47 protein-coding genes and 1 pseudogene (2 of these 48 cut by a window edge) are annotated in these 57,671 nt (G+C 59.7%); 18 read left to right on the forward strand and 30 right to left on the reverse strand.

Annotated elements, in window-relative coordinates:
- Positions 1-37 carry the start of a LysR family transcriptional regulator gene (locus tag ACIQWP_RS20320; RefSeq protein ID WP_402791181.1) on the reverse strand. It extends 890 nt beyond the left edge of the window, so 37 of the gene's 927 nt are visible here — the first part of the coding sequence; its start codon is at positions 35-37; its stop codon lies off the left edge, out of view.
- Between the two features lie 104 nt (positions 38-141).
- Here ACIQWP_RS20320 and ACIQWP_RS20325 point away from each other — a divergent pair, with 104 nt between their 5' ends.
- From ACIQWP_RS20325 to ACIQWP_RS20350, 6 genes and pseudogenes are all read left to right on the forward strand, one after another.
- Positions 142-708, forward strand: coding sequence for a chromate transporter (locus tag ACIQWP_RS20325; protein ID WP_402791184.1), 567 nt, complete (start codon positions 142-144; stop codon positions 706-708).
- On the forward strand, positions 705-1,235 hold the full coding sequence (locus tag ACIQWP_RS20330; protein ID WP_402791188.1) for a chromate transporter: 531 nt from the start codon (positions 705-707) through the stop codon (positions 1,233-1,235). Before ACIQWP_RS20325 ends, ACIQWP_RS20330 begins: the two co-directional genes overlap by 4 nt.
- 222 nt (positions 1,236-1,457) lie before the next feature.
- Positions 1,458-1,760, forward strand: a complete 303-nt coding sequence (locus ACIQWP_RS20335) for a type II toxin-antitoxin system RelB/DinJ family antitoxin (RefSeq protein ID WP_402791191.1) — start codon at positions 1,458-1,460, stop codon at positions 1,758-1,760.
- Positions 1,757-2,055 (forward strand): annotated as a pseudogene (locus ACIQWP_RS20340) (type II toxin-antitoxin system RelE/ParE family toxin). Before ACIQWP_RS20335 ends, ACIQWP_RS20340 begins: the two are co-directional and overlap by 4 nt.
- Positions 2,056-2,162: 107 nt before the next feature.
- Positions 2,163-3,299, forward strand: coding sequence for a diguanylate cyclase (locus tag ACIQWP_RS20345; protein WP_402791194.1), 1,137 nt, complete (start codon positions 2,163-2,165; stop codon positions 3,297-3,299).
- Between the two features lie 158 nt (positions 3,300-3,457).
- Entirely contained in the window at positions 3,458-4,876 is a 1,419-nt protein-coding gene (locus tag ACIQWP_RS20350; protein ID WP_402791197.1) for an LLM class flavin-dependent oxidoreductase, read from the forward strand.
- 58 nt (positions 4,877-4,934) lie between these two features.
- Here ACIQWP_RS20350 and ACIQWP_RS20355 read toward each other — a convergent pair whose 3' ends face one another.
- The 6 genes from ACIQWP_RS20355 to ACIQWP_RS20380 form a co-directional block, all read right to left on the reverse strand.
- Positions 4,935-5,516, reverse strand: coding sequence for an NAD(P)H-dependent oxidoreductase (locus ACIQWP_RS20355; RefSeq protein ID WP_402791200.1), 582 nt, complete (start codon positions 5,514-5,516; stop codon positions 4,935-4,937).
- Positions 5,513-6,922: an FAD-binding oxidoreductase gene (locus ACIQWP_RS20360; protein WP_402791203.1), complete on the reverse strand. Its 1,410-nt coding sequence runs from the start codon at positions 6,920-6,922 to the stop codon at positions 5,513-5,515. Before ACIQWP_RS20360 ends, ACIQWP_RS20355 begins: the two co-directional genes overlap by 4 nt.
- 1 nt (position 6,923) lies before the next feature.
- A complete protein-coding gene (locus ACIQWP_RS20365) occupies positions 6,924-8,237 on the reverse strand; it encodes a cytosine deaminase (RefSeq protein ID WP_402791206.1) in 1,314 nt (437 codons plus the stop codon).
- Complete coding sequence (locus tag ACIQWP_RS20370; protein ID WP_402791208.1) at positions 8,237-9,103, reverse strand: ABC transporter permease; 867 nt, start codon at positions 9,101-9,103, stop codon at positions 8,237-8,239. The genes ACIQWP_RS20365 and ACIQWP_RS20370 overlap by 1 nt, the downstream gene beginning before the upstream one ends.
- Positions 9,103-9,927, reverse strand: a complete 825-nt coding sequence (locus tag ACIQWP_RS20375; RefSeq protein WP_402791210.1) for an ABC transporter ATP-binding protein — start codon at positions 9,925-9,927, stop codon at positions 9,103-9,105. Before ACIQWP_RS20375 ends, ACIQWP_RS20370 begins: the two co-directional genes overlap by 1 nt.
- 147 nt (positions 9,928-10,074) lie before the next feature.
- Positions 10,075-11,091 (reverse strand): ABC transporter substrate-binding protein, encoded by a 1,017-nt coding sequence (locus ACIQWP_RS20380; protein ID WP_402791212.1) that lies wholly within the window; start codon positions 11,089-11,091, stop codon positions 10,075-10,077.
- A 184-nt stretch (positions 11,092-11,275) separates the two neighbouring features.
- Between ACIQWP_RS20380 and ACIQWP_RS20385 the strand changes: the two genes are divergently transcribed.
- A complete protein-coding gene (locus ACIQWP_RS20385) occupies positions 11,276-12,244 on the forward strand; it encodes a LysR substrate-binding domain-containing protein (RefSeq protein WP_402791214.1) in 969 nt (322 codons plus the stop codon).
- Here the strand turns inward: ACIQWP_RS20385 and ACIQWP_RS20390 are convergent.
- The 3 genes from ACIQWP_RS20390 to ACIQWP_RS20400 form a co-directional block, all read right to left on the reverse strand.
- Positions 12,232-13,029, reverse strand: coding sequence for a creatininase family protein (locus ACIQWP_RS20390; RefSeq protein WP_402791216.1), 798 nt, complete (start codon positions 13,027-13,029; stop codon positions 12,232-12,234). The genes ACIQWP_RS20385 and ACIQWP_RS20390 overlap by 13 nt on opposite strands.
- A 224-nt stretch (positions 13,030-13,253) precedes the next feature.
- Positions 13,254-14,177 carry a response regulator gene (locus ACIQWP_RS20395; RefSeq protein WP_402791218.1) on the reverse strand — a complete coding sequence of 308 codons (924 nt, stop codon included), beginning with the start codon at positions 14,175-14,177 and terminating at the stop codon, positions 13,254-13,256.
- Positions 14,170-17,559 carry an ATP-binding protein gene (locus ACIQWP_RS20400; RefSeq protein WP_402791219.1) on the reverse strand — a complete coding sequence of 1,130 codons (3,390 nt, stop codon included), beginning with the start codon at positions 17,557-17,559 and terminating at the stop codon, positions 14,170-14,172. Before ACIQWP_RS20400 ends, ACIQWP_RS20395 begins: the two co-directional genes overlap by 8 nt.
- A 230-nt stretch (positions 17,560-17,789) precedes the next feature.
- Between ACIQWP_RS20400 and urtA the strand changes: the two genes are divergently transcribed.
- The 8 genes from urtA to ACIQWP_RS20440 all read left to right on the forward strand — a co-directional run bounded on the left by urtA (position 17,790) and on the right by ACIQWP_RS20440 (position 29,453).
- Positions 17,790-19,079 carry an urea ABC transporter substrate-binding protein gene (gene urtA / locus ACIQWP_RS20405; protein WP_402791221.1) on the forward strand — a complete coding sequence of 430 codons (1,290 nt, stop codon included), beginning with the start codon at positions 17,790-17,792 and terminating at the stop codon, positions 19,077-19,079.
- A gap of 71 nt (positions 19,080-19,150) precedes the next feature.
- Complete coding sequence (gene urtB, locus ACIQWP_RS20410) at positions 19,151-20,776, forward strand: urea ABC transporter permease subunit UrtB (protein WP_402791223.1); 1,626 nt, start codon at positions 19,151-19,153, stop codon at positions 20,774-20,776.
- Positions 20,773-21,933 carry an urea ABC transporter permease subunit UrtC gene (gene urtC / locus ACIQWP_RS20415; protein WP_402791225.1) on the forward strand — a complete coding sequence of 387 codons (1,161 nt, stop codon included), beginning with the start codon at positions 20,773-20,775 and terminating at the stop codon, positions 21,931-21,933. Before urtB ends, urtC begins: the two co-directional genes overlap by 4 nt.
- Positions 21,934-21,937: 4 nt before the next feature.
- Complete coding sequence (gene urtD, locus ACIQWP_RS20420; protein WP_402791227.1) at positions 21,938-22,693, forward strand: urea ABC transporter ATP-binding protein UrtD; 756 nt, start codon at positions 21,938-21,940, stop codon at positions 22,691-22,693.
- A gap of 191 nt (positions 22,694-22,884) precedes the next feature.
- Complete coding sequence (urtE, locus tag ACIQWP_RS20425) at positions 22,885-23,580, forward strand: urea ABC transporter ATP-binding subunit UrtE (protein WP_402791229.1); 696 nt, start codon at positions 22,885-22,887, stop codon at positions 23,578-23,580.
- A 283-nt stretch (positions 23,581-23,863) separates the two neighbouring features.
- The gene (locus tag ACIQWP_RS20430; protein ID WP_402791232.1) at positions 23,864-24,064 is read left to right on the forward strand and encodes a hypothetical protein; all 201 of its coding nucleotides are present in this window, start codon (positions 23,864-23,866) and stop codon (positions 24,062-24,064) included.
- Between the two features lie 976 nt (positions 24,065-25,040).
- Complete coding sequence (locus ACIQWP_RS20435) at positions 25,041-26,288, forward strand: efflux RND transporter periplasmic adaptor subunit (RefSeq protein WP_402791235.1); 1,248 nt, start codon at positions 25,041-25,043, stop codon at positions 26,286-26,288.
- A 9-nt stretch (positions 26,289-26,297) separates the two neighbouring features.
- Complete coding sequence (locus ACIQWP_RS20440; RefSeq protein WP_402791238.1) at positions 26,298-29,453, forward strand: efflux RND transporter permease subunit; 3,156 nt, start codon at positions 26,298-26,300, stop codon at positions 29,451-29,453.
- Positions 29,454-29,586: 133 nt separating this feature from the next.
- Here ACIQWP_RS20440 and ACIQWP_RS20445 read toward each other — a convergent pair whose 3' ends face one another.
- The 6 genes from ACIQWP_RS20445 to ACIQWP_RS20470 form a co-directional block, all read right to left on the reverse strand.
- Positions 29,587-30,642 carry an ABC transporter ATP-binding protein gene (locus ACIQWP_RS20445; protein ID WP_402791241.1) on the reverse strand — a complete coding sequence of 352 codons (1,056 nt, stop codon included), beginning with the start codon at positions 30,640-30,642 and terminating at the stop codon, positions 29,587-29,589.
- 22 nt (positions 30,643-30,664) lie between these two features.
- A complete protein-coding gene (locus ACIQWP_RS20450) occupies positions 30,665-31,519 on the reverse strand; it encodes a sugar phosphate isomerase/epimerase family protein (protein ID WP_402791244.1) in 855 nt (284 codons plus the stop codon).
- Positions 31,520-31,564: 45 nt separating this feature from the next.
- On the reverse strand, positions 31,565-32,803 hold the full coding sequence (locus ACIQWP_RS20455; RefSeq protein ID WP_402791247.1) for an ROK family protein: 1,239 nt from the start codon (positions 32,801-32,803) through the stop codon (positions 31,565-31,567).
- 41 nt (positions 32,804-32,844) lie between these two features.
- Entirely contained in the window at positions 32,845-33,687 is an 843-nt protein-coding gene (locus ACIQWP_RS20460; RefSeq protein WP_402791249.1) for a carbohydrate ABC transporter permease, read from the reverse strand.
- Complete coding sequence (locus ACIQWP_RS20465) at positions 33,684-34,613, reverse strand: carbohydrate ABC transporter permease (protein ID WP_402791252.1); 930 nt, start codon at positions 34,611-34,613, stop codon at positions 33,684-33,686. Before ACIQWP_RS20465 ends, ACIQWP_RS20460 begins: the two co-directional genes overlap by 4 nt.
- 68 nt (positions 34,614-34,681) lie before the next feature.
- On the reverse strand, positions 34,682-35,980 hold the full coding sequence (locus ACIQWP_RS20470; RefSeq protein ID WP_402791255.1) for an extracellular solute-binding protein: 1,299 nt from the start codon (positions 35,978-35,980) through the stop codon (positions 34,682-34,684).
- A 275-nt stretch (positions 35,981-36,255) separates the two neighbouring features.
- On the opposite strand from ACIQWP_RS20470, the gene ACIQWP_RS20475 reads away from it, so the two are divergent.
- Positions 36,256-37,302 (forward strand): Gfo/Idh/MocA family protein, encoded by a 1,047-nt coding sequence (locus tag ACIQWP_RS20475; RefSeq protein WP_402791258.1) that lies wholly within the window; start codon positions 36,256-36,258, stop codon positions 37,300-37,302.
- Between the two features lie 122 nt (positions 37,303-37,424).
- Here the strand turns inward: ACIQWP_RS20475 and ACIQWP_RS20480 are convergent, their stop codons facing one another.
- Positions 37,425-38,561: a MarR family transcriptional regulator gene (locus ACIQWP_RS20480; RefSeq protein WP_402791261.1), complete on the reverse strand. Its 1,137-nt coding sequence runs from the start codon at positions 38,559-38,561 to the stop codon at positions 37,425-37,427.
- Positions 38,562-38,770: 209 nt separating this feature from the next.
- On the opposite strand from ACIQWP_RS20480, the gene ACIQWP_RS20485 reads away from it, so the two are divergent.
- Entirely contained in the window at positions 38,771-41,797 is a 3,027-nt protein-coding gene (locus ACIQWP_RS20485; RefSeq protein WP_402791263.1) for an alpha-mannosidase, read from the forward strand.
- A gap of 45 nt (positions 41,798-41,842) precedes the next feature.
- On the opposite strand, the gene ACIQWP_RS20490 is transcribed toward ACIQWP_RS20485, so the two are convergent.
- The 3 genes from ACIQWP_RS20490 to ACIQWP_RS20500 form a co-directional block, all read right to left on the reverse strand.
- Positions 41,843-42,865, reverse strand: coding sequence for an ABC transporter permease (locus ACIQWP_RS20490; RefSeq protein ID WP_402791266.1), 1,023 nt, complete (start codon positions 42,863-42,865; stop codon positions 41,843-41,845).
- The gene (locus ACIQWP_RS20495; RefSeq protein ID WP_402791269.1) at positions 42,849-44,420 is read right to left on the reverse strand and encodes a sugar ABC transporter ATP-binding protein; all 1,572 of its coding nucleotides are present in this window, start codon (positions 44,418-44,420) and stop codon (positions 42,849-42,851) included. Before ACIQWP_RS20495 ends, ACIQWP_RS20490 begins: the two co-directional genes overlap by 17 nt.
- Positions 44,421-44,537: 117 nt before the next feature.
- Positions 44,538-45,524: a sugar ABC transporter substrate-binding protein gene (locus ACIQWP_RS20500; RefSeq protein WP_402791272.1), complete on the reverse strand. Its 987-nt coding sequence runs from the start codon at positions 45,522-45,524 to the stop codon at positions 44,538-44,540.
- A gap of 328 nt (positions 45,525-45,852) precedes the next feature.
- Here ACIQWP_RS20500 and ACIQWP_RS20505 point away from each other — a divergent pair, with 328 nt between their 5' ends.
- A complete protein-coding gene (locus ACIQWP_RS20505; RefSeq protein WP_402792076.1) occupies positions 45,853-46,860 on the forward strand; it encodes a LacI family DNA-binding transcriptional regulator in 1,008 nt (335 codons plus the stop codon).
- 154 nt (positions 46,861-47,014) lie between these two features.
- Here the strand turns inward: ACIQWP_RS20505 and ACIQWP_RS20510 are convergent, their stop codons facing one another.
- The 10 genes from ACIQWP_RS20510 to ACIQWP_RS20555 form a co-directional block, all read right to left on the reverse strand.
- Positions 47,015-48,145: a helix-turn-helix domain-containing protein gene (locus ACIQWP_RS20510; protein WP_402791275.1), complete on the reverse strand. Its 1,131-nt coding sequence runs from the start codon at positions 48,143-48,145 to the stop codon at positions 47,015-47,017.
- Between the two features lie 954 nt (positions 48,146-49,099).
- Positions 49,100-49,603, reverse strand: a complete 504-nt coding sequence (locus ACIQWP_RS20515; RefSeq protein WP_402791278.1) for a DUF995 domain-containing protein — start codon at positions 49,601-49,603, stop codon at positions 49,100-49,102.
- A 30-nt stretch (positions 49,604-49,633) separates the two neighbouring features.
- Positions 49,634-50,581, reverse strand: a complete 948-nt coding sequence (locus ACIQWP_RS20520) for a glycoside hydrolase family 26 protein (protein WP_402791281.1) — start codon at positions 50,579-50,581, stop codon at positions 49,634-49,636.
- Between the two features lie 17 nt (positions 50,582-50,598).
- Positions 50,599-51,135, reverse strand: coding sequence for a DUF995 domain-containing protein (locus tag ACIQWP_RS20525; RefSeq protein ID WP_402791284.1), 537 nt, complete (start codon positions 51,133-51,135; stop codon positions 50,599-50,601).
- Between the two features lies 1 nt (position 51,136).
- Positions 51,137-52,543, reverse strand: coding sequence for a UDP-glucose dehydrogenase family protein (locus ACIQWP_RS20530; RefSeq protein ID WP_402791287.1), 1,407 nt, complete (start codon positions 52,541-52,543; stop codon positions 51,137-51,139).
- 38 nt (positions 52,544-52,581) lie between these two features.
- Complete coding sequence (locus tag ACIQWP_RS20535; RefSeq protein ID WP_402791290.1) at positions 52,582-54,414, reverse strand: glycosyltransferase family 2 protein; 1,833 nt, start codon at positions 54,412-54,414, stop codon at positions 52,582-52,584.
- Positions 54,411-55,397 (reverse strand): UDP-glucose 4-epimerase GalE, encoded by a 987-nt coding sequence (gene galE / locus ACIQWP_RS20540; protein ID WP_402791293.1) that lies wholly within the window; start codon positions 55,395-55,397, stop codon positions 54,411-54,413. The genes ACIQWP_RS20535 and galE overlap by 4 nt, the downstream gene beginning before the upstream one ends.
- Positions 55,397-56,410 (reverse strand): UDP-glucuronic acid decarboxylase family protein, encoded by a 1,014-nt coding sequence (locus tag ACIQWP_RS20545; RefSeq protein WP_402791295.1) that lies wholly within the window; start codon positions 56,408-56,410, stop codon positions 55,397-55,399. The genes galE and ACIQWP_RS20545 overlap by 1 nt, the downstream gene beginning before the upstream one ends.
- A gap of 460 nt (positions 56,411-56,870) precedes the next feature.
- Positions 56,871-57,209, reverse strand: a complete 339-nt coding sequence (locus ACIQWP_RS20550; RefSeq protein ID WP_402791298.1) for a hypothetical protein — start codon at positions 57,207-57,209, stop codon at positions 56,871-56,873.
- Between the two features lie 19 nt (positions 57,210-57,228).
- Positions 57,229-57,671, reverse strand: partial view of an ATP-binding protein gene (locus ACIQWP_RS20555; protein WP_402791301.1) — the 3' portion only. The gene runs 112 nt beyond the window's last position; only the last 443 of its 555 coding nucleotides appear in the window; the start codon falls outside the window, past its right edge; it ends in the stop codon at positions 57,229-57,231.

The following is a 57,671-nucleotide window of genomic DNA, read 5'->3' on the forward strand; positions in this document are numbered from 1 at the left end:
CAGTTACCGCATAGCGAAGATGACGAAGCTCGATCATGGCATATCTCAAATGTATGAATGATGTTCAATCCATATATTGGACGCATGGTCAGGAAAAGTCTACCTTGCGCGTTGTTAGACATGAATCATACGGACCAAGATATGGACGCCATCTCTCATTCCAGCGTCGTTCAGCGTGAACGGCCAACCGTCGCCGAGCTCTTCTTCGGATTCTTCAAACTCGGCCTCATCGGTTTTGGTGGGGTTCTGCCGCTCGCGCGCCGCATGGTGGTCGAGGACCGACAGTGGCTGACCGGGGAGGAATTCACCGAACTGCTCGGGCTTTGTCAGTTCCTGCCCGGCGGCAACATCATCAACATGTCGGTTGCGATCGGCTCGAAGTTCCAAGGCGTGGCGGGCGCGCTCTCAGCTCTTCTCGGCCTGATTGTCGCGCCGACGGCGATCGTGATCGGCCTCGGCGTCATTTACGATCAGTTCAACAGCGATCCGCGCGTCCAGCACATGTTCGCAGGCCTCGCCGCGGCCGCGGCGGGCCTGCTGATCTCGATGGCCGTCAAGATCGTCCTGCCGTTGCGCCGCAGGCCTGTCGCCCTGGTCATTATAGCCATTTGTTTTGCCGCCATCGCTATAGTTGGGCTACCCCTGCTGCCGACGATGCTGGTTCTGGCACCCCTCAGCATTATCGCCACCTGGAAGTTTGAAGCATGACCTCGACCTTGTTTGCGCTCGCAATTATCTTTACGCAGCTCTCGCTGCTGGCCTTCGGCGGCGGCTATTCCATTCTCCCGGAAATGCACCGGCAGGTCGTTGACGTGCAGCGCTGGATGACGGCGCAGGAATTTGGTGCGCTGTTTGCATTGGCGCAGGCGGCTCCCGGCCCGAACCTGATGGTCGTGCCCCTGGTGGGGTGGCATGTCGCCGGATGGGCGGGTGTATTGGTGACTTCGGTGGCAAAGTTCGGGCCGTCCTCGATCCTCACCTATCTGGTGCTGCATCTCTGGAATCGCTTCAAGGACAGGCCGTGGCGGAGGATCGTGCAGGCTGGGCTGGTGCCGATGACCGCCGGGCTCGTCACCGCCAGCGCGGTTGTCATCACTCAGGCATCGGCACAGGGGTGGATCTTGGCGGCGATAGTAGCCGTCGCCGCACTTGTTCTCTCGACGACGCGCGTCCATCCACTCATCGTTCTCGGCATTGGCGCATTGATCGGCTTGAGCGGCGTTGGTCAGGTGTGAGCAGGGAACCAGCCAGTGCCGGCAAATGCGGTACTGAGGCGGAACGCTGATTGCGGAGATGCGGATCGATACCCTATCGGGAGCGCTATTCGTGGCTTTCGGCCGAGGTTCTCTTGGTCGTTCGAAGGCAGGGAAACGTTCCGGCCCGTTCAACGCGCATCGTATGACCCTAGCTTTTGTCATGCATTTGCACTACATTTCTGTCACATGACGGAGGTTTCAATGGCTTCAAATGCTCTTGTTCAGACGCGCATCGATGCGGATGTGAAGGAACGGGCAACCGCTGTTCTGGAAAGCATGGGTCTAACGGTTTCCGATGCGGTTCGTATTCTTCTGACGCGAACGGCGAATGAGGGTGCGCTCCCTTTGGAGTTGGTCAGCAATAGTGCGGCCCAGGATGCTTGGTTCAGAAGCAAGGTCGTGGAAGCGCTCCAGGATGTCCGTGCGGATGCCGAGGATGATGCTGTGGAGGCCCATTTTCGGGAACGTCGCGCGGCAGCTCTTCGAGCAGCCGGCAGCCAATGAGGCTCGTCTGGGCCAGTACGCCCCCGACGACTGTTCGCAGATATTCAACTACATCGAGGCGGAAAACCCTAAGGCCGCCGTTTATGTCGACGAGTCGATCGAACGCGCTGTCAGGCGCTTGCGCGACTTTCCCGAAAGTGGTCGCCCCGGCCGTATCGCCGGCACGCGCGAGCTAGTCATAGCGCGAACACCTTATATCGCAGCCTGCATCGTCCTGCCCGATCGGATCAGGGTTTTGCGTGTTCTACACGGCGCGCAGGTTTGGCCTGACGAAATAGTCGGCGACAATGGATAGTTGAATATTGGGCGCTGATCCGAGACGGGTATTGATCTGAAATTCGAGAGCTCCGCCGGCGGGCGACGCCTATTGGTTGTTCAATGTGTGCGTATAGCACCTTCCGCTTGAAAATCCTCCGTTCTCCGGAGTTTCAGCCTCGAAATACAGCTGTTGATATCGGTGATAGTCGCAACGACCGCTGCTTTTGGAAACCAAAATGCAAACAATCCATGCCATCCTTTCGCCGGGAAAGATTGCCGGTCATAAGGCCGGTGACGGTCTTTTTGATCAGCTGGCGAGGGCCTCGAGTGTCTTGTGATGGAAATGCAATACTCGATCCGCAAGCAATCGGCTCCCGCGAGTTCATGCATTTGCGGGAATTGTTCGATCGATCGTTCAAGGCCGCTCGCATAGGTGTGTGGGAATGCAGTTTGCCCGACCAGACGCTCAGCTGGACGGATATGGTCTATGAGCTCTTTGATCTTGCTCCGCAAACGCCGCTGACGAGGGATGAAATCCTCAAACTCTACACGCCGGAGACGCGAAGACGTCTCGATGAAGCGCGGCAAAAGGCAATTCGTACCGGCGAAGGCTTCAGCCTGGACGCACAGATCATTACCGCAAGCGGCAATTGCCGATGGATCAGAATAACCGCCTGCGTCGAGTTTGCGAACGGGACCGCGACAAGAATTTTCGGGATGAAACAGGATATCACCGCCGAAAAGATGATGGTCGAGCAGCTTCGCCAATTGGCCGAGCATGACATTCTGACCGGACTGACGTCTCGCACCAGATTTGAGACGTTTTTCAACGAAATATGCACAGCCGGAGGCCGCACGGACAAAGCACTCCTCCTGGTCGATCTCGACGGCTTCAAGTCCGTCAATGATACTCTTGGACATCTGGCGGGAGATGACTGCCTCAAAGCGGCAGGGCGCAGACTTTCGCGGGCAGTCCCCAAAGCCAAAATGGTGGCCCGAATCGGCGGCGACGAGTTCGCCGTTATCCATGAATGCCTCTCGACCGAGCATCTTGCGAAAATTGCCGATCGCGTCGTCAAGGGATTGAACTGGACCGTCTCCACGCCGGCAAAGAGCATCCGCATTGCAACCTCCGTCGGCGCCGCCATAATCGTACCCGGCCATTCGTCGAAGGACATATTTGCGAAAGCGGATCGCGGCTTGTACGAGGCCAAGTCGTCCGGGAAGAACAGCTTCCGGATCGCGCCACCCGTATGGTCGGCATACGAGGCCGCCCTTTAGGCCGCGCCTGACAATAGCTGTCCGCGGCAGCGCTCATTTAGCCCGAACGCGTCAGGGAAAAATATTTCTCGATAGAGTACATAGATATTATGTGATTACTTTCCGAATGCCGTTGCCATCCATAGCTTACTCACCGGTCCCATTCGTCCGGAGCTGGTATGACAAGGCATATTCGATTCAACGCATTCGACATGAACTGCGTCGCGCATCAATCCCCCGGTCTGTGGAAACATCCACGCGATAAGTCGTGGAAATACAAAGATCTGGATTACTGGCAGGATCTGGCGCGGACGCTGGAGCGCGGCATTTTCGACGGCATATTCATCGCCGACGTCATTGGTTACTACGATGTCTACAAGGGTTCGAACTATCACGCGATCGAGCAGGCCGCGCAGATACCCGTCAACGACCCGATCCAGCTCGCGGCGCCGATCGCGCTTGCGACCGAGCATCTCGGCATAGGAATTACCGCCTCCACCTCATTCGAGCATCCCTACACGTTTGCTCGCCGGCTTGCGACCGCCGATCACCACACCAAGGGCCGCATCGGCTGGAATATCGTGACCTCCTATCTCGAGAGCGGCGCGAAGAACGTCGGTCAGGGCGGTTTGAAGACCCATGACAATCGCTATGAGGTCGCCTCCGAATATGTGGAGGTTCTCTACAAGCTTTTCGAAGGGAGCTGGGAAGAGGGCGCCGTGCTGCGCGATGCCGAGCGGGGTATTTTCACCGATCCCGCCAAGGTCCATGAAATTGGCCACAAGGGCAAATATTTCGAGGTTCCGGGCTACCATCTCTGCGAGCCGTCACCGCAGCGAACCCCGGTGCTCTATCAGGCAGGCGCATCGGGACCAGGCAAGGCCTTCGCCGCCGGCCATGCCGAATGCGTCTTCGTGGCAGCTCCGACCAAGACCCTGCTGCGCGCCTATGTTGCCGATATCAGGCAGAGGGCTGCGGCTGCCGGCCGCGATCCAAGAAAAGTGCTGATCTATAATCTGACGACGCTGATCATCGCGGAGACCGACGCGAAGGCGCAGCAGCTGTTCGAGGAGTATCAGAGCTACGCCTCTTACGACGGCTCACTCGTCTTCATGTCCGGCTGGAGCGGCATCGACTTTGGCCAATATGCGCCGACGGACGAGTTGAAGAAAGTCGAGACCAATGCCATCGTCTCGATGATCGAGCATTTCGGCGGCAAGGACCGTGTCTGGACAGTCGAGGAGCTCGCCAAATGGGGCGGGATTGGCGGAACCGGCCCGGTATTCGTCGGATCGCCGTCGACCGTCGCCGATATCCTGCAGGAATGGGTCGGAGAGACTGACGTCGACGGCTTCAACCTCGCTTATGCCGTGACGCCAGACAGCTTTGAGGCGGCGGTCGATCTGCTCGTTCCCGAACTGCAGAAGCGCGGCGCATATCCGACCGCCTATCGCCCGGGCACCCTGCGCGAAAAGCTGTTCGGCGAAGGACCCTATCTCCCGGCAACCCACCCGGCCAATGCCTACCGCGATATCGAGGCCGTCAAACGCCGGGATGCGGAACTTGCCGCACCATTGCGCAAGTCGGCTGGCGTCTAGGCTTTGGATCGACGACGGATTGGTCGATCATCTGTGACCGCCAAATCTTGAGGCTTGCTCAGAAACGTTCCATCTCGCGGCCGACCTTCGCCAAAAACTCCTTGCGGGAAGTCTCTGTCGAGCGGTTCATATCGTAATGCGCGAGGAAGACGACCGGTGCGAAAGGCTTGATCTGGGCGCGCAGCACGCGTTTGACGATCTTCTTCGGAGGATTTCCGGCAATAAAGGCGCGGAATGGGTCGGCGCCATAGGTCAGCACGGCGCCGAGCTTGCGGATATGCTGCAGCTTTGAGCGCACCTTGCCATCGACGAGTTCGAAGGAGACGCCCGGAAGCCAGACGCGGTCGAAATAACCCTTGAGGATGGCCGGAAAGCCGAAATTCCAGACCGGGGTGACGATCACCAGGGCCTCGGCGCGCTCCAGCCGTTCGACATAGGATTTCAGCGCCTCGGTATTTTCGGGATAATCATGGTAGATCAGGCGATCATGGCGTGACAGAACCGGGTCGAAACCCTCAGCGTAAAGATTGCAGTCGTCGACCTCGTGTCCCCCGCGTTTCAGGCTTGCGAGGGTTTGCCGGTGCAGCGCTGCGCCATAGCTCTCCTCGACGGGATGGGAATGAAGGACGAGAACCTTCATGAGGCCTCCATCAGATCCGCAAGGCCGGGGAAGAGATAGTTCTTGCCGGATTTGAAATCGAAGTTCGGATCGTCCCAGGCGATCATCTTGCCGGGATTGAGCAGGCCCTTCGGATCGGTTTCCTTCTTGAAGGCGAGCTGGACGGCATCCGTCTGCTTCATGCCGCCTTCCTCCAGCGTGTAGCGATGCGGATTGAAGATCGGGCAGCCGTGATCCTGGTGAATCCTAATGATCTCCTCCAGCCGGGCCTCAGAGGTGTAGCGCACCAGCGGCAGGCCGGCACACTGGATCTGCCCGTCGAAACGGATGAATTCGAGATGGCCGGGCACCTCGTCGCCGAAGATCTCCACCATCTTCTGCACCTTGGCGACATGATCAGGACCCGGATACTGCACCTGCAGATAGGTGATGCTGGGATCGACCTTGATGGCGCGCAGCGTCGTGTGGTTCCAGGCGAGCTCATAGGCATGCGGGATGCCCTTCATGCTTTCCACCTTATCGGAGCGGAAGGTGATCTCGCCCTTCTGTTGGCCTGCGAAAGCGATGAAGGGGGCCATGGAATGCGGCGCGATCATCAGCGCCACGATCGACTGACCCTCACGGATATAGGGCTTGTGGCGGGTAAAATACTCGTGTGGGATGGGAGCTGCGATCGGCGCGATCTCCTTGACCAGAATGCCGTTGCATTTGGCGAGCGCATCGGAGAAGCGCACGGCGTCCATGAAATCGTCGTAGCCGACCAGCACGTCGACCCAATCATAGGCCGGCGCCAAAGGCATTTCGATCTCGGTGATGATGCCGTTGGTGCCGTAGGCATGGCTGACCTTGGTCAGATCCCAGCCGGTGAGGTCGAGAACACGCGGCTCGGCTTCCATGGTGACGACGCGCAGGCGCAGGATATTGCCGAGATCGCGCAGGCCTCCCCAGGTGATCGACCCGACGCCGCCGGAGCCGCCGGCGATGAAACCGCCGATCGTCGCTGTCTGCGCTGTCGAGGGGTGGAACCGCAGTTCCTGGCCCGAATGGGTCTTGGTCTGGCGGTCGAGCTCGGCGATGACGATGCCGGGTTCGCAGATGACGCGGCCGGGATGGATCTCCTTGACCTTGTTCATGGCGGCGAGGTTGAGCACGATGCCGCCGGAGAGCGGCATGGCCTGGCCATAATTGCCGGTGCCGGCACCGCGCGGCGTGACGGGTACGTCATGCGCATAGGCGACCTTCAATATGCGGATCACCTCCTCCTCGGTCTTCGGCGTGATGACGAGATCGGCGGTGACGTTGTCGAGCTGGGCTTTCAGGATCGGTGAATACCAGTAGAAGTCCCGGCTCTTCTGGCGCACGAGCGCCGGATTGTCTTCGATGGCGATGCCTTCGAGTTCTTTCTTGATGCGCTGATAATCCGGCATTTTACGCTCCAATGACGCTGTCGAGTTCACGATAGTCCGGCAGGCTGCGGTCGATTACCTTGCCCTTACGAAGGACGACGCGGTCGGACTGTGGGCGGGAAAGAAATTCGCTCCAGCGCCGGGCGCTGAAAAGCACGAGATCGGCCGGGCCACCGACGGCGATGCGCCCGACATCCCGGCGGCCAAGTATCTCTGCAGGCGAGGTGGTGATGACCCTTGCGGCCGTATCCAGCGGGTGGTCGAGATGCAGGATGCGAACGGCTTCGCGGAACACCTCGACCGGATCGAGATCGCCATAGGCGTAGAAGGGATCGCGGGTGTTGTCGGAGGCAACCGCGGTCGGTACGCCGGCCTTGGCAAGCTCGTGCAGCAGGGTGACACCACGCCAGCGCGGCGTGCGGCTTGGGTGGCGATCCTGCAGGTACATGTTGCACATCGGCAGCGAGACGATGGAGATTCCGGCTTTGGCGACGAGATCGATCGTCGCGTGAGCCACATCCTCGTCCTGCTGCGCAAGCGAGCAGCAATGGCCGGCCGTCACCTTGCCTGTAAAGCCATTGCGAAGCACGGCTTCGGCAAGCGCCTTCAGCGTCAGGACCTGTTTGTCTTCCGTCTCGTCGACATGCAGGTCGATGTCGAGGCCGTTATCGGCGGCGGCGCGCAGAAGCTTGTCGAGCTGTGCGTCGAGTTCCGGGGTCATCTGCGTAACGCCGCCCATCAAGCCGCCGGCCTCGCGAACGACACGGAGCAGATCGGTGAAAAAGAGGTCATCCACCATGGCATCGAGCGGGAAAAGAGCGACGGCCTGCAGCGCAATCCTGTCTTTCCAGGTCTCGCGGACCGAAGTGAAGACCTCGAAGGAAATGCGGTGCTGCGGCGCCAGCGAATCCAGATGGGTGCGGATCAGGCCGGTGCCATGGGCATAGGCAGAACGCAGCGAGAATTCCATGCGCTTGCGCACGTCGTCGGCCGACCAGTTGGCCTCGCGGTCGGAGCGCACGGCATCGAGCGCGCCCATGAAGCTACCGTCCGGGTTGGAGCGTCGTTCCCATATGTGGCCCTTGTCGAGATGGGTGTGCATGTCGACGAAGGTCGACCAGACCATGCCATCCCGCATATCGACCCTGGCGAACTCGGCAGGTGCTGTGCCGGGCAGCAGGATATCTCTGACAAGGCCGTCGGCGACGACGATGTCGGCCTTGACCAGCCCTTCGCTGGCGGCTCCGCGAAAGCCGGAGAGCGTCACGGCGGGAACGGTGGCGTTGCAGAGCACGAAGCGGGCGGCATTCGGTGGGGACATGAAGGCGTGGGTCATCAGTTCTCCCGCTTGAGGCTGCTCTCATGCCAGCGATGCAGGCTGAGCCACGAGATGAACGAGGTGAAGGCGAAGATGGCGACGCCGAGCGCCGACAATAGCAGCAAGGCCGCAAACAGGCGCGGCATGTTCTGGCGGTACTGCGCTTCGAGCAGGCGGAAAGCGAGGCCGGAATTGGGACCGCCGGAGCCGGCGGCAAATTCCGCGACGACGGAGGCGATCAGCGAGAGGCCGCCGCCGATCCTGAGCCCCGTCATGAAATAGGGCTGGGCCGCCGGCAGCTTCAGGTGCAGCAGCGCCTGCCAGCGCGAGGCGCCATAGAGGTCGAAGAGATTAAGGAGATTGTGGTCGACGCTCTTTAACCCCTGCACCATGTTGGACAGGATAGGGAAAAAGGCGACGAGGAAGCCGCAGATCAGCAGCGCCGACTCGCGCGTTGGCGCATAGATGAGAATCAGAGGCGCGATCGCCACGATCGGCGTCACCTGCAGGATGACCGCGAGCGGATAGAAGGCGAGTTCGATCCAGCGCGATTGCACGAGGAAGATCGCAAAGCCGACGCCGCCGATCAGCGCCAGCACCAGCGATATGAAGGTGATCTGTGTGGTCACCCACAGAGCCGGCCACAGGATGCCCCAGTCGGACACGAGCGCCTTGGCGACGGCAATCGGACTCGGCAGGATATATTGCGGGATGTCGGCGCCGACCACGAGAAGCTGCCAAAGGATAAGCAGTACGAGAACGGTCAGGATCGGCACGAAAAGGCCGAGCAAGCGTTCCGTATTGCCCTTTCCGGCCATGGTGGCAGGGGGCATATCGGCGGATTCAACGGATAGGTTGGCGGATAGGCTGGTGCTGTCGCTCATCAATGGGCCTCCTGCCAGCCGATGGCCTCGATCAGCGATCGGGATACCTTCTCGCACACCTGCCGGTATTCTTCCGATGAGCGGTAGAGCGGATCGCGCTCACCGCTGGTGATAAGCGGAAAGTCGGTGTGCACCCGGCCAGGCCGCGCCTTCATGACGACGATGCGATTGGAGAGATAGGCGGATTCGTAGACGGAATGGGTGACGAAGATGACGGTGATCCCTGTCGTCTGCCAGAGGCGCAGCACGTCATCATTGAGCTTCTGGCGGGTGATTTCGTCGAGTGCCGCAAAGGGTTCGTCCATCAAAAGCAACTTCGGTTTCGTCACGAGCGCGCGGGCAATGGAGACACGCATCTTCATGCCGCCGGAAAGCTCCCGCGGGTAGGCTTCGGCAAAATCCTGGAGGCCGACGGTTGCCAGCGTCCCCATGATCTGCTCGTGCGCTGCGGCCTTCGATATGCCTCGCAGTTTCAGGGGCAGATGAACGTTGCCGAACACCGTCTTCCAGGGCAGTAGCGTCGGTTCCTGGAAGACGAAGCTGATATCCCCCTCCGGCAGGCCCTTGGAATTGATGCGCGAACTCGGCCAGTCGATCCTGCCGCTCGACGCGCCACCGAGACCCGCAATGATGCGCAGGGCCGTCGACTTGCCGCAGCCGGAAGGGCCGAGCAGGCTGATGAACTCACCGCTCTCGACATGCAGCGACATGCCCGATAGCGCCAGCGTGCCATTGGAAAAGACCTTGGAGACCTGCTCCATGACGACGAGCGGCCGCTTGCGCGGCTCGGTTTGGGTGAACTTGGTGGCTTCAGACACTGGCATGGCTCGGCTCTTTGTTGATCCACCCTCCCCTTGAGGGGGAGGGTCGGAGCGAAGCTCCGGGGCGGGGTGATCTTTGTAAATCCGAGAGTATCACCCCCACCCGCCGCTTTGCGGCGACCTCCCCCTTCAAGGGGGAGGTGCCAAGGCTTACTTCTTCAACGACATTCCAAAACCCTTGCAGACAAACTGCGTGTCGAAGGCTTTCTTGTAGTCGATATCGGCGTCGAAGACCTTGATCTGTACCATTTCGTCGAAGAACTTCTTGTAGTGCGCATCCGTGATGCAGCCGATGCCCTTGTCGACGGCGTCGCCGGATTCGATGATGCCATATTCCTTCATCTTGGCGATGGAATAAGCGATCTGGCCATCCGTCATATCAGGATTGTCCTTCTTGATCAGCTCGTTGGCCGCCTTGTTGTCGCCGTAGAGATAGTTGTACCAGCCCTCGATCGAGGCATTGACGAAGCGCTGCACGAGATCGGGGTTCTTGTCGACCAGCGACTTCTGCGCGGTGATCATCGTCGAATAGGGCGAGTAGCCGGCGTCGGCGATCAGGAAGACCTTCGGTTTCCAGCCCGCCTGCTTCTCGATCTCATAGGGTTCCGAGGTTACGTATCCCTGCTGCGCGGATTGCTTGTCGGCGAGGAAAGGCGCCGCGCTGAAATTGTAGGGCTTGAACTGTTCGTCCTTGAAGCCCGGGAAATTCGCCTTCATCCATTCGAAATAGGTAACATAGCCATCCTTGCTCAGAAACAGCGTCGGCAGCTTGGCAAGGTCTTCGAATTTTTCCACGCCGGCATCCGGATGGGCGATCAGCACCTGCGGGTCCTTCTGGAAGATCGCCGCGACGTCGACGATCGGTATGCCTTGCTTAACTGCATCGATCTCCTGCTGCGGGCCGCCCATGTAGAAATCGAGCTTGCCGGAAATCAGCAAGGCCGAATTGGCGGCGTTGGGGCCACCCTGGACGATGGTGACGTCAAGGCCGTATTTTTTATAGGTGCCGTCGGCAATCGCCTGGTAGAAGCCGCCGTGCTCGGCCTGCGCAAGCCAGTTGGTGCCGTAGGTCACTTTGTCGAGCGCATTTGCGGGCTCGGCCGCCATGATCGCGGTGGCGAGGCCTATCGTGGCAAAAAACATATTTGTTTTCAAGGCTTTGTACATGGCTGACTGTTCCCCTTATCTGCCATGGGACGTCGCTGTTGGCGCCCATTTCCTGCATTTGAACGGTTGCCTTGCTCTTTGAAAAGCATCAAAATTCGTGCGCATTGATGCCTTTTTGGCATCTGTTCCCGGGTCTGTGCCTAAATTGTGCGGCCTGGGCAAAAATTAAGCAATGGGAACGAACATGCTGCACTCGAGACGGCTTCTCTACATCAATGAAATTGCCCGCTGCGGCTCGATCCGCAAGGCGGCGGCGCGGCTCAACATCGCTTCATCGGCGATCAACCGGCAGATTCTGGCGCTGGAGGAGGAGATGGGAGCTCCGCTCTTCGAACGTCTGCCGCGCGGCCTGCGGCTGACGGCGGCCGGCGAACTCTGCATCGAGCACATCCGCGAGGTATTGAAGAATTACGAGCGGCTGGAGGGGCGCATCCGCAGTCTCAAGATGCAGCGGGCCGGCAAGGTCCGGATCGTGGCGACGGTTGGATTGGCGTCGGGGCCCTTGCCTGAGATTATCGCGCGCTTTCTTTCCGAACATCCCAGGGTCTTCATTCAGCTTCGCAACGATTCCGGCTCGACAACCATGGCGCCGGTGCTTTCCGGCGAGGTCGATATCGGGCTTGGCTTCAACATACCGGCTACGCCGGGCATCCGCTCGCTCGGCAATTTCGACATCCCGATCGGCGTCGTGCTGCCGCCCGGTCATCGCCTGATCGGACCGGGGCCAATCCACCTCGCTGATGTCGTGGAGGAACGGCTATTGCTGGCGCAGCCCGGCACCAGCCTTAGAGACGTCATTAATTTGACGCTCGCCCGTCTCGCCGTTCAGGTCGAGCCGGTGCTGGAGAGCAACGCGTCGGAAATGCTGAAGCAGCTGGTCAAATGCGGGGCGGGGCTGACGCTGCTCAATCCGCTTGATGTCATTACCGACTGTCGGCGTGGCGAGCTGGTATTCCGGCCGATCGCCGAGCCGCATTCGCGGTCTCAGCCGATGAAGCTCTTCGCCCGTACGCGGGCACCGCTCGATGCCGCCACCAGCCTCTTCGTCGAGTATCTGCTCGCTGAACTCGCCGGGATGGTCGAGGAGTTGCAGGCGAAAGGGCACATCATGCCGCCGTCGGAGCGGCGTCGCGCCGACGCTTATTTCGAATAGAGGTTCGCAAGCGGATAGTCTCGCAGATCACGCAGCATCTCGATGAAGCCGGCGACCTCGTGGCGGCAGATGAGTGCACCCTTCTCCGCCGTGCCGTTGGCGGCATTGCCAACGACACCGTTCGGGTTGAGATCGTGCGCGATCCAGGCGAGCGAGTGCGGCGGCAAAGGCTGCAGATACTTGGAATGCGCCTTCATCCACTCGGCCTTGGAGGCGAAATTCTGAGCCTTCTCCATCCGCACCAGCTCGGGCCGGAAATGCAGCATGAGCGAGGTTTCGACGTCGCCGCCATGGATGCCGAAGCGTTGCTCGTGTTCGTCGATCATGCCGTCAGGCGTGCCGAAGCGCGTCCATTGCGTGGCGACGACGGCCATCTGATGGCGCACGCGCAGCTCGCGCGCGACGATGCCCATGATATCGAGATTTCCGCCGTGGGAATTGACGATGACCATCTTGCGGATGCCGGCCTCGGCGACCTTCGCGCCGATCGCGGTCCAGACCGGGATCAACAACTCTGCGCCGAGCGAAAGCGTGCCGGGACCGTAGATATGTTCGTTGGCCTTGCCGATTTCCTGCAACGGCAGCACGAGGAAATCGAGATCGTCCGGGCGCTGGACCTTCAGTTCCGCCAGCATGCCCTCTGCAATCGCGACATCCGTGGCGATCGGCAGATGCGGGCCGTGTTGCTCCGTTGAGGCGATCGGCAGGATCGCGATGGTGGTATCGGGCGAGAGACCGGCGAAATCATAGGTGTTGAGTTCATTCCAATAGAAGGGCTTCGCCATCGCCATGTCCTCGTGTCTGGGTCTCGTGACTAACGGATACGGCAAGGATGGTGACGGTGGAAAGCATCAATTTGCGGCCGTGCCGCTGCCTTTTTGCGTACACATCGGACAAAGGGGTCGACGCATGGCACAGGACTATCGGGTTCGAAAAACCTGGACGGCTTTGTGGAGGCTCCTTTGCAGCGGACCGCCTTCATCTCTGGCTTAGAAGACGAAGCTCGGTCTCAGGACCTATGCAGGACGTGGGCGGCCTTCACCGCCGCCGATGCCCGGTTCTCGACGCCGAGCTTTACATAGATCTGCTCCAGATGCTTGTTCACCGTGCGGGCGGAAAGGCCAAGGATTTCGCCGATGTCGCGGTTCGACTTGCCCTTGGCAAGCCATAACAGCACCTCGGATTCGCGTTGTGTCAGCGCAAAACTCTGTCGCAAGGCTTCGTCGTCGGCATGCTGATTGCTGGCCGTCAGGCGAAACAGGTATTCGTCGGGGCCGATGGTGCCGAGGAAGGTGAATTGCAACGCCGCCTCGCCGCCACTGTTCATCGAAAGGAAATTGTCGCGGGAGGGGCCGAGCTGCTCGCGTTCGAGCATGAAGGCGGCAATGTGTTTCGATGCCAGATCGAGGCCGTCGTCGCTGCCGGTGGCGGCATTGATGAGACGCGTTGCCTGCGGCGTCGACCAATGGATGGCGCCGTTGCCCTTCACCGCTAGGAGATGGCGACCCGCCGCGTCGAGCGCCACTCGCGCGCTCTGGGCTGAGCGGGCATTGCGCAGGTGAACGCGGATACGGGCGCGCAGCTCGTCGACATTGATCGGCTTGGTCAGATAATCGACGCCGCCGGATTCCAGCGCGTGGACCACATGCTCCGTTTCGGTCAGCCCTGTCATGAAGACGACGGGAATCTGGGCAATTCCGGCATTGGCCTTCAGCCGGCGGCAGGTCTCGAAACCGTCCATGGCAGGCATGACGGCATCGAGCAGAATGAGATCGGGCGTGATGCGCTCGACGATGTTCAGCGCCGCTGATCCCGAGGTGGCGATCAGCACCGAGAAGCCTGATTGTTCAAGCGCATCGGTCAGGAAGCCGAGCGCCTCCGGCGAATCGTCCACCAGCAAGACTATATCGCGGGGCAGGGTGGTCTCAGCCAATCTGATCTACCTTTTCCGTGTCGAAGGCATGGAGCGCATTGAGGAAGCCGCCGAGATCGAAGGCCTGGACATGAGCGCGCAGAGCGTCGGTGAAGGGCTTGTTTTCATCTAACCTGGCGAGGTCGGCAAGCTTTGCCTCGATGCCCCTGACATAGCCGATCTCGCCTAACCGTATCAATTCGCGGACATGCTCTCCCCCCGGACTCTTCAACGGCGGCGGCGGCTTCGGCGCGGCTGGTGCGGAGGCATCGGCATAGGTCCACTTCAGGCCGAGATGCAGCGCAAGCTTGTCGCGAAGCTGGCGGATGTCGACCGGCTTGGAGATGGCGTCGTTGTGGCTGTCGTCGCTGTCGGCCGCCGCGGCGGCATCGCCGATATTGGCCGACAGCATCAGGATCGGCGCCGTCTGGCCGTTTTCCCTCAGGCGCGAGACGAGCTGCCAGCCGTTCATGCCGGGCATGGAGATATCGACCAGGAAAAGGTCCGGCTTGATACCCTCGATCAGCGTCAGGCAATCGGGGCCGCCGGCGGCGGTGAGCACGATAAAATCGAGTGGTGACAGCACCTCGCGCATCAGCTCGCGATGATCCTCGTTGTCGTCGACGACAACGATGGTGCGACGAGGTCCCTCATAACCGACGACACGTTGCTCCTGCGGCGGCGGCTTCATCGGGCGGAGTACGGCCGACAGCATCAGGCGCACTTTGAAGCTCGAACCCTTGTCTTTCTCGCTGGTGACAGAGATCTCGCCGCCGAGTGTGTTCGCGAGGAGCCGCGTGATGGTCAGGCCGAGGCCGAGGCCGGGCATCGGCCTGACGCTATCGGCCTCGCCGCGCTGGAACGGCTCATAGATGCGGGTGAGATCCTTTTTGGCGATGCCCCGGCCGGTATCCGAAACGGTAAAGGTCGCGACCTGATTGCGATAGCCGACCTCGAAACGAACGCTACCCGCATCGGTGAATTTGATGGCGTTGGAAAGCAGGTTGACGAGGATCTGCCGCAGGCGCTTCTCGTCGGTGCGGACATAGTCGGGCAGGGCGGCGGAACGCTCGTGGATGAAGGCCAGCCCCTTGGCCTGTGCCTGCGGATGGAACATGTCGATGATCTGGTCGAGGAAATCCTGGATGTTGATCTCGTTGGAGTAGACCTGCAGGCGGCCGGCCTCGATCTTCGATATGTCCAGCAGCCCGTCGATCAGGCCGGACAGATGCTCGGCGCTGCGGCGGATGACCTTCAGCGAGGATTGGCGCGGTGCGGGGATGGTTTCGTCGCGTTCGAGGATCTGAGCGTAGCCGAGCACGGCATTGAGCGGCGTGCGCAATTCGTGGCTGAGGCCGACGACATAGCGGCTCTTGGCGCGGTTGGCCGCCTCAGCGGCTTCCTTGGCACCCTGCAGGGCAGCGTCCGTCTTCTTGTGGGCGGCAATTTCCTTCAGCAAAAGCGTGTTCTGGCGCGAGGATTCCTCCTCGGCGACCACGCGGCTGTCATGGGCAAGCACATAGAACCAGCAGGCCACGCCGGCGATGACGGCAAAGACGAAGAAGACGATGAGGATGGTGCGGTTGACAACGGATGCCGTCTCGGGGGACGCCGCGCCGACCTGATGCGCGATCATCGCCAGAATGGCGCCCATGGCCGTCAGAGCCAATGCGACGGCAATCCCGTAACGGCCGAGGCGCGTGGCGAGCCTTGCGACGATGCTTTCCGGCAGCAGGGTCTTCGCGACCGTGGCGACCTGCGTATTGAGCCGCGCTTTCGGCTTGCACATGTCGTGGCAGCGGCTGTCGAGCGAACAGCAAAGCGAGCATATCGGTGCGGCGTAGGCCGGGCACCAGGCCATGTCCTCCGGTTCGAATGGATGCTCGCAGATCGAGCAGGTGATGGTCGTCAGGTTCTTCCAGCTCTGGCGCGGCTTGCGGGCAAGATAATATTTGCCTTTGGTCGCCCAGGCGATGGCGGGCGAGGCGACGACAGCGACGATCAGAGTGATGTAGGGCGCGAGCGAGGCTGCGAGTGTGCCGAAGGCGCCGAAATGCGCGATCAGCGAGATCGTCGCCGATAGTGCCATGGCGCCGAGGCCGACAGGATTGATGTCGTAGAGATGGGCGCGCTTGAATTCGATGCCTGGAGGCGCCAGCCCCAGCGGCTTGTTGATGAAAAGATCGGCTGAGATCGTGCAGAGCCAGGCCATGGCGATGATCGAGAAGATGCCGAGCGTCTCCTCCAGCAGCCGATAGATGCCGAGCTCCATCAGAAGCAGGGCGATGGCGACATTGAAGACCAGCCAGATCACGCGGCCGGGATGGCTGTGTGTCAGCCGCGAAAAGAAGTTCGACCAGGCAAGCGAGCCGGCATAGGCGTTCATGACGTTGATCTTCAGCTGCGAGACCATGACGAAGGCGACCATGAGCAGCAGCGCGGCATTGTGCCAGGGGATCATGTAGCCGAAGGCGGTCAGATACATCTGGGCGGGATCGGCGGCACGATCGGCAGGCACGCCGGAGGTCAACGTCAAGACGACGAGGAAGGAGCCGGCCAGCAGCTTCGGCGCACCGATGATGACCCAGCCGGGGCCGGCGAGGAAGACGGCGAGGCGATGGCGCCATTTGCGGTGGCCTTCCGGCGGCAGGAAGCGCAGGAAGTCGGCCTGCTCGCCGATCTGCGACATCAGCGCCAGGATGACGGCGGAGGCCGCGCCGAATTCCACCAGATCGAAGGGGGCGGCGCTGCCCGGCGCACTCGATGCGTGATGGATGCCGGCGAAAGCCCGCCAGAGATCGAATTTCCCCCAGTCGGCAAAGGCGATGAAGACGAAGGGCAGGATGTTGAGAATGATCCAGAAGGGCTGCGTCAGCAGCTGAAACCGGCTGATCAGGCGCACGCCATAGGTCACCAGCGGGATCACCATGACGGCGCTGATGATATAGCCGATCCATAAGGGTATGCCGAGCGTCAGCTCCAATGCGCCCGACATGATCGAGGCCTCGATCGCAAACAGCATGAAGGTGAAGCTGGCGTAGATCAGCGAGGTGACGGTCGAGCCGATATAGCCGAAGCTCGCGCCACGTGTCAGTAGATCGATGTCGACGCCGTGGCGGATGGCATAGCGGCTGATCGGCAAGCCCACCGCCAACATGACGAGGCTGGCGACCACGATGGCGTAAAAGGCGTTGGTCGTGCCGTAGGAAAGTGTGATCGCGCCGCCGATCGCCTCCAGCGCCAGGAAGGAAATGGCGCCGATCGCTGTCTGCGAGATGCGTTGCGAGGAGAATTGCCGGGCGCTCTTGGCGGTGAAACGCAGGGCATAGTCTTCCAGCGTCTGGTTTGCGACCCAGCGATTATACTCGCGTCTCACAGGAATGATGCGTTGCCGCGCAGCCATGCTTACCCTTCAGCCGTCCCGCCATGGTCATTTCGGCAGTTCAGAGACGTCGTAACATGGATCGATACCGCGCTTAAGGGCATGAGCGTGCCCAAAGTTGCACATTTCGCCCCGGCGCCTACGTCATTTTACGTATGTGGTTTCCCCGGGGGCTGCCGAATAGTCGCTGAAGGCAACGGTTCATCTTCGTTTACCGGCCGTTGCGGCAGACAAAAAGAGGGGAACCACGGATGAAACTCAAGACTCTCGTCTCCGGCGCGCTGCTTGGCGCCATCATGTCCACAACGGCATTCCACGGCGCTTTCGCAGCCGACGACACCATCAAGGTCGGCGTGCTTCATTCGCTTTCCGGCACCATGGCGATTTCGGAAACGACGCTCAAGGATGCCATGCTGATGCTCATCGACGAGCAGAACAAGAAGGGCGGCGTTCTCGGCAAGAAGCTCGAGCCCGTCGTCGTCGACCCGGCTTCCGACTGGCCGCTCTTTGCTGAAAAGGCCCGCGAACTGATCCAGAAGGACAAGGTTTCGGCCGTGTTCGGCTGCTGGACCTCGGTGTCGCGCAAGTCGGTTCTGCCCGTCTTCAAGGAATTGAATTCGATCCTGTTCTATCCGGTGCAGTTCGAAGGTGAAGAGTCCGAGCGCAACGTCTTCTACACGGGTGCGGCTCCGAACCAGCAGGCGATCCCTGCTGTCGATTACCTGATGAAGAACGAAGGCGTGCAGCGCTGGGTGCTCGAAGGCACCGACTATGTCTATCCGCGCACGACCAACAAGATCCTCGAAGCCTATCTGAAGTCGAAAGGCGTCAAGGACGAAGACATCATCATCAACTACACGCCATTCGGCTTCTCCGACTGGCAGACGGAAGTCTCCAAGATCAAGACCTTCGGTTCGGCCGGCAAGAAGACCGCCGTCGTCTCCACAATCAACGGCGATGCCAACGTTCCCTTCTACAAGGAACTGGGCAACCAGGGTGTGAAGGCCGAGGATATCCCGGTCGTCGCCTTCTCGGTCGGCGAAGAGGAACTGGCCGGCGTCGATACCAAGCCGCTTGTGGGACATCTCGCCGCCTGGAACTATTTCCAGTCCGTCGACACGCCCGCCAATGCCGCCTTCATCAAGGAGTGGCACGCCTATACCAAGAACGACAAGCGCGTCACCAACGACCCGATGGAAGCCGCCTATATCGGCTTCAACATGTGGGTGAAGGCTGTCGAGAAGGCCGGCACGACCGATCCGGACAAGGTCATCGACGCGCTCGTTGGCGTTTCCGTCCCGAACCTCACCGGCGGCACCGCCACCATGATGCCGAACCACTACATCACCAAGCCGGTTCTGATCGGCGAAGTGCAGGAGAACGGCCAGTTCGACGTCGTCTCGCAGACCCCTGCAGTCGTCGGCAAGGAATGGTCCGACTACCTGCCCGACAGCAAGGACCTGATCTCGGATTGGCGCATGCCGATGAACTGCGGCAACTTCAACGTTTCCACCGGCAAGTGCGGCGGCAAGGGTTCCTGATATCAGCCGACCTAATGCAAGACCGCTGCGGGCAGGCTTTTCTGCCCGCGGCAGCTTGAGGGGACAGTGCAATGTTCGACAAATTTGTTTACCGCATGGCCCTGGCGCTCGTTGCCGGCTTCTGTCTCGTGCTAGCGCTGACCGCCACGAGCCTGCGCGCCCAGGAAGATGTCCACGGCCTTGTCAATTCGCTCGGCCAGGCGAATTTCCAGCAGGCCGCTGCGATCGTCCAGAACCTTGCAAAGACCGGTGACCCCAAGGTCGTGCCGGCACTGCAGGCCTTCTCCGATGGCGATCTCTATGTCCGCAAGTCCGACAACCAGGTCTTTATCGCCAGGTCCTCCGGCGACATGATGGCCCTGGTGGACCCACTCACGGGGCAGGCGGCCGGGCAGGAAGCTCAGGATAATCTCGGCAAGATCAAGATCAACAATAGTCTCCGCCGCGCCGTTCGTGCGGCTCTCGGCGGTTTGACGCTGATGAGCCCGGATCGCGCCACGCGCCTGGAAGCTGCGCAATCGATCTTGAAGGCGCCGAGCGCGGATTCCCTGGAAGCCGTCGAGACGGCATTGCAGAGCGAGAAGGACGCCGAGGTTCGCGGCGTGCTTGAACGGGCTCGCGCTGTTGCCGTGCTCGGTTCCGACCGTCCGATGGAAGACAAGAAGGCTGCGATCGAGACGATCAAGGTCGAGGGTGGCCGCGACGCCATCGGCATCCTCTCCTCGGTTTCCGTCGATGACAGTCTCAAGCCGGATGTCGCAGCCGCCATCGCTGGCATCCAGGAGCAGTTGAAGTTCTGGGATGCGGTGCAGAATGTCTGGTACGGCCTGTCGCTTGGCTCGGTGCTGCTGCTGGCGGCCATCGGCCTTGCCATCACCTTCGGCGTCATGGGCATCATCAACATGGCGCATGGCGAGATGGTGATGCTCGGGGCCTATTCCACCTTCATGGTCCAAAGCGTCATCCGCAGCTCCTATCCCGAGCTCTTCGACTGGTCGCTGGCGATCGCCTTGCCGGTCGCCTTCATCGTGACAGGCGCTGTCGGCCTCGTCATCGAACGCGGCGTCATTCGTTTTCTCTACGGCCGGCCGCTGGAGACGCTGCTTGCCACCTGGGGCATCTCGCTGATCCTGCAGCAGGCGGTGCGCTCGATCTTCGGGCCGACCAATCAGGAAGTCGGCAATCCCTCGTGGATGTCCGGTTCCTTCGATCTCGGCTATCTGTCGATCACCTGGAACCGCCTCTGGATCATCGTCTTTTCGCTCGGCGTCTTCGTCGCGCTGCTGTTGCTGCTCAAACGCTCGGCCTTCGGGCTGCAGATGCGGGCGGTGACGCAGAACAGGCGCATGGCTTCCTCGATGGGGATACGCACGCCGTTGGTCGATGCCTTCACCTTCGCTCTGGGATCGGGCATTGCCGGCATGGCTGGTGTCGCGCTCTCGCAGATCGACAATGTCTCGCCAAACCTAGGCCAGAGTTACATCATCGACAGTTTCATGGTCGTGGTGTTTGGCGGGGTTGGCAATCTCTGGGGGACGCTCGTCGGCGCCTTTTCGCTCGGCATCCTCAACAAGTTCCTCGAACCCTATGCGGGAGCGGTCCTCGGCAAGATCCTCGTGCTTGTCCTCATCATCCTCTTCATCCAGAAGCGTCCGCGCGGCCTATTCGCGCTCAAGGGAAGGGCGGTGGAAGCATGATCACGGCCTTTATCCTGCGCTCGCTCGACCGCCGTATCAGCATCGCCATCGCGATATTGATCGCCGTCGCCTTTCTCGTGCCGCTGTCGAACCTGGCTCTGCCGGAAACCAGCGCGCTGCATGTGCCGACCTACCTCATGTCGCTGTTCGGCAAGTATCTGACTTACGCACTGCTCGCTCTGGCGCTCGATCTGGTCTGGGGCTATTGCGGCATTCTTTCGCTCGGCCACGGTGCCTTCTTCGCGCTCGGCGGCTATGCGATGGGCATGTATCTGATGCGGCAGATCGGCTCGCGCGGCACCTATGGCAATCCGATCCTGCCCGATTTCATGGTGTTCCTGAACTGGAAGGAGCTGCCGTGGTTCTGGTACGGTTTCGACCAGTTCTGGTTCGCCATGCTCATGGTCTTGGTCGCACCCGGCCTGCTCGCCTTCATTTTCGGCTGGTTTGCCTTCCGCTCCCGCGTCAATGGCGTCTATCTGTCGATCATCACGCAGGCGATGACCTATGCGCTGCTGCTCGCCTTCTTCCGCAACGACATGGGCTTTGGCGGCAATAACGGCCTGACTGACTTCAAGGATATCCTCGGCTTCAACATCCAGGCCGACGGCACGCGGGCCACTCTCTTTGCCGTGACGGCGCTGATCCTGGCGCTGGCGCTGATGCTGTCCTCGGCCATCGTCCGGTCGAAATTCGGCAAGGTGCTTGTGGGCGTGCGCGATGCGGAAAGCCGCACGCGTTTCCTCGGCTATCGCGTCGAGCATGTGAAGCTCTTCGTCTTCGTCGTATCGGCGATGATGGCGGGCATCGCCGGCGCGCTTTATGTGCCGCAGATCGGCATCATCAACCCCGGCGAATTCGCGCCGGCCAACTCCATCGAAGTCGTCATCTGGACAGCCGTTGGTGGCCGGGCAACGCTGATCGGCCCGATCATCGGCGCCATCCTGGTCAATGGCGGCAAGACTGTCTTCACCGGCCTGTTTCCCGAGTTCTGGCTGTTTGCGCTTGGCGGATTGTTTGTCGCGGTGACGCTGTTCCTGCCCAAGGGCATCGTCGGAACGATCGCTCCCCACATCGGTAGGAGGCGCAAGCCGATGAGCCAGCAACCCAAGGCTACGGAAGACGAAGCCAGCAAGCCTGTGCAGGCAGCGGAGTGAGGCCATGATCCCGGACATCAAACCCAACAGCATGCTTTATCTCAACAATGTCTCGGTCTCCTTCGACGGGTTCAAGGCCTTGAACTCCCTGTCCATGGTTATCGAGCCGGGCGAGCTTCGCGCCATCATCGGTCCGAACGGCGCCGGCAAGACGACGATGATGGATATCATCACCGGCAAGACGCGGCCCGACGAAGGCGAGGTGTTCTTCAATGGCCAGATCGACCTCACCAAGAAGGACGAGGCCGATATTGCTCAGCTCGGCATCGGCCGCAAATTCCAGAAGCCGACCGTTTTTGAAAGCCACACGGTCTGGGACAATCTCGAATTGGCGCTCAACCGCAATCGCGGCGTCTTCGCGACGCTGTTCTACCGGCTGACACCTGTCGATCGCGACCGCATCGACGAGATCCTTGAAACGGTGCGCCTGTCGCATCGCCACGACGAGCTGGCGGCCAATCTCTCCCACGGCCAGAAGCAATGGCTGGAGATCGGCATGCTGCTTGCGCAGGAGCCGAAGCTGCTTCTGGTCGATGAGCCCGTTGCCGGCATGACGGATGCCGAGACGGCGGAGACGGCCGTTTTGTTGAAGGAGATCGCCAAGACACGCTCGGTCGTGGTGGTCGAGCATGACATGGGCTTCATCCGTGACCTGGGCGTCAAGGTGACATGCCTGGCCGAGGGCTCGGTGCTGGCTGAAGGGTCGATCGATTTCGTCAGCAGCGATCCGAAGGTGATCGAGAACTATCTGGGGCGGTAGCGGGTCCTTTGTGAGCGGTGAGAATCCCCCTCATCCGGCCTGTCGGCCACCTTCTCCCCCGAGGGAGAAGGGGAGACGAGCGTCGGCAACCCCCGGTCGGAGCTCCGGTGAGGATGCAAAGGTCATCCCCTCTCCCCTTGGGGAGAGGGTTAGGGTGAGGGGGCCTGAGGGAAAAGAAAGAAGATGAAGCCATGCTAACAGTCGAAAACGCAAATCTGCACTATGGCGCGGCACAGGCGCTGCGCGGCATCTCCATCAAGGCGGAGATGGGCAAGATCACCTGCGTTCTCGGACGCAACGGTGTCGGGAAAAGCTCGCTCTTGCGCGCCGTCACCGGCCAGCATGCGCTGTCGGCGGGAACCGTCACCTTCAACGGCGTGACGTTGAACGGCATGGCTCCCTATGCGCGCGCCAAGCAGGGCATCGGCTACGTGCCCCAGGGCCGCGAGATCTTTCCGCTCTTGAGCGTGAAGGAGAATCTCGAGACCGGATACGCGCCGCTTTCACGCCGCGACCGCAGTATTCCCGACGATATCTACAGCCTTTTCCCGGTACTGAAATCTATGCTGTCCCGTCGCGGCGGTGATCTCTCGGGCGGCCAACAGCAGCAACTGGCGATTGGGCGGGCGATGGTGACGCGGCCGAAGATCCTGGTTCTGGATGAGCCGACCGAAGGCATCCAGCCCTCCATCATCAAGGATATCGGCCGGGCGATCCGCTATCTGAGAGATTCCACCGGCATGGCGATCCTGCTGGTCGAGCAATATCTCGATTTCTGCCGCGAACTTGCCGACTATGTCTACATCATGGATCGCGGCGAGATCGTGCATGAGGGGCTGGCCGAGACGCTGGATACGCCGGAAGCCCGCCGTCATTTGACCGTTTGAGCGGGGAATGGTGCTTGCAGCTGGGGTTCTGGAGTTACAGGCTAGCGGGGCGATAGTTTCGGGACACAATGGAAATTGTCTCGGTTATATGCACCAGCAGCTTTGATCCGACGATCTCGCCGAAGGGCCGGGTGGAATATCCCGTATCTGCTTCCATGGAAATGACCCTCACGCTTTTGTGACAGTTTCCCGAATTCCTGGGATATCTTTGCGACAAATCGCGACTAAAGTGATGACAGTCGTTTTATCTCTTGAAGGCGCCTGAGTTTTGAAAGAGAACCCCATGCAGCAGCGTAAAACCGTATCAGTCGAAGAGCTCCCCGAAAATACGGCACTTGCGATATACGAGCTAATCGGCGGCACGTTTCGCAACTATTCCGAGATTCTTTATATTCGTGTACCGGATGTGACGGATGACGGGAAGTCCATGGGTGGTATCGAAATTACCATCCGCAAGACGGCCTCTGCCGTATCGCTACAGTGAGCTTGCCTGAATCCAGGTAGCCAGTTCTCCTCAAAAAATCCGGATGTGCATCAGCGGCAGCGCAATAGGCGTGCGCCGCGGAGCCATAGTCGCATTGCGAGTAGGTAAACAACCGAAGAGTTGCGAGATCGCCGTGATGGCTATCTGTCTACTACCGACGCTTGTTATAGCGATGCATATTATCGAGACCAAGTAGTCAAGAGATGCAATGAATCATGTATCGCCAACACGGTAACGTGATCCTTCAAGTGGAGATCAATTGACACACTTTGATTACTTTCAGGCAAAACTATGCGACAAAATCTGAGTAGCTTGAGTGCAGTGATGATCAAAGAAAGCGTAAAGCGGTGATCGAAAGCTTCATACAGGATTGCCAGACACTCAGGAATGAGAATTCAATCGGCAATGATGCTGGCTCAATCTATACGTTTATTTCGGGCGATGTTGATACAGGAAAAATAGCAGGTAACGCCGATATAAATCTTAACACGCTCGATCATTCATATGATCAAAATATCGACTGTTGTGATGATTATCAGGTACATCGCACAAGCATATTTATTCAATCGGAACGGCGAAGATATGAGTGATAATCGATGTGCTGTCAGCACCACGATTGTCGATGGATTGACGACCAATAGCCGCCTTCCGCATCGCGGCGAGCTTCGACGTTGATCTGACATGGGATATGGACAGTATGTTTCCCGCAAAAGCCACCTATGAGACAGTCAGGTGGTAAATTGGATTGGCATCTGCTGTTTCGGGGCAGCGGTGGCGAACGCTATTTACAACGTTAAAGGAGCGCGGGTGCGCAGCTATCCCATGACGCTCGGCAATATCCCGTATGCTCTACCCGAACAGACCTGACCGCAATTTCCGGATGCGACGGGGCGGCAGCGCGTTCGCGCAGCCGTGCCGGCGCGGAGTGGATCTTGCCCACGCCTTCAGATTCAGATTTGCACATAATGAGGACTATATGAAACGACATCTAATGCGAGCCGCGGCTTCGGGATTTGTGGTGACGTTGTTAGTTGGCTGCAACCAGCAGCCGGCGGCACAGAACAGTGGTCGAGCCGTAAAATCCGAGATCAGTGCGGTGACATTGCATCCGCAATCTGTCGCCATCACCGCCGATCTTCCCGGCCGCATCAGCGCCAATCTCGTCGCCGAAGTGCGGCCGCAGGTCGGCGGCATCATCCGTAACCGCAATTTCAGGGAAGGTAGCGAAGTCAAGGAAGGCGACGTGCTCTACGAGATCGACCCGGCCTCGTTCCAGGCATCTTATGACAGCGCAGTTGCCGCTCTGCAGAAGGCGGAAGGGGCGGTACCCAATGCCCAGGCCCGGCTGGACCGCTACAAGGGCCTGAGCGCACAAAATGCGGTCAGCCAGCAGAACGCCGATGACGCGCAAGCCACACTCGTTCAGGCGCGGGCCGATGTCGCCTCCGCCAAGGCGGCGCTGGAAACGGCTCGTATCAATCTCGACTATACCAAGATCCGGGCACCGATCTCCGGCCGCGTCGATGCATCCACGGTCACGGTTGGTGCGCTTGTCACCGCCGAGCAAACGACAGCGCTGACCACGATCCGCCAACTCGATCCGATCAACGTCGACGTGACCCAGTCAAGCACGAACCTCCTGAGATTCCGGCGCGCGGTGGAGGAAGGGCGCCTGAAGACCAGCGGCGACAATGTTTCTGTCCGCCTGACGCTGGAGGACGGGACCCAGTACAAGGAGACTGGAACTTTGGAATTTGCCGAGGCCGCAGTTGCCGAAACCGTCGGAACGCTCAATGTCCGCGCTATCTTCCCCAATCCGGATCGGGTTCTGCTGCCGGGCATGTATGTGCGTGCCACTCTTCAGGAAGGCGTTGCCGAAAACAGCTTCCTGGTGCCGCAGCGCGCCGTGACGCGCAACACGAAGGGCGAACCGATCGCCTTCTTCGTGACGGCGGATGGCAAGATCCAACAGCGCGTATTGACCGTTCAGCGCAGCATCGGCAACAGCTGGCTCGTAGCCGGTGGAATAGAGGAAGGAGATCGTGTCGTTGTCGAAGGCATTCAGCGTGTGCGCGACGGTCAGGAGGTAAACGTCGCCCTGGTCACGGTCGATGATGCCAGCGGAAATCTCGAGCAGGCATCTGCGGCGGACACGTCCAAGCCCGGACAACAGGGCAAGGCTGACGGCACCGACAAGGGCGCCGTCACAGGCTCGACGAACTGAGGGTAAAAGATGTCTCGCTTCTTTATTGACCGGCCCGTCTTTGCCTGGGTGATCGCCATCGTCATCATGCTGGCCGGTGGGCTATCCATCCTGACCCTGTCGGTTGCGCAATATCCGCAGATCGCACCGACGACGGTGCGTATCACTGCCACATATTCCGGCGCCGATGCCGCAACCGTCGAAAACTCGGTGACGAAGGTCATCGAGCAGGGCATGACCGGCATCGACAATCTCGACTATATGGCCTCGACCTCGACGGCCACGGGCCAGGCCTCGATCTCGCTGACCTTCACCAACAAGGCCAATCCCGACGTCGCGCAGATGCAGGTGCAGAACAAGCTGCAGCTCGTCACCGCCCAGCTGCCGCAAGTCGTGCAGAATACCGGCATCACCGTTTCGAAATCGACCAGCAGCTTCTTCCTGGTTGCCGCCTTCGTTTCAACGGATCGCAAACTCGCGCCAACGGATCTTGCCGACTATGTCGACAGCACGCTCAACGATACGCTGAAGCGAGTTCCGGGTGTCGGCGATACCACGCTCTTTGGCGCGCGCTATGCCATGCGCATCTGGGTCGATCCGGACAAGCTCGTCAAATATCAGCTGATGACGTCAGACGTCGTTTCGGCGATCGAGGCGCAAAACGTGCAGGTCTCGTCCGGTCAATTGGGTGCCCTGCCGCAGCTGGGTGGCCAGCAGCTCAATGCGACGGTTACCGCCGGCAGTCGCTTTCAGACACCGGAGGAATTCGAAAATATCATCCTGAAAAGCCTGCCCGATGGCTCCATGGTTCGCGTCAATGATGTAGCTACCGTTCAACTGGGCGCCGACAGCTATGTTACGTCGGGCGTCTACAACGGCATGCCCGCGGCCGGTCTCGGCATCAGCCTTGCGACCGATGCAAATGCGATCGACACGGCGGCCAGGGTTCAGTCGACGATCGATAGCCTGCGCAACACCCTGCCGCCGAATGTCGAGATCGTCTATCCCTATGATACGACGCCGTTCGTGAAGCTGTCGATCGAGGACGTGGTCAAGACGCTGTTCGAAGCCATCGTGCTCGTCTTCATCGTCATGTTCGTCTTCCTGCAGAACATTCGCGCCACCCTCATCCCGACGCTTGCCGTCCCGGTCGTGCTGCTCGGCACCTTCGGCGTGCTGTCGCTGTTCGGCTATTCGATCAATACGTTGACGATGTTCGGCATGGTGCTGGCGATCGGCCTATTGGTCGACGACGCCATCGTCGTCGTCGAGAATGTCGAGCGCGTCATGGAGGAAGAGGGATTGTCGCCGCGCGAAGCGACGATCAAGTCGATGCAGGAAATCACCGGCGCGCTGATCGGCATCGCCACGGTCTTGTCGGCGGTGTTCATCCCGATGGCCTTCTTCTCCGGTTCCGTCGGCGTCATCTACCGGCAGTTCTCGGTGACGATCGTCTCGGCGATGGTGCTATCTGTTATCGTCGCCCTGATCCTGACGCCGGCCCTTTGCGCCACCATTCTGAAAAAACCCCGGCACGGCGCGCGGGAGCGCGGCCTGTTCGGCTGGTTCAACCGCAATTTCGAGCGGGGTACGCGGGGTTATCAGCGCACCATTCATGGCATGATCCGGCGTGGTGCAGTCTTCCTGGTGATATTCGTGCTGATCGGCGTCGGTGTCGGTTATCTCTTCAACCGTCTTCCCAGCTCGTTCCTGCCGGAAGAAGACCAGGGACGCCTTCTGACCAGCATTCAGCTTCCTCCCGGGGCGACGGCCGAGCGCACGCGCAAAGTGCTCGACCAAGTCATGAACTACTATCTCACCAACGAGAAGGATTATGTCGACGGGGTATTCGGAAGCGTCGGGTTCAATTTCAGCGGCCAGGGCCAGAATGTGGCCGTCGCCTTCGTCGACCTGAAGGATTTCGATCAGCGCAGGACGCCGCAATCCTCCGCCCAGGCGATCGCGAGGCGAGCGATGGCGGCCTTTGCCAAGATCAAGGACGGCAATGTCTTTGCGCTGGCACCGCCGGCAATCCCCGGCTTCGGCAATAATAGCGGCTTCGATTTCTTCATCAAGGACATCAACGGCGCCGGCCATGCGGCATTGATCGCTGCCCGCAACCAGTTTTTGGGTGCGGCGTCGGGGAGCACGAAGCTGAGCGGAACGCGCCCGAACGGGCTGGACGATACGCCACAATATTCGATCCATATCGATCAGGAAAAGGCACGCGCCTTGAACGTCGATCTGGCTGACATCAATGCCACCTTGTCGACGGCCTGGGGCGGCACCTATGTCAACGACTTCATCGATCGCGGCCGCGTCAAGCGGGTCTATGTGCAGGCAGACAGCAAGTTCCGCATGCAGCCGGAGGATTTCGACCGCTGGTATGTGCGCAACTCCAGTGGCGACATGGTGCCGTTCTCCGCATTCGCCACAGGTATCTGGACCTTTGGTTCGCCGCGGCTGGAGCGCTATAACGGCGCCTCCGCCGTCGAAATCCAGGGTGCGGCCGCTCCGGGTGTCTCGTCGGGCGATGCCCTGAACGAGATCGACAGGATCATGGCAACCCTGCCGCCCGGCTTCAGCCATGAGTGGACCAGCCTGTCCGCTCAGGAGAAGCTCTCAGGCAACCAGGCAAGCCAGCTCTATGCCATCTCCATCCTGGTCGTCTTCCTGGCGCTCGCAGCACTTTACGAAAGCTGGTCGATCCCGCTCGCCGTCATGCTGTCGGTGCCGATCGGCATCTTCGGCGCGCTCTTGGCTGCGACGCTGTTCGGCCAGTCGAACGACGTCTATTTCAAGGTCGGCCTGCTGACGACCATCGGTCTGGCCGCCAAGAACGCCATCCTGATCGTCGAATTCGCCATCGAGCAGCAGAACCAGGGCAAGAACCTGATCGATGCGACGCTCGAAGCATCCCGCCAGCGCCTGCGGCCGATCCTGATGACCTCGTTCGCCTTCATCCTCGGCGTTCTGCCGCTGGCGATCGCCAACGGCGCAGGCTCGGGTAGCCAGAACTCGATCGGCATCGGCGTCATGGGTGGCATGATTTCCGCCACCGTGCTCGGCATCTTCTTCATCCCGCTGCTTTTCGTCTCCGTCCGCCGTATCTTCAAGGGCAAGAGAGCGATCGATGCGGCGGAAGGGGAGCCGGAGGCTGTCGCCGCAACACCCGATACACCGTGATGACGACTGCGCGCCGGGCCCGGCAACAACGCCGGGCCCTCCAAACATCAGATCGTGGCTGTATTAGCCACCTGACGATTTCGCCCTTGTGTTCCGGTCCGATGTTACCAAACTGGCAGCGGGCGAAGTTCTGCTAACGCGTGCTGTCGCCGGTAATGCGCTGTCCGCTTTCGTCGAAGAGATGAACGGCTTCGTCGACAGGCGCGATGCGCAGGATATCGCCGGGTGCTGCCCTGATCCGTTCACGGAAAACCAAGGTGATCGTTTGCGCGCCAAGCCGGGCGATGACCATGGTTTCGGACCCTGTCGGTTCGACGACGACGGTCTCTACCTCGATACCATCAGCGACCAGCCTGATGTCTTCGGGGCGAATGCCGTAGGTAACAGCCGTTGGCGGATGCTGCCCGCTCGGCAGCACCAGCCCGTCGGTGGTGCGGAAGCCTCCGTCCGTCATGCTGCCCTTGATGAAATTCATGGCGGGAGAACCGATGAAGCCGGCGACGAAGAGATTGGTCGGCCGGTCATAGAGGTCGAGCGGCGACCCCGACTGTTCGATCACGCCGTCCTTCATGACGACGATCTTGTCGGCCATCGTCATCGCTTCGATCTGGTCGTGCGTGACATAGATCGTGGTGGTCTGCAGCCGCTGGTGCATTTCCTTGATCTCGGATCGCATCTGGACGCGCAGCTTGGCATCGAGGTTCGACAGCGGCTCGTCGAAGAGGAAGACGGCGGGATCACGCACGATCGCCCGACCCATGGCGACGCGCTGCCTCTGCCCGCCCGACAATTGCTTCGGATAGCGCTCGAGAAGATTTTCGAGACCGAGGATCTTTGCCGCATTGCCGACCCGCTGGTCGATTTCCGCCCTCGGCATCCGCTTCAGCCGCAGGGAGAAGCCCATATTCTTGGCGACGGTCATATGCGGGTAAAGAGCGTAGTTCTGGAAGACCATCGCGATGTCGCGATCCTTCGGCGCCAGTTCGTTGACGATATGCTTGCCGATCTGGATCTCGCCTGACGTGATCCCCTCCAGACCGGCGATCATTCTGAGCAGGGTGGATTTTCCGCAGCCCGAGGGTCCGACGAGCACGACGAACTCGCCGTCGCGAATATCCACCGACACGCCCTTGATGGCTTTGAACGCGCCGTAATCCTTGCGCGCATTGTTCACTCTCACATGAGCCATTTCCCGTCCTCCCAGATAGCCGTCAAAGCTCGTCCAAGACGTTTCGGAGGTAGGAAAGGCCGAGGCGCTCGCCTTCCTTTCTCTGGGCGAGATCCTTGCCCGGCCATCCATAGGCGGCATCCTCGTGCTCGATCGAAAGGGTGCCGTCAAAGCCGCTTGAGCGCGCCTGGCGCAGGAAGCGCGGCCAATCGAGAAGGCCATGACCCGGCAGCTTGTATTGCCACCATCCCTTGCCGTGATAACCGATGGCCTGCTGGACGGCCGCGTCGATCGCGGTATCCTTGGCGTGAAGGATGGCGATGCGATCCTTGACCGCCTCCATGGCGGCGTAGGGATCGACGCCGATGCGGATGAGGTGGGAGGGGTCGAATTCGAGGCCGAAGCGCCGGTCGGGAATGCGCTTGAAGAGTTCCCGCCAGTCTCTCGGTGTGGTCCCGATGAAATTGTTATTGGGGCCGGGCCAGTTCTCGATCGCGAAGGTGAGCCCGCTCGATGCCGTCCTTTCGATCAGCCGGTTGGCGAAATCGGCAAAATCGTCGTAGTTGGCGGCCTCGTCCGCGCTATCGTCGCGGCCGGGAAAGATCACGAAGATCGGCACGTCCGCTTCGCCGATCGCCTGTGCGAATTCTTCGGTGATGGCTCGAAGCTCGCCGCGCCTGGTGCGATCCGCATCGAGCTGATTGCCGAAAAAGGCAATCGAGGAAACGAAGAGGTTGCGATCGCGGGCAAGGGCGACGGCCGCCCGCACCCTGTCCGGCGTCTTGATGTGGCCGCGAACATCGATTTCGATCGCATCGAAGCCTGCGGAAGCAGCAAAATCCACCACCTCTTCAAATGGTCTGTCATTGAACGTCGACGTATAAAAACCGATCCTCATCAAAATCCTCCCTGCGGCCGTGGCGGCCAATTCAGTCGTTCAGGTTCAGTTGTTCAGGCGATCCATGAATTTGAGTGGCGAGCGCGTGCGCTGGACCTCGTCGGCCGAGGCGAGCATGAGTGCGGCCGCCATGGGCATTGCGGCGGCGCCGATCGCACAGGCGTCTTCGCCGAGCGAGGCACGGTGGATGGACGGCAGAGCGGCATCCTCCATGTCGAGGTGCTCGTGGACGTAGCGCAGCAGCTCATCGATCATGCGGATGGGCAGGCGGCCGCCGAGGATGATGGCGTCGGGATCGACGATCATGCCGATGTGTTTGACCGCGACGGCGAGATGCGCACTCATCCCCTTCAGCCATTGGGAAACCAGCTTGCGGCCGCGGGCATCCAGTGTGAGGAGGTCCGAGGGCACGCTTGCCTTGATTCCGTGCTCGCCCAGGAACTTGTAGAGAAAGAAGAGCGAGAATATCTCGCCAAGCAGCTCGACTTTCTGTGCGCCCTTGTCCCTGGGGTCGGCGATCGGCAGCCAGCCGATCTCGCCGCTGAGACCCATGGCGCCGCGATGGCCGTTGCCGTCAAGCACCAGCCCGCCTCCAGGGCAGGCGTTGATCGCGATGTAGAAGAAGCTCCGGCTTTCGGCGCCAAGCCCGTAGTCGAGCTCGGCAAGCGCTGCCGCATTGGTCTCGTTTTCGATGAAGACCGGATGCGGCGTCAGGTTCTCCAGTGCGGCGCGCACGTCGAATTCCATCCACTCCCAATAGTCGTCGGGCTTGCCCATGAAGGCGATCTCGCCAAGCCAGTCCGGCATGGCAAGGCCGATGCCCGCAAGATGCGCCTCGTCGATCAGGCGGCTTCGCTGGAAGTGTGATATCGCGTCGGCGGTCAGCTGCATGAATTCGGCCGGCAGAATGTAGCGCTTCTCGTGGTGGACGCGGGCGCGCACGTTACCGACGGCATCGACGGCGAGGATCGTCAGATGGTCGCGATCGATATTGATGCCGATGGCAAAGAAGGCGTCGGGGTTGATCTCCAGCTCGATCGCCGGCTGGCCCCTGAGGCCATGGCGGCGGCGGGCCTCGATGATCAGGCCCTCGTCGAGCAGGCGATCGACGATGCGGGCGATCGCCGGCTTGGTGAAGCCTGTCTGCCGGGCGATCTCGGCCCGTGAAATCGGCGCCTGCCGATGGATGCAACGCAGAACGACGGCCCGATTGTGCTCGCCAGCATCCTCGACATTGGCTCCCGTCAGGTCGGGAGAGAGTTTGACGCCGGTCGTTTGGTTCATGATTGGAATCCTTTATCAGCCACGGGCGCGCAAATCCGACCTCAACCCTTCACCGAGCCGCTGGTCATGGAGCCAAGGATCAGTCGCTGCAGCGACAGGAACGCCACGATCGCCGGCACGACGGAGATCAGGCAGGCGGCCGCTAGCAGTTGGATGGACGAGTCGGTTTGCATGCCACGGAAGTTAAAGATCCCGACGCCGATCGGCATCAAATTGTTTTGCGTGAGCAGCAAAAAAGGCACGAGGAATTGCGACCAGCCGGCAATCACGGTGATGATGAAGACGGAGGCGATGCCGGGCGCCGAGAGCGGCAGGACGATGCGCCAGAAGACGGAGAAGCGGTTGCATCCGTCGATCATCGCCGCTTCGTCGAGACTGCGCGGAATGCCGTCGACCGTGCTCTTCAAAAGCCACGTGGCAAGCGGCACGCCAAGAGCGATGTAGACCATCGTCACGGCGAAATGCGTGTCGAGCAGGCCGAGACGGTTCATGTAGCGATAGAGCGGCACCATGATGACCAGCGGCGAGATCATCTGGAACAGCAGAAGCGCCATCATCGACAGGCCCTTGCCCCGAAACTGGAAGCGCGAGAAGGCGTAAGCCGCGGGCAGGGCGACGATCAGAACGCCGAAGCCGCTGAAGACGGCAAGCTTCAAGCCGTTCCAGAGATAGAGCGGGAAGTAGCTGTTGTTGAGCACTGTGATGAAGTTGTCGATGGTCGGATTGTGCGGGATATAGCGTGCCACGCCGCGATAGATCTCGCGCTTGTCACGCAGCGCCATCGACAGGAGATAGGTGAGCGGGCCGGCGAAGAAGACGAACATCGCCAGCATGAAGAGATAGCTCAGGAAATCGCCGAAGCGCGTGCCGGTGCGTCTGCTCATCGTTCTTCCTCCTTCGGCAGGAACGACGCATAGACGACGGCGAGACCGAGGCTGATGATCAGCATCAGCACGGAAAGCACGCTGCCGCCGGACAGATCGTAATTGCGGAAGACGATGTTGAAGACGTAGAGCGATATGACCTCGGTCGCGCGCCCAGGGCCGCCGCCCGTCAAGGTGATGATGGCGTCGAAGGTGTTGAGCGTCATGATCGTGATGAGGATCATGTTGACGAGCATGGCGGCGCGCAGCTGCGGAATGGTGATGAAGAGGAATTGCTGTGGGCCTGTCGCGCCATCGACTTCGGCGGCTTCGTAGAGCGAAGGGTCGATGGACTTGAGCGCCGCATACATGACGACCATCGAAAAGGCCGTACCGCGCCAGATGTTCGAGATCAGGGCCGACCAGGGCGCGATTACGGGATCGGAAAGCCAGGCGACGCCAGGCAGATGCACGAGCCGAAGAATGCTGTTCAGCGCGCCATAGGGCGCCTCCGAAAACAGCATCTGCCAGATGATACCGCCGGCAATTCCTGGTACGACCCAGGCGATGAGTGCGGTCGTTCTCAGGATCGTCGTGCCGAATAGGCCGCGCCTTTCGCCGCGAACGACGACGACGGCAACGGCAAGGCCAAGGATCTGCTGGCCGATGACGCTGCCGCCGACGAAGACGAGAGTCGCCCAGAGGATGTCGGGAAGCTGCGGCGAACTCAGCATGTTCGTAATCGAGCCGAGCGTGTAGTCCTGATTGTCGCCGATCAGCGTCGCATTGGTGAACGACAGACGGAACACGTCGATCACCGGATAAAGATAGAATATGCCGATGACGATGATCACAGGCATGATCCAGGGCAGTGGCGCCCCGGCGAAACGACGCATGAACGATCTGCTGTGCGGCCGGCTGGCAGCCTCTATGGCGATAGGGGTCATCGGGCTTCTCTGTCCGGGTTTGACACTATCGGCGGCGCCCGCAAGGGGCGCTGCCGCGATCACAATCGTTAGAGACGCTTGTAGGCCTCCATCGTCGCCTTGAAGGCGGCGTTCAAGGCTTCTTCCGGCTGCTTCGTTCCCGACAGGACGTCACCCATCATGATCTGGATCTGGTTGGAGATTTCGGGATAGATCGGAGCACCTGGGCGAGCCTGGCCGTTAGCGAGAGCCTCGGCGAAGGTCTTGTTCGCCTCTGTCGCGAAGACTGGATATTTATCGAAGAGCGACTTGCGTGTCGGCAGTTGCTGCTGCAGGGCGTTGCCCGGCCCCATATAGATGTCGCGGGCAAGGTTTGCGCACATCTCGACCTTATCCTTATCCTTGCTGAACGAGGCAACCGTCCATCCGCCGGTGCCGGTGGAGCGTTGATCGGCCGTCGGGCCGGGGATCGGCGAGAAGGTCCATTTGGCGAACTCGTCCTCGTCCAGCGTCGTCTTCAATTGGGCGAGCTGCCAATTGCCGCCGATGAAGAGCGCCGTGGTTCCTGCGGCTGCGGCCGCGTTCAGGTCGTCATAGTTGCCGATGGTGGTCACACGCTTGGGCGCGGCACCTGAATCGACGAGATCCTTGTAATAGCTCAGCGCCTTGAGGAATTTCTCCTTGTTTTCGCCCTCGCCGAAGACCGGCTTGCCGGTGTCGTCGACGAGCTTGCCACCGAGCGCCCAATAATTTGCAAGCCAGTCGAAGGTGGAACCTTCGTAGCGGCCGGCATTGAAGAGAATGCCTTCCATGCCGTCCTTGACGGAGGCGAGACCGGCCTTCTTCAGGTCATCCCAGGTTTGCGGTGCATCTGCAACGATGGATTTGTTGCGGTAGAGCACGCGAAGGTCGGTGTCCCACCACCAGGCGCGGATCGTCTGATCCTTGTCGGTGATGCCGTTGCGAATGAAGGGGAAGAGGTCGGCGACTTCTTCCTTCGAGAAATAGGGCGTGAAGTCGGCCAGCACATGGTTGACCATGAACTGCGAGAGCACGAAGGAGTCGACGGCTGCGCAGTCCGGAGCATTGCCGGCCTTTGCCTGTTCGAGCATTTTCGCCTGTTCGGTGCCGATATCGGCCGACATGAACTGCATCTGCAGCTTCCAGTCGGGATGTTTCTTGATAAAGTCGACGAAGAGCTTCTGATAGCCCGCGGCGATCGCCGGATCGGCATTGTTCTGGCTGTCGTTCGTAAGCCGGACAGTGAGTGTTTTCGGCGCATCGGCAAGGCCGATCCTGTCCTTTGTCGCCAGTTCTTGGGTAAATGCGGCAGGCACTGAAAACAACATCGTGCTCAGCGCTAGCGCGCTGACGAACGCTCTCTTCATGATGGGTCTCCTCCCCATTTTAAACGGATACAGCCTGGTGGCCAGTTGACCTCTCCTCATTTCCATGCTGCATTAATTAGATTAAGTTACTTTGGTTTGATGTCAAGCCGCAGCTTGGGAGGATTGAGATGCTGGCGACATTCAACAGCAGCTAGCGGCCTCGGGCCGCGTTTCCCGATCACGGAACAGCTCAATCATTGCGGGTACCCGCGATGAACGGCGAGGTTTTGCCCCGGCTATGGAAATAGCCAAACCTGACATCTATGGAGGATCAGATGCGCCTACTCATTCTCGGCACTGGTGGAATGGCCAACAAGCATGCGGCAAGTTTCAAGGAGATCGAGGGTGTCAGCGTCGTGGGCGGCGTTGACGTCGTCCACGAGCGGCTGGCCGCCTTTTGTTCGGAACACGGAATCCCCAATCATTTCAGTTCGCTCGATGAAGCCCTGGCCTGGGGCGAGTTCGATGCCGTCGCCAATGTGACGCCTGACGCCGTTCATCACCCGACGACGCTGCAGGCGATTGCAGCCGGCAAGCATGTCTTCTGCGAGAAGCCGCTTGCGACCGACGCGACCAAGGCGATGGAAATGACCGAGGCGATCGAGAAAGCGGGCAAGGTCGGCATGGTGAATTTCACCTATCGCAATTCGCCAGCCTTGCAAAAGGGACGGCAGATGGTGCTGGCCGGTGAGATCGGCAAGGTAAGACATGTTGAAGCCTCTCATCTGCAAAGCTGGCTGGTCGGCAGGCATTGGGGAGACTGGAAGTCAGAGAGCAAATGGCTGTGGCGTCTCAGCAAGAAGCACGGCTCGAACGGTGCGCTCGGCGATATCGGCATCCATATCGTCGATTTCGCGTCCTATGGCTCGGGCCTCGACGTTGCCCATGTCTTCGCGCGGCTAAAGACCTTCGACAAGGCGCCAGGTCACAAGATCGGCGAATATGATCTCGACGCGAATGACAGTTTTACGATGAATGTCGACTTCACGACGGGAGCGATCGGCACGATCCAGGCGACACGCACGGCGGCCGGCCAGATGGACCAACTGCGTCTGAGGGTCTATGGCGAAACGGGTTCGATCGAGATGGTCTACGACACGGGAAAATCGACGCTTCGCGCCTGCCTGGGTGAAGATGTCCACACGGCGACATGGCGTGATATTCCCTTCGATGCGGTCGAGACGAATTATCAGCGGTTCGTGCAGGCCGTCAGGGCCGGCAAGACGCAGGAGCCCTCGTTCCGGCGCGCGGCAAACATTCAGAAGGTCCTGGACAAGGCACTCGCCTCGGACATCAGCCACAAGGACGAGGCGCTTGCCTGAACTGGCAAAGATGGAGAGTGGGTGCGTGTGAGGCACATAGGCGCCAGCTCCTTCTCCCCTTGGGGAGAAGGAGGTGCGCGGCAACTTTCATGCCCTATGCGATTGCGCTGTAAAAAGGCGGCTCAGCCGGAAACGGGTGGCAGCAGGGTATTGAGGAAAGGCAGGAGTGCCGCCCCCAGCGCCACGCCGCCGCCGCTGAAGCTGGCGGGTTTCATCGGCGAAATCCAGGGCGTGAGGAAGGGCCGCTTCGACGTGTCGCGGCGCTCGACGGAAAGCTGATGGATCAGCGCCTCGATGACGCCTCGCGGCAGGTCGCCGCCGATCATGATGACGCTCGGCGCGATGAAGCCGGCAATCGCGATGATCGGGTCGAGCAGGTGGCTCGCAGCCTCGCGTATCCACTGCGCCAGTAGCGGAGAAGACGGTTCCTCGCCCTCCAGAAGGCGGTTGAATTCGTCGTCGCTCACCAATCTGCGCAGCGCTTCGAAGCCGACGACCGTGCTCAACTGGACATTGTCGGGGCCGGTGCGCATGTTGCCGATATTGCCGGCGCGACCGTGAACGCCCGAATAGGGAATGCCGCGGACGAGAAAGCCGGCCTGCACATCCTCGTCGATGATGACCATCGCCAACCCGCCTTCCGGGGCCGGCGTGCCGATCGTGCGCTCGGCGAGCAGGCTTGCCGTGCATTCGTTCTCGACATAGCTGCGCGGGAGTTTCGATGCGGCATCCAGCTGCTCGCTTTCTTCCGCGGCCCAGTCATTCGAGCCGATGCCCAGGCCGATGATCGGCAGGCCGGCATGACGGCCGATCATGCCCTCGATCGCCGAAAGGATCGATGTGACCCTTGTCGTCGGGGTGAGGGAAAAACAAACGCGGTCGTGAACCTGACCGCTGAGATCGACGAGAACGGCTTCGCCTCGGTTTGGACGAACCCTGACGCCGATCGAGAAGGCTCCCTCGGGCCGTAGCGCAAATTCCGCTGACGTTGCGCCGCTGCCCGTGCCGTTGCGTCGATGCGATGTCACCAACCCTTCGTCGGCAAGGCGGCGCAGAATGTTGGTGATGCCCGGCCCGGTCAGTCCGGAGTGCCGGCCAAGTTCCATGCGGGTCAATGGGCCGTGGCGTCGGATGGCCTCCAAGATGACGCGGATATTTCTGTCGGCGATTTCTCCCGACCGCAGACCGAGTGTTTTCCCCCGCGTGACGTCCGTCCCCTCAGGCTGATGCCGCCTTGGTCCGGATCGAAGATACCGCATGACCGACTTCCGTAAACAACTGGATGCTTGTGTATCAAGGGCAAAACTCTCGCAACCTATTTTTGTCCGCTTGACGAGAAAACAAAGTTACTTAATCTAAGATCCGTCACGCGATCCGTTTTGGAGGAGGGGCGCGGTGCTGGCGGCAGATTTGCGCGAGCCTGTCTTCCCTCCAACCGTCACCTGCCGATTTCCCGATAGGACCAGCCATGTCTCTCACCATTGCCCAACGCCTTGATCGCCTAAAGGTCCGTACAGCCGAGCTGGTTCATTGGCGCGACAGACAAAGCCTTGTGATCGATGGCTGGACCTTCGATGGAGAACCGATTGCCCATCACCAGGACTGGCCGCATCGGAAGGGAATGGTCCACTTCAGGGCATCGGCAACAGCGCCCGGTGACTGGCCGCTTGAGCAGGTCCGCCTCCAGCTCGACCTTGGCGGCGAGAGCCTGCTGACGCTGCGCTATCCCGACGGCCAGACCGAGACCTTCGGCCTCGACCCTTATCATCAGGAGTTTCCGATCAAGGGTTGGGACTTCCAGATCGCGACCGAGAGCGTCGCACGCTTCCCCTTCGGGGAACCAAACCGGGCGCCGAAGCTGAACAAGGCGCGATTGATCTGGCTGGATAAATCCGTCCACCAGCTGCATCTCCTCTTGCAGCAGATCGGCGAGGCCGCCGCTATTCTTGATGGCCATGAAGCCGTACCGCATCTGATCGATGCAGCCGAACAGGCGCTGCGCAGCCTCGATTGGCCTTCTGCCACGCCGGCCTATATCTCACGCACGTCGGCGGCGGCGATGCAGCAGAAAATCTGGGAACTGCCGGAGCTTGAGGAAAGCCCCGCTGGTCTCACCGACGCGCAGAGCGCTTCGGCTGCCGCTGCGCATGACCGCCTGCTTGCCCGGCTGAAAGAGCTTCAGAAGCGTTTTCCGCAAAATGGCGAGCTGCTACTGACCGGTCACGCCCATATCGATCTGGCATGGCTTTGGCCCTATGGCGAAACCCGCCGCAAGATGCGCCGCACCTTCAATACCGCGCTTTCGCTGATGGAGCGCTCCGACGACTTCCGGTTCAATCAATCGACCGCCCATTACTATGCGCAGATGGAAGAGGATGATCCGGAGCTGCTCGAACGGATCAAGAAGAAGGTCGCCGAAGGCAAGTGGGAAACCGTCGGCGGCATGTGGGTCGAGCCCGATACCAACATGCCAACGGGCGAGAGCCTGGTGCGCCAGGTCCTTTATGGCCAGCGCTATTTCGAAAAGCATTTCGGTCTGCGCCATAGCGTTTGCTGGCTGCCCGACTGCTTCGGCTTTTCAGGCGCGCTGCCGCAGATCCTGCGGCTTGGCGGCATCGACAGCTTCTTCACGATCAAGGTAAACTGGAGCGAGACCAATCGCATTCCGTCCGACCTGTTCTGGTGGAAGGGGCTCGACGGCAGCAAGGTGCTGACCCATACGTTCGACAATCCCATGCAGGGCTATAATGGTTTCGTGCAGCCGGATTGTTTCGTGCCGACCTGGAAGAATTTCCGTGGCAAGACCGAGCATGACACATCGTTGCTGGCCGTCGGTTACGGCGACGGCGGCGGCGGCGTCACGCCCGAGATGGTCGAACGCGAAGTGCAGCTGCGTGATTTCCCGGCGATCCCGAGGGCACGCTGGGGCACGGTGAATGGCTATTACGAAAGGGCTCATCGCACAGCCAGCGAAAAGGACCTTCCGGTCTGGGACGGAGAAATCTACCTCGAACTGCATCGCGCGACGCTGACCACGCAAAGCGGCGTCAAGCGCAAGCACCGCCATGCCGAACGGGCGCTGATCACGGCGGAGACGCTCGCTTCGCTTGCCCATCTGCTGGGTGCGGCCAAGCCGCAAAGCCTTGAGGCGGATTGGCGCGTCGTCCTGAAGAACGAGTTTCACGATATCCTGCCCGGCTCGAGCATTCGTGAGGTCTATGTCGATGCCGAGCGGGAGCTTGATGGCGTCATCGGCAATGCCAGAGCGGAGCAGGCCAAGGCGTTGAAGGCGCTGTCAGCCCATCTTCCGGCGGGCCACATCGCGGACGCATTGGTTGTCGTCAATCCCTCGCTTTCGCCGCGCCCGCTCACCGCGACGCTGTCCGATGGAACGGTCCTGACATCCGCCGATCCGGTCGCGCCTCTTTCCGTCGCGGTCTTTGACCGCAAGGCGCTCAAGCCCGCCGGCGGGCTCAAAGCCGATGTCCATCACCTCGAGAACGAGCATCTGTCTGTCGTCATCGGCAAGGATGGCGCGGTATCGAGCCTCGTTCACAAGGCGACGGAACGCGAAGCGATCGAAGGGGCGGCCAATCAGCTCTGGGTCTATCCCGCCGACAAGCCGCGCAACTGGGATGCCTGGGACGTCGACGCCGATTATGCCGAGAAAGCTATCCGCCTGGATCGGCCCGAGAGCATCACCCTGGTCGAGGAAGGTCCTCACCGCGCCGCCATCCGCGTTGTCTATCGGTATCGCAACTCGACCGTCACCCAGCTTTATGTTCTGACGGCCAACGCCCGCAGGCTGGATATCGAGACGACGCTCGACTGGCACGATCGGCGCACGCTGCTGAGGACCTTGAACCCGGTTGCCGTGCGGTCGCGCACCGCGACTTTCGAATGCGCCTTCGGTATCGTCGAGCGGCAAACCCATACCAACACCTCCTGGGAGCAGGCGATGTTCGAGGCGGCGGCGCACCGCTTCGTCGATCTCAGCGAGCCCGGTTTTGGCGTCGCTTTGCTCAACAATGCCAAATACGGCCACAGCGCCCGCGGCAATGTCATCGGCATGAGCCTTGTCCGTTCGCCGATCTATCCCGATCCGCTTGCCGACGAAGGCCAGCAGAGCTTTGCATATGCGCTGATGCCGCATGAAGGCACCTGGTATGAAGGGGGCGTTTTGCCGGAGGCGATCGATCTCAATCAACCACTCGTCACCATGGAAGCAAGCGGTCTTTCGGTAGGTACGCTTTCTCCGCTCGGTGTCGAAGGCATACCGGTCGCCTTCTCGGGCTTGAAGCCGGCCGAGGAAGGGGAGGGCCTTGTCCTGCGGCTCTACGAGCCGGCCGGCCGGCGCGGCCGCCTGTCGTTGACCATGCCGTCAGGATGGCAGGCATCGGGACCGCTGAACATCCTCGAAGAGCCGATGGAACGCGTCGGACCGGCCGAGATCATGCCATTCGAAATCCGCACCTGGAGGCTGCAGAGGATCTGACGGCATGGGTCGACCGCCGCCTCCGTGACTTGCGAAGCCGCCTTGTCAGCGGTTCTCCAATATCCGCATCAACCGGCCGCGATAGCTATCGAGGATGACAGCCAGCACGATGACGGCGCCGATGACGATCGGCTTGATGTTGTCGTCGGCGCCCAGCAGCTGCAGCCCGGTCGATAGCACCTGCAGAATGCAGGCGCCGACCAGCGTTCCGATGATCGATCCCTTGCCGCCAGAGAGGCTGGTTCCGCCGATGATAACGGCTGCAATGGCATTCAATTCATAGCCGATGCCGGCCACCGGGCTGCCGACATTGAGACGGAGCAGATAGACCATGGCGGCGATGCCGGCGGTCAGTCCGGAAATGGTGAAGACCGCGATCTTGTATCTTTTCGGTTCATGGCCCGACAGGCGGACGGCTTCCTCATTGGTCCCGATCGCGAAGACGAAACGTCCGAACACCGTGTAGCGCAGCACGAACCAGCCGATGAGGACGACGAGGATGGCGACCAGGAAGATCGATGGAAAGACGCCCCAGAAAATCAGATTTCCGAAATCGACGAAGGGCTGCGGCAGGCCGGTAATGGTCGAGTTGTCGCTGACAACGCGCGCCAGGCCGCTTGCGACGTTGAGCATGCCGAGCGTGACGATGAAGGATGGAAGTTTCCACTTCTCGCAGACCCATCCGTTGACGGCGCCGAGCATGGCGCCGGCGCCCATCGAGGCGATCGAGGCCAGAACGATCGCCTGCCAGGGGGAAAGCCGGGGGTCGATCATGATCGTAGCGCCGATGACCGTGCAAAGGGCAAGCAGCGAGCCGACCGAAAGATCGATGCCGCCGGTCAGGATGACGAAGGTCATGCCGGAAGCAAGGACGGTATTAATGGCGATCTGCACGAAGATCTTCAGGAAATTCTCCGGCGTCGCGAAATAGGGTGCCGTCGCTGAAAAGAATATCAGGATCAGGACGAGGGCGATGGCAACGCCGGCCTCCTTCATCGAGATCCGGATCAGCTTGTCCCAGACGCTGGCCTCTTTCGCCTCGGTCGCTTTTTCAATGTTGCCGGACACGACTGTACTCCTTGTAAGCGAGTGAGAGAATCCTGCTCTCGTCAAATTGCTCCCGAGGTATTTCCCCGGCTATCTTGCCGTCCGAGAAGACGATGATGCGATGGCAGATGCCCATGAGTTCAGGCAGATCCGAAGACACGACCAGAACGCCTTTTCCTTCGGCTGCAAATTTCCAAAGAAGCTCGTAGATTTCCGCCTTGGCGCCCACGTCGATCCCGCGGGTCGGTTCATCGAAGATCAGCACCCTCGGGCCGCGAAACAGCCATTTGGCAATGACCACTTTCTGCTGGTTGCCGCCCGAAAATGTCCTGACGGCCTGATGGACGGACGGCGTCTTTATCCGTAATTCGCGCACGAGACGCTGCGAGGAATCGTCTTCGACCTTGCGCATGATCAGCCCATTGCGCGAGACCTTGCCGAGATCGGTGATGGTGGTGTTTTGCGCACAGCTCATGTCGAGCATGAGGCCCTGCGTCTTGCGGTCCTCGGTCGCCAGGCAGAGGCCAGCCGCCACGGCGTCCTTGGGCGAGGCGATCTCAACCGGTTCGCCGTCGATGCGGATCTCCCCCGCAGCCTTGGTGTCGGCGCCGAATATGGCCCGAACCGCCTCGGTGCGACCGCTGCCCACCAGCCCGGCAATGCCGACGATTTCGCCTTTGGCGACGGAAAACGACAGCTCCGGGCTATGGCGCGTCACCTTCAGGCCGGAGACGCCAAGCGCCTCGCCGGATACCGCGCTGTCGCCGCGAAACGCGCTGTGATCCGCAAGGGCTCTTCCGACCATGAGCTCAACGATCTTCGGAATGCCCAATCCCGCCAGCGGACGCGTCGTCACATGCTGGCCGTCGCGCAGGACCGTGACATCGTCGCCGATTTCGAAGATCTCCTCGAGCCTGTGGGATATGTACAACGTCGTCACGCCGCGTGCCTTCAGCCGTCGGAGAATCTCGAACAGGCGATCGACCTCCTTGGAGGTCAAGGTTGCCGTCGGTTCATCGAGGACCAGCAGCTTGCTTTCGTTGGAGAGCGCTTTGGCGATCTCCAGCAACTGAAGCTGTGCGACACTGAGGCGATTGGCCAATGTCGTGGGAGCGACATTGAGGCCGACCTCCGACAGCAGTTCGGCTGCCCTCTTATTCATTTCCCTGTAGTTCACGAGACCGTATCGGCGCGGCAGATGCTCAAAAAGCAGGTTCTCGGCGACGCTGAGATTGGAAAGAGGGTGCAGTTCCTGGTGAATGACGCGGATGCCAGCCTTGAATGCCTCGAGCGGCGAGGTTGGGCTGTACGCCTTGCCGTCAAACAGGATGCGGCCATCGTCCGGCTTGAAGACACCGCCAAGCAGATTGATCAACGTCGACTTGCCGGCGCCGTTTTCACCGAGAAGAATGTGGCTCTTGCCACGGCCGATCCGTATGGAGACGTCCTTCAGAGCGACGACGCCGGGGAAGCGCTTGCCTATCCCTTCCAGCTGCAGGATGGAATCATCTACTGTCTCTGGCACGTCCGCCTCATGCGCGTTCTGTTTCGAATGGGAGATGGCGATCTTCCTCATGCCGCACTCCGGCAGGACTGAATCTTCACCTCAAGTGACCGGCAGAAAGATCGATCGGGACGTGGATTGCGCCGGCAAATGCCGACGCAATCCTGCCCGCGGGGCCGATATTATCGGCTATTTGAGATCCTTGGCGGTGATGAGCGTGACATCAGTCTTGACCCAGCCGGTGAACTTTTCGCCGGCATACTCGCGAAGGCCATACTTGATGCCCATGGCCGCCATCTCGGCACCATACTGTTCGACGGTGGCAAGCATCTTGCCGTCCTTGATCAACGGCTTGACGGACGGAATATTATCGAAGCCGACGACCTTGATCTTGCCGCTCTGGCCGGACGCATCAAGCGCCTTGACGACGCCGAGCGCCATGGAGTCGTTCGCGGCCATGACACCCTGAATATCCTTATACTTGGTCAGGAAATTCGTCATGACGGTGTTGGCTTCTTCCGTCTCCCAATGCGCGGTCTTGCTGTCGAGAAGCTGAAGCTTGCCCGCCTTGATGGAGTCCATGAAGCCTACCTTGCGCTCCTTGGCGTTGTCGGCCTCGGGATTGCCTTCCAGGATCACGACCTTCGCGCCCGGTCCCAGGTCCTTGGCAAGAGCATCGCCCGAAAGCTTTGCGCCCGCAGTGTTGTCGGGACCGAAGAAAGCAAGGTCGATACCGGCCGCCTTCTTGGCGTCGGCATCGAGCGGCACGTCGATGTTGATGACCTTGACGCCGGCCTTCACTGCCTTTGCAAGCGGCGTGGCCATGGCTTTCGAGTCGGCGGGCGCAACGACGATGATGTCGTATTTCTGCGTCACGAAGTTTTCGACGGCGTCGACCTGCGAGGCGAAGTCGCGTTCGTCCTTCATGCCGACGGCCTTGAAGTCGAACTTGTCCTTGTTTTCGGCCGCATACTTGTCGGCGCCGGCCTTCATCTGCTTGAAGAACTCGTTCGACAGGGATTTCATGATCAGGCCGACCTTGGGCTTGCTGGCCGCGAAGGCGGGCGACACGCCACAGGACAGCGCAAGCACCAGGGTGCCGGCAAGGCCGAGCTTCAGCGCCGCACGTCGCGGTGCGTTGGCCAAGACGGATTCATGCTTTCTGGAATTGGACATTTCTCTCCTCCCGGACGGTCCTGGGCTCAGCTCCACCTGAGTTGTCAACGACAATGAACCGTTTCCACCTCTATTCGGTACCATGCCGTTGAAAATTGTCAAGGCGTCGAGCGCAGCACTCAAAACTGGCTTAAATTTGCAACTTTACCAATTCCTGAACATAGGTATGATGAACCGTTTCCATTCGATATGGCGGACCCTCATGCCATGGAGAATCGATGCGAGACGAAGCCCTTTGACTAAGGCGGTCGAGACCATTAGCTGGGAGCCGAGTCAGGCGCTTCTGGGGTGTCTCCGAAGGTGAAAAGAAGGGATGTTGGTTTCCGTTATGCCAAAGGTTGGAATTCGAGACGTTGCCAGGCTGGCGGGAGTTTCCACCGGGACAGTTTCAAGGGTTCTGAATGATCATCCTTCCGTGACGGATGAATTGAGGGCGCGGGTCAAAGGCATTATCGAAGAGCTCGGTTATATGCCCGACCCATCCGCCAGAAGCATGCGCGGCAAGGTCAGCCGCCTCATCGGCATCATCATTCCGGACCTCACCAATCCCTTTTTCTCCGAACTCGTTCAATCGGCGGAACAGGCGGCAGCGGGTCATGGCTACAACATCATCGTCATGACTTCCTTTGACCATGCGGCCAAGGAAGCGGATCGGATCGGCCAACTGACAAGTCGGAAGGTGGATGGCATCATTCTTGTTCCGAGCAACGACTTTCACACGCTCAAGCTGCCGAAAGGGCTGCCAATCGTCATCATCGACCGCCTATTGCCGGGATATTCCGGCATTGCTGCCGATCATCGCAATGGCGTTCGTCTTGGCGTCGAGCACCTGCTGCAGCTTGGCCATAGCCGCATCGGCTTCATTTCGGGTCCCAAGGACTCCGTCCCCGCCAGCGATCGCCTCAGGGGCTATCTCGATGCGATGGAACTGGCCTGCGATGGCAAGCAGAAAGCGGCGCCGCTGATCGCCGAAGCGGCTTTCGACTATGAAAGCGGTCGGTCTGCGGGAAACTATCTTCTCGCCCGCGCGCGCCACGAGCGCCCGACCGCCATATTCGCAAGTTCGGACCAGCAGGCAATCGGCTGCATGCGCGCAGCCCATGACCTGGGGATCCCGATCCCGGCTGCCCTTTCCATCGTCGGATTTGACGGCATCCCGCTTGCAAGCATGACGACGCCACGGCTGACAACGGTGAAACAGCCGATCCAGGAAATTGCGGCGGCGGCCGTTGCCGTCCTGTTGAGCAAGCAGGATGCCCCCGCCCTCGACAACCCGCTCTTGCTGGCCTGCGAGATTTCCGAAGGGGAAACGACCGCTTCACCCCAACCGGATTGACAGGTGGCGATGTTGTTGATTGTCGCTGGCGTTACATCTTGGTGTTGATGAACTATATCTATCCTTTTACCTGCAGGTGTTGATCCGCAGATGTATCCGCAGCAATCGGTGAACTTCGCCGCAACTGCTTTATGGCTGTATGGCTTTATACCGGTCAGATACCGAGCGTGTTAAGCCAGTCGCCGAAGGTGGATGCCTCCGCCATCCTTGGCAGGTGGTCTATCTTGCACTCTCCGGTATGTCTGCGAACATCGCTTGGGCTATAGCCGAATTCGTGTGTGAAGGCTCGACTGAAGTTGGCTGCCGATTCGAAGCCGAGATCACTGGCGATATCTGCAATTCTCTGACCATTGCTGACGTCGGCAAGTGCCGCGCGTGCGGCCAGAAGCCGCCTTCTGCGGATGTAGTTCAGGACGCCGCCCGATGCCTGGAACAGTTCATAGAGCCTGGTTCGGGAGATGGCCAGTTCGCGGCTCAATGTTTCCGGAGTCAGATCCGCTGACCCGAGGTTGCTCTGGATAAAGCGGCGCGCCTTTGTCATCAGCCCGATTTCGGAGCTGCGATCGCCGTTGGCGTGGCTGTCCACAAGTGGCGCGACACTATGAAATATCATCTCCTGAAGCTGGTTGCGCACGCCGCGCAGATCATCCCTCGTCAAACGATTGAGGTTTGCCTCGAGAAACGCAATGTAGTCGGCCAGCAGTTTGACGCGCGTGCCTCCCAAAACGATGTTGTTGCTTGCGCCGGGCAGGCCGCCGTAGTCGGCGAATAGATCGCAGGGTAGAATGAGGGTGACGGATTGGGCGCTTATGGTGCGGCCGTAGAACGGGCAGCCAAGCGCGCGGATTTCCATCATGCCAGGCTCGTTTTCAACGACATGCCCATTGACGCTGGTCCATGTCTTGCCCGTGCGCAGGAAGGTGATCTGCCAATGATCTATGGCGCTGAAACGTACTTTATCGGGCGAACGCTCATAGCTGAAGGCCGACGTTTCCTGCTGGATGAGAAGCGCCCCTTCAAGATTCCACACGGTCTGATTGGCTGCGAAACAATCGTCAACTCGAGAGCTCTCCGGAAGACAGGCATCTATCAGTGGTGCCATGCGCTCTTTCCAGGCTGAAAATCGCCGACCTGGGGCCTCGTTGGAGGTGGAAAACGGCAGCGAGACCAGTTCCGGCAGATCCGTGGCGTTGCCGCAAAGCGGCGCTTCGGAAATGCGGGGCCACCGACGGCGTTCGACAAAGGCTGGTTGCTCGGAGGTCGGCCCGGCCCTATTCCATATCATCGTAGCGGCCTTTCGAGAAAGCATCCTCGAGTGGTTGATGGAATTAGCGACGTCCCTGCCATAGGCGAGCGAAGGCGGACAGTGCCGGCGAGGCCGCGCAATGTGGGCCAAAAATGAGTTATGCTCGGATAGTGGCGGCCGCTGACATTAGCAGTTTTCTCTAAACGTCGCAAAACAGCCGGAATTTGAGTCCATCCGGCCGTCCGAAGGTCAGCACATACAGGAAACCACCGCATCACATCCTGAGAAATGAATTCTGCCTTGCAGCGCGCATTGGCCGGCGAACCAAAGAAGTCTGTGGATGTCTGAGCGAAGACTCTGTGCATCCATCGAATGTCGCGCCAAATTATTACCGCTGCAGGCCGCATCGTTGCAGTTCCCCGCCCGAAGGCTATGAGGGGAAATTAAGCAGATTTCGTTAATATTTTCAAGATATTTATAGAATTCTCTTAAATATTTTCCGCTGAAATACACGAGGAAACTTGCAAAGGAGAGTAAACTTATGAGTTTTGGGAAAAACTCTTGCAATCTATCCATTCACAATCGCAACATTGTTATGGTTGTAGCGTCGATGCTGACGATTGTATCTTCGGTAGTCATGGCTACGAATGCAAATGCTGATGAGAGTGTGCATGTAAAGAATAAGACTGTTCAGTTGTATATGAAGAAATATCAAAAGAACGATGTTGTGTTCTATAGCGGAAGCTCTCTTGCGAAAACAACTTCGGTTTCCGCGCGTGATTACTTCAAGGGATCTCCATATATCTGCACGCCAAGCGGATTTGGAAGAACGTCGCATTGTTACAATCGCAGTGCATTTTGAGGTGAGCCATCCGATGTCGCGCAGCATGCGCGGCAAAGAATAGGGGCATTGCCCGGATGGCGGTTCGACGGAACAGGTGAGACGCGTGCCGCCCGCTATCCAAGTAAAAGCCCCTATGTGAGTATTCGACTTCAACCGGGCATATGTCTGCGAACATAGTCGCCCGGCCGCAGTTTCAGAACTTCGTCATCATGTTTGATCGGGTTATGACGGAACACATACCATTTTCCGCCTGATGCTCGTTTCTGATAGATGATCCCGGCCTTCTTGCGATGCAGGAAGCAGGACACATTGGGTGCGGCACTTTTCTTGCTGTACCAGACAGCGTTCATGCACAGCCTGCCGCGATCGGTCGCATACCAGATGCCTTTCGCGTAGGATTTTTGAGCACCCTTATGCGACCAGGCCGTAAATCGACGATGATGGCGCGAGAAGAAGCCGGCCCCGTCTTTCCATATCCAGGAACGTCCTGAGTAGAGTTTTCCGAGCTCCTTGGCGCTCATCGGTGTGGCATGGTGGGCTGCACGCGCCGTCATTCGGTCGATTTGATGTTGCGTCGCCGCGCTCGCGGTGTCGGTCAGCAGTAGCAGCATCGCGAACATGGCATTTAGGGTGATGACGCGGAACGAAGACATGTGTCTCTCCTCAATCTTTCGTCGCCACGGTCAATTCAACAGAGGTGGGCTGGCAACGCGCCAGTCCGGCCGGCCAAGGCCATCCGGCCAGGGGTAGACTTCACGGTCGTTGAAGTAGACCACCGCTTTCAGATCGGGAAATTCGGAGTGCGGCTTGTTGGCTTCTTCGGCCCATGCATGCACGTAGCCCTCATTTCCCTGGTAGCCCAATTCCGCGATGACGATCGGCTTCTTGAAGCGCTTCACGCGGTCGTAGCCGGGTTTGGTCGCTTCCACGAAGGTCGAGTCCCGCCCGAGCTTGCGCTGATCGAACGGCTGGTAGCCAAAGACTGACAACCCGACGACGTCGACAAATGAATCGCCGGGATAGTAGGCTTCAAGCCCGTCTTTTCCCATCGGCGACCACATGTATTGCGCCGAGGGAAGGCTCTTGCGACAGACGGTGACAGCGTGTCTGTAGGCTTTCACATAATCGTCCGCCTTCCAGTAAGCCCAGGTGAACTGTCCGTTCTTCTCGTCCATTTCCTGGGCCCAGCGAATGGTGACGGGCGCATTGAGCTTGGCCGCCGCGGAGCAGATCGCCGTCATGTTGGAATCGTAGTGACCCGCCAGAATTCCATCGAGAAGATCGGTTGGCGTGACGCGCCAGTCGCGAGCCCATGACCAGGGCTCGACGGTGATCAGCAGTGAGCGCCCGCGCTTGCGGGCATAATCGTCTGCCGTGCTCAGCGTCGACAGATCGACATCTTCCCAGGGCAGGAAGAGATGCTCGATCTTCGGACTGGGGTCATTGGAAAAGTCCCCATTGGGATCATAGGCACCCCCTGGCAGCGATTGGGGTGTGATGATCGGCCTCTTGTCATTGAAGAGAGGCCGGGTTTCGGCCCTCGCGTCCAAGCCCGTGCTGGCGGCGTATACGCCGCCGCAGAGGGCGCCAGCCGCAAGCAATGCCGTCGTGAGTTTTGATAGGGTTTTCATCGGATTGCCTCCTTCCTCTATTCGGTCTTGCGGACGTTCAAGGAGGTTTTGACGGCCTCCAGCCGCTGTGAGACCAGATCATCGGCGATCAGGTTTGTCGCCTCGTCGGTTTTCTTGGTGATGGGATGGCGAAACACGAACCATGCTCCGTCAGTCTCCCGCTTCTGATAGATCGTGCCATCGAGAATGCGATGGATGAAGCAGGTCTTGGCCGGAAACTGGCCGTTTGCAGCATGCCAGGTTGCGTCGAGACACAAACGGCCGGCATCGGTCACAGCCCAGCGGCCCTCGGCCCAGGATCGCCCGCCGGTTCCGTCGACCCAGGCTGAAAACCGTCGGTCGGTATTCTGCATTCGGCCCGCGCCATCGGGCCACCGCCAGCTCTTGTCATGATAGAGCATGTAGAGCTCGGCCGCCGTCATCGGCCTTGCGCCGTCGGGTACCTTCGTGGTCGTTGCGGCAATGGCTGCATTGTTCCCCGTTGCAAGCCCGAGAACGATCGCTAATGCCAGCGATGTTACAGGGACTGGGGAGGTCTTCCTTGATGGTTCCATATTATTTCTCCCGCATTGTGACTGGGACGAGCTTCGGCGTTGCCGCCTTCACGGCTCGTTGTCGGTTTCGTTGCTTGGCAATGTCGCGCAGGCTGCTATCTGTGCTTGCCGACTTGCCTATGGCGCAGACGCGAAAGCCGATCAGCCGGGCAGCTTCCGTGTCCAGTGCATTTCGCAGATCGATGAGAACAGGCTGGCGCAGCTTCTGCTTGAGCTGAGCGAGGTCGATCTTTCGGATGGTTTCCCATTCCGTCATGACGACGACGGCATCGGCATTTCTCGCGCATTCATAGAGATCGTCGTAGAAATCGACGCTGCTGAGGACCTTTGCGGCATTCTCGATGCCGACTGGATCATACGCGCGAATACGGCCGCCAAGGCGCTGCAAGGTTTCAATGAGCGGCACGGAAGGCGCGTCGCGCATGTCGTCGGTATCCGGCCTGAAGGTTAGGCCGAGAATTGCGATCGTCAGGCCGTCAATATCGCCGCCAAGGGCTTTCGTTACCTTGCGTGCCATGCGGCGCTTGCGCGCCTCGTTGACCGCAAGGGTTTCCTCGACGATACGCAACGCCACGCCGTGGTCCTGCGCCGTCTGCAATAGCGCCAGTGCGCCCTTCGGGAAGCATGAGCCGTCGGGGCCGGCCGCAAGGAGGCTTGCCCCGATGCGCTTGTCGAGCCCCATGCCGAGAGCCAGTTCTGCGACGTCGCTACCCATCTCCTCACAGAGATCGGCGAGCTCGTTGATAAAGGTGATCTTCGTGGCGAGAAAGGCATTGGCGGCATGCTTGATCAGCTCCGCCGTCCGCCGCATCGTGATGATAACAGGCGTGTCCTGGCGCTCGATCGGGGTATCATAGAGTTCGACAAGCCGCTGGCAGGCCCATTCCTCCTCTACGCCAAGGACGATACGGTCCGGAACGAGGAAATCGCGCACGGCAGCTCCCTCACGCAGAAACGCGGGGTTGGAGGCGACGGCGAAGGTCCCGGCCGCGCGGACTGTGCCGATGATCCTATGCACGACGTCGCTGGTTCCGACGGGCACGGTTGACTTGATCACGACAACAGTATCGCTTGATATAAGCGCCGCCAGCTCGCGCGCGGCCGGGTAGACAAAGGATAGGTCGGCATCCCCATGCCCGAGATGGGGCGGCGTGCCGACTGCTATGAAGACGATGGCGGCTCCCTCTACGGCTTTCGCGACGTCGCAGCTGAAGTCCAGCCGCCCCGCCGCGTAGTTGCGTTCGACCAGTTCGTCGAGATCCGGCTCGTAGATAGGAATCCTGCCTTGACGAAGGGCGGCAATCTTTTCGGCGTTCCTGTCCACGCAAACGACGCGGTTACCCCATTCGGCAAAGCATGTGCCGCTGACCAAACCCACATATCCGGTTCCAATAACAGCTATCTTCATATGCGTTCCCGCCAATAGCGACTTTCTCGTCATGAACCTCAGTTGTCTGTGTCACTGACTTGCCAGTGTGAACTGAGCACCATTCTGTGCAGTCCGCGCCCGCCAATTCCTGCTCCCGCCACTGAAAAGCGATCTTCAAACAACACGTAGCCGTCGGTGTCCCAGATCAACGATTGAATTCCGGTACGGCCGTGCTCAATCATGCCGACAAAAGGCAGGGCAGTCAGGGCAAGGAGACCGCTTGCGAGCGCCGGCCGATAGAAACGCCTGTTTGTGCTGACCGTGTTTTCGCGCGCATGCTGGACGATGATGACCAGCAGCAATAAGGTGTAAATGGCTGCGTTCATCGTTGCGAAGATATAGAAGCCGCTGCTCTCTCCCGCGGCATTGACCGTCAGTACCGGCAAGATGGAAACGAGAGATAGCGCGGCATAAGGCACAAGGATGCGGAACGGCAATGGATCGACATCCGACGTTCCTTTCGGCGTGACACGGAAATCTACGAATGATCCGGTTGCCCAGTCGCGAATGGCAGCAAGAGCTCCCACGAGCGCCCACGGCCAGCGAGCAAACAGGAACAATGTCATCTCCCAGCTCAAGATCCTGGCATCGACGGGCCGAAACGTGCGGGTACTGCGCCAGCGATAAGCAAACAGGATCAGCAGAATGGATTGCGGCACGAAATGCAGCAGGAAATCGGGATAGGCGACATCAACAAAGGTCTTTACCCTGGTCAGTGCGATAATCGGCAGCAGGAACATCAAAGCCATGAACAGTGAGAAGAGAGAATACCAGAGCTGTGAGAACAGGAACTGGAATTTGAGTCGCCACGGCAGTCGTTTCACCAAGCTTGGCGAATATTGCAGAAGGATCATCATCAGGCTGCGCGACCACTGAAACTCCTGCGTGATGAGATCGGCGAAAGTACGCGGGCCATCGCCATGCGCAATGGCATCGAGCGCGTGAACGCCACGCCAACCATGCGCATTCATCATCAGCGTGGTGGAATGGTCCTCCGCGAGCTCAGGCCCCAGCCCGCCGATGCTCCTGAGAGCCGTGGTTCGGACGGCATAGTGCGAGCCGATGCAAAGAGGCGACAGCCCGCAATTGAATCCCGCCTGAAGCGATCCATGCATGCTGGCTTCCGCATAGAGACGGCCGCGTGCCGACCAGCTCTCGCGGGCATTCTGGTCGCAGATGCTCGGCGCGGATACATAGCCGACCGTGGCATCGGCGAACGGGCGAAGCATCTGGAAGAGATAGCCTTGTTCGGGCACATGATCGGCATCGAGCTGGATGACGAAATCATAGCCTTCGTAGCCGTAGTGATCGTAGAAGAAGGCAAGATTGCCTTCCTTGCAACGGGTACGCCGCGGCCAGGTCTGGCGGTGGTAGTCCTCGCGGCCCTTGCGGGTCGAAACCTGGACGCCGTGCTTGCGGCACCAATCCAGCGTCGATGGTGACGGATCTTCATCTGCGAGCCAGGTGTCGTGCGGCACGTCTTGTGCAAGCATGGCGCACAATGTCCGCGCCACCACAGCAAAGGGCTCCGATGGCGCCTTCGTCACCACCATGGCGACACGGCTGCCGGCGGGGAGCCGCAACCGCCCGGTCGGCCTTTGGGCGCGAAAGAAGACGATGATGAAATAGGCCGGAATGATCGTCACCCATGCGAGCACCAGGGTCAGCAGGACAGATCCTATGGGGTCGACATGGTGCGCGGGCGTAAACCACCAGCGCCAGAAATAGACGAGTGCCGCAAGCCACAGCATGGCGCAAACGGCATATTCCACGCGCTGACGGCCCTGCAGGACCGGGGTCATCAGCGCCGCGTCCCTCATGACCTGGGCTCGTGTCCGGATCGACGTCATCCCCGCACCTCCAGTCCAAAGAAGGGAGCGGCGGTCCGGATGATCGTATCAATGTCGGAATGAAGGGCGCGGAAGCCGAGCTTCTCGGCGGCGAGATCCGACGCGGCATAAAGGGCGGGCGGATCGCCCGGCCGGCGCCTGCGCATGACGACGGGAACTTGGCGACCGCAAACGCGTTCGATCGCGGTTACAATCTCCTTGATCGACGTGCCGTGCCCGGTCCCCAGATTGACGGCGAGATTGTCACCGCCGGCCAGCAGATAGTCCACCGCCAGCACATGCGCCCTGGCAAGGTCCAGCACATGGATATAGTCGCGCACGCATGTGCCATCCGGCGTGTCATAGTCGTCGCCATAGACCTCCAAGGTCTCGATCGCGCCGCCGCTCGCCAATAGCGCGCGGGGAATGAGATGGGTTTCCGGATCATGCCATTCGCCGAGTTCCTGTTCCGGATCGGCGCCCGAGGCGTTGAAGTAGCGCAGCGCCACATAAGTCAGCGGGTAGGCCGCCGAATAGTCGGCAAGCATATGTTCCGCAATCAGTTTCGTTCTGCCATACGGATTTATCGGCTGCGGCGTCTCGCATTCGCGGATCGGCAGGTGGCGTGGAATTCCGTAGATCGCGCAGCTCGATGAAAAGATCAGCTTGTCCGTTTCCGTGCGGCGACATGCCTCCAGAACCGACAGCGTGCCGCTGACGTTGTTGGCGTAGTATTTCGCCGGGTTCTCGACGGACTCGCCCACATAGGCCGAGGCGGCGAAATGTATGATTGCCGCAGGCCTGTGGTCCTCGATCGTTTTGCCAAGACGCGCGGTATCGAGGATATCCCCTTCCACAAAGGGTCCCCAGCGCACCGACGTCAGGTGACCCGTGGAAAGGTTATCATAGACGACCGGCTCGAAGCCTTGACTATGGAGGAGTTTCGCGGTGTGGCTGCCGATGAAGCCGGCGCCCCCTACGACGAGTATTCTTTGCCTGAACATCACGCAACCTCAAAAAGCTCGCTGCCGGGACGGACCAGTTGACGTTCGAAGTAGGCGACGGTGGACTTCAACCCCTCCGTCAGGGCGACCGACGGTTCCCATGCCAGGTCCCGTTTCGCAACGGTGATATCCGGCCGCCGCTGGCGCGGATCATCGATCGGCAGGGACTTGTAGACGATCTGTGACTTGGAGCCGGTGATCGCGATGATCTGCTCGGCAAGCTCGCGCACGGTAAACTCCGCCGGATTGCCGAGATTGACGGGCGTATGGGTGGTCGTTTGGTCGGCCATCAGACGGATGAAGCCGTCGATCAGATCGGCGACGTAGCAGAACGAGCGCGTCTGCGACCCATCGCCATAGACAGTGATGTCCTGGCCCTTGAGTGCCTGGACGATGAAATTGGAGACGACACGGCCATCGTCGGGGCGCATGCGCGGCCCATAGGTGTTGAAGATGCGCGCAATCCTGATATCGACGCCGTGCTGGGCGTGAAAATCGCGGAAAAGCGTCTCGGCGGAGCGCTTGCCTTCGTCATAGCACGAGCGGGGGCCGAAGGAATTGACGTTGCCCCAGTAATTTTCCGGCTGCGGATGCACCAGGGGATCGCCATAGATCTCCGAGGTCGAAGCCTGGAAGATGCGCGCCTGATGATGCGTGGCGAGCTCCAGCAGGTTGAGCGACCCGAAAACGCAAGTTTTCATCGTATGGATCGGATCGGCCTGATAATGCGGCGGCGATGCCGGGCACGCCAGATTGTAGATCTCGTTGACGGGTATATCGAGCGGCGCGATGATGTCGTGGCGAATGAAGCTGAAGGTGTCGTAGCGAAGCAGATGCCACAGATTGTCCATCCGTCCGGTTGAAAAATTATCCGCGCAGATAACTTCGTGACCGTCTTGTAGAAGACGGTCGCAGAGGTGTGAGCCGAGAAATCCTGCGCCTCCTGCAACAAGAATCGCACGCCTCTTTGCTTTTTTTGGAGTTAAGCTTGCAGATTTGAACGCTATGCCCATCAAACCCTCCCGGAAATTTAGACATGCAGCCGAGTATTCAGGGCGAAGTACGACTTCCACCCCTGTTCAAGGCATTTACAACTTGGAATTATTGCTGCAATTTCAGGTTATAGTTTACTAATATTTAACTATGCTGTCATTATCAGGGAATGCAGAAGTTTTACATTCTGTCCATTTTTACGTATCGACCTAGATATGTTTTGATGTGAAAATATACTGTATTTTCAATTTTATTGTGAAGATTTGATAATTTATATTTAGTTATATACTTTTAATTCCTGCGTTACGACAAATCTATCGTTGGATGCGAATAGATGTATCCACGCGCAGACGGGTAGGCGGCCAAGCGTAAGATAAGGCTAACGGAAATTTGGATTGAGAGGGACCGACACGATCTATCGTGCTGCACTCGTCACGCAGGACAGAATTTCATCATGCACGGGGCGATGAGCGGTCGTGCCTATGTCAAACGCAAATCCAGGCGCGGGTGAAGCTTCTTCAGGTTCGGCAGCGATTTCATCTGCCAGGGAATTTGCGATGAGCCGCATACGGTGAGATGGATATCGGGGTGCTTGCGCGCCTCTATCGTCAGTTTGGCAAGCAGGTTGATGCCGGAGGAATTCAGGAATTGCAGACCGGTCAGATCGAAGGTCGCTTTGCCGCCGCCCCCATGAAGGACCGCCCTGGCCAGATCGTAGACCGGCGCATAGGCGTCGGGGCCTGCCAGGCGCATGGTCCCGTCAAAATACAAGGTGCTGCCCTCGGACCAGACGCGGAATGCTTCTTCTTTGATTTCCATAAAGGGGCCTCTCGCGGGTTCAAGCCGATGAAATTGCCATTGCGGCATAGGTTTGCAGTTTGACCCGCCTGTGCGGACCATTCTCATCGAAATGCCAGGCCAACTGAACCTGGTAGTCGCTCATCAATGTCAACAGTCCTAGCCCAGACGCATTGTCGCCGGCAAGAACGCTTGCCTCGATCTGTTCTATCAGGAGATCGCCGGGGTCGCCGGCCGTTACCTTCAGCAACAACTCCTGGAAGCGCGCAGTCGCTTCGCGGTCGATCAGGTTCACGATCCGCATCCTGAAATGATGGGCATCGCTCAGCGCCTCGATAATGATCTCGCCCGAGGCGCGGAACTTGATGGAGTTTTCGATGAGTTCGTTCGTCAGATAGCCGATGTCGTGGCGCGCCGTCTTGTATTGACGCTCGGACGTTCGAAATTCGAGCGCCATCGTCTCTGCGATAAAGTCCGAGGTCA

The organism is Rhizobium sp. NPDC090279 (assembly GCF_044769665.1).
Classification (GTDB): Bacteria; Pseudomonadota; Alphaproteobacteria; order Rhizobiales; family Rhizobiaceae; genus Rhizobium.

What these genes read in the sequence shown, in the direction of transcription:
- ACIQWP_RS20435 (WP_402791235.1), top strand. Translation starts at nt 25,041, where the DNA reads ATGAAACGACATCTAATGCGAGCCGCGGCTTCGGGATTTGTGGTGACG.
- ACIQWP_RS20520 (WP_402791281.1), bottom strand. Translation starts at nt 50,581, where the DNA reads ATGAAAACCCTATCAAAACTCACGACGGCATTGCTTGCGGCTGGCGCC.
- ACIQWP_RS20485 (WP_402791263.1), top strand. Translation starts at nt 38,771, where the DNA reads ATGTCTCTCACCATTGCCCAACGCCTTGATCGCCTAAAGGTCCGTACA.
- ACIQWP_RS20470 (WP_402791255.1), bottom strand. Translation starts at nt 35,980, where the DNA reads ATGAAGAGAGCGTTCGTCAGCGCGCTAGCGCTGAGCACGATGTTGTTT.
- urtE (WP_402791229.1), top strand. Translation starts at nt 22,885, where the DNA reads ATGCTAACAGTCGAAAACGCAAATCTGCACTATGGCGCGGCACAGGCG.
- ACIQWP_RS20500 (WP_402791272.1), bottom strand. Translation starts at nt 45,524, where the DNA reads ATGTCCAATTCCAGAAAGCATGAATCCGTCTTGGCCAACGCACCGCGA.
- ACIQWP_RS20330 (WP_402791188.1), top strand. Translation starts at nt 705, where the DNA reads ATGACCTCGACCTTGTTTGCGCTCGCAATTATCTTTACGCAGCTCTCG.
- urtC (WP_402791225.1), top strand. Translation starts at nt 20,773, where the DNA reads ATGATCACGGCCTTTATCCTGCGCTCGCTCGACCGCCGTATCAGCATC.
- ACIQWP_RS20370 (WP_402791208.1), bottom strand. Translation starts at nt 9,103, where the DNA reads ATGAGCGACAGCACCAGCCTATCCGCCAACCTATCCGTTGAATCCGCC.
- ACIQWP_RS20465 (WP_402791252.1), bottom strand. Translation starts at nt 34,613, where the DNA reads ATGACCCCTATCGCCATAGAGGCTGCCAGCCGGCCGCACAGCAGATCG.
- ACIQWP_RS20325 (WP_402791184.1), top strand. Translation starts at nt 142, where the DNA reads ATGGACGCCATCTCTCATTCCAGCGTCGTTCAGCGTGAACGGCCAACC.
- ACIQWP_RS20440 (WP_402791238.1), top strand. Translation starts at nt 26,298, where the DNA reads ATGTCTCGCTTCTTTATTGACCGGCCCGTCTTTGCCTGGGTGATCGCC.
- galE (WP_402791293.1), bottom strand. Translation starts at nt 55,397, where the DNA reads ATGTTCAGGCAAAGAATACTCGTCGTAGGGGGCGCCGGCTTCATCGGC.
- ACIQWP_RS20450 (WP_402791244.1), bottom strand. Translation starts at nt 31,519, where the DNA reads ATGAGGATCGGTTTTTATACGTCGACGTTCAATGACAGACCATTTGAA.
- ACIQWP_RS20445 (WP_402791241.1), bottom strand. Translation starts at nt 30,642, where the DNA reads ATGGCTCATGTGAGAGTGAACAATGCGCGCAAGGATTACGGCGCGTTC.
- ACIQWP_RS20545 (WP_402791295.1), bottom strand. Translation starts at nt 56,410, where the DNA reads ATGGGCATAGCGTTCAAATCTGCAAGCTTAACTCCAAAAAAAGCAAAG.
- ACIQWP_RS20525 (WP_402791284.1), bottom strand. Translation starts at nt 51,135, where the DNA reads ATGGAACCATCAAGGAAGACCTCCCCAGTCCCTGTAACATCGCTGGCA.
- urtB (WP_402791223.1), top strand. Translation starts at nt 19,151, where the DNA reads ATGTTCGACAAATTTGTTTACCGCATGGCCCTGGCGCTCGTTGCCGGC.
- ACIQWP_RS20400 (WP_402791219.1), bottom strand. Translation starts at nt 17,559, where the DNA reads ATGGCTGCGCGGCAACGCATCATTCCTGTGAGACGCGAGTATAATCGC.
- ACIQWP_RS20510 (WP_402791275.1), bottom strand. Translation starts at nt 48,145, where the DNA reads ATGATATGGAATAGGGCCGGGCCGACCTCCGAGCAACCAGCCTTTGTC.
- ACIQWP_RS20355 (WP_402791200.1), bottom strand. Translation starts at nt 5,516, where the DNA reads ATGAAGGTTCTCGTCCTTCATTCCCATCCCGTCGAGGAGAGCTATGGC.
- ACIQWP_RS20365 (WP_402791206.1), bottom strand. Translation starts at nt 8,237, where the DNA reads ATGACCCACGCCTTCATGTCCCCACCGAATGCCGCCCGCTTCGTGCTC.
- ACIQWP_RS20380 (WP_402791212.1), bottom strand. Translation starts at nt 11,091, where the DNA reads ATGTACAAAGCCTTGAAAACAAATATGTTTTTTGCCACGATAGGCCTC.
- ACIQWP_RS20475 (WP_402791258.1), top strand. Translation starts at nt 36,256, where the DNA reads ATGCGCCTACTCATTCTCGGCACTGGTGGAATGGCCAACAAGCATGCG.
- ACIQWP_RS20430 (WP_402791232.1), top strand. Translation starts at nt 23,864, where the DNA reads ATGCAGCAGCGTAAAACCGTATCAGTCGAAGAGCTCCCCGAAAATACG.
- ACIQWP_RS20350 (WP_402791197.1), top strand. Translation starts at nt 3,458, where the DNA reads ATGACAAGGCATATTCGATTCAACGCATTCGACATGAACTGCGTCGCG.
- urtD (WP_402791227.1), top strand. Translation starts at nt 21,938, where the DNA reads ATGATCCCGGACATCAAACCCAACAGCATGCTTTATCTCAACAATGTC.
- ACIQWP_RS20335 (WP_402791191.1), top strand. Translation starts at nt 1,458, where the DNA reads ATGGCTTCAAATGCTCTTGTTCAGACGCGCATCGATGCGGATGTGAAG.
- ACIQWP_RS20360 (WP_402791203.1), bottom strand. Translation starts at nt 6,922, where the DNA reads ATGCCGGATTATCAGCGCATCAAGAAAGAACTCGAAGGCATCGCCATC.
- ACIQWP_RS20460 (WP_402791249.1), bottom strand. Translation starts at nt 33,687, where the DNA reads ATGAGCAGACGCACCGGCACGCGCTTCGGCGATTTCCTGAGCTATCTC.
- ACIQWP_RS20375 (WP_402791210.1), bottom strand. Translation starts at nt 9,927, where the DNA reads ATGCCAGTGTCTGAAGCCACCAAGTTCACCCAAACCGAGCCGCGCAAG.
- urtA (WP_402791221.1), top strand. Translation starts at nt 17,790, where the DNA reads ATGAAACTCAAGACTCTCGTCTCCGGCGCGCTGCTTGGCGCCATCATG.
- ACIQWP_RS20455 (WP_402791247.1), bottom strand. Translation starts at nt 32,803, where the DNA reads ATGAACCAAACGACCGGCGTCAAACTCTCTCCCGACCTGACGGGAGCC.
- ACIQWP_RS20535 (WP_402791290.1), bottom strand. Translation starts at nt 54,414, where the DNA reads ATGACGTCGATCCGGACACGAGCCCAGGTCATGAGGGACGCGGCGCTG.
- ACIQWP_RS20385 (WP_402791214.1), top strand. Translation starts at nt 11,276, where the DNA reads ATGCTGCACTCGAGACGGCTTCTCTACATCAATGAAATTGCCCGCTGC.
- ACIQWP_RS20390 (WP_402791216.1), bottom strand. Translation starts at nt 13,029, where the DNA reads ATGGCGAAGCCCTTCTATTGGAATGAACTCAACACCTATGATTTCGCC.
- ACIQWP_RS20495 (WP_402791269.1), bottom strand. Translation starts at nt 44,420, where the DNA reads ATGAGGAAGATCGCCATCTCCCATTCGAAACAGAACGCGCATGAGGCG.
- ACIQWP_RS20480 (WP_402791261.1), bottom strand. Translation starts at nt 38,561, where the DNA reads ATGCGGTATCTTCGATCCGGACCAAGGCGGCATCAGCCTGAGGGGACG.
- ACIQWP_RS20505 (WP_402792076.1), top strand. Translation starts at nt 45,853, where the DNA reads ATGCCAAAGGTTGGAATTCGAGACGTTGCCAGGCTGGCGGGAGTTTCC.
- ACIQWP_RS20515 (WP_402791278.1), bottom strand. Translation starts at nt 49,603, where the DNA reads ATGTCTTCGTTCCGCGTCATCACCCTAAATGCCATGTTCGCGATGCTG.
- ACIQWP_RS20530 (WP_402791287.1), bottom strand. Translation starts at nt 52,543, where the DNA reads ATGAAGATAGCTGTTATTGGAACCGGATATGTGGGTTTGGTCAGCGGC.
- ACIQWP_RS20550 (WP_402791298.1), bottom strand. Translation starts at nt 57,209, where the DNA reads ATGGAAATCAAAGAAGAAGCATTCCGCGTCTGGTCCGAGGGCAGCACC.